59 protein-coding genes, 2 tRNA genes and 1 other RNA gene (2 of these 62 running past the window's edge) are annotated in these 55,248 nt (G+C 55.0%); 38 read left to right on the top strand and 24 right to left on the bottom strand.

Annotated features, from left to right (window positions below):
• Positions 1–1,647, bottom strand: the 5' portion of a protein-coding gene (locus TAM4_RS09405; protein ID WP_193386078.1) for a hypothetical protein. 1,002 nt of this gene lie to the left of the window's left edge; the window shows 1,647 of its 2,649 coding nt (coding positions 1–1,647); it begins with the start codon at positions 1,645–1,647; its stop codon lies off the left edge, out of view.
• 90 nt (positions 1,648–1,737) lie between these two features.
• On the opposite strand from TAM4_RS09405, the gene TAM4_RS09410 reads away from it, so the two are divergent.
• On the top strand, positions 1,738–2,283 hold the full coding sequence (locus TAM4_RS09410) for an HPP family protein (RefSeq protein ID WP_014122996.1): 546 nt from the start codon (positions 1,738–1,740) through the stop codon (positions 2,281–2,283).
• A 9-nt stretch (positions 2,284–2,292) separates the two neighbouring features.
• Positions 2,293–3,435, top strand: coding sequence for a cation:proton antiporter (locus tag TAM4_RS09415; protein WP_014122997.1), 1,143 nt, complete (start codon positions 2,293–2,295; stop codon positions 3,433–3,435).
• 38 nt (positions 3,436–3,473) lie between these two features.
• On the opposite strand, the gene TAM4_RS09420 is transcribed toward TAM4_RS09415, so the two are convergent.
• Both TAM4_RS09420 and TAM4_RS11820 read right to left on the bottom strand, forming a co-directional pair.
• Positions 3,474–4,514, bottom strand: coding sequence for a transposase (locus TAM4_RS09420; RefSeq protein WP_237702083.1), 1,041 nt, complete (start codon positions 4,512–4,514; stop codon positions 3,474–3,476).
• Entirely contained in the window at positions 4,511–4,672 is a 162-nt protein-coding gene (locus tag TAM4_RS11820; RefSeq protein ID WP_014122999.1) for a hypothetical protein, read from the bottom strand. The genes TAM4_RS09420 and TAM4_RS11820 overlap by 4 nt, the downstream gene beginning before the upstream one ends.
• A gap of 313 nt (positions 4,673–4,985) precedes the next feature.
• Here TAM4_RS11820 and TAM4_RS09425 point away from each other — a divergent pair, with 313 nt between their 5' ends.
• Together TAM4_RS09425 and hisS are read left to right on the top strand one after the other, a co-directional pair.
• Entirely contained in the window at positions 4,986–5,600 is a 615-nt protein-coding gene (locus TAM4_RS09425) for a MarC family protein (RefSeq protein WP_014123000.1), read from the top strand.
• A gap of 56 nt (positions 5,601–5,656) precedes the next feature.
• Complete coding sequence (hisS, locus tag TAM4_RS09430; RefSeq protein WP_014123001.1) at positions 5,657–6,964, top strand: histidine--tRNA ligase; 1,308 nt, start codon at positions 5,657–5,659, stop codon at positions 6,962–6,964.
• Positions 6,965–6,969: 5 nt separating this feature from the next.
• Here hisS and TAM4_RS09435 read toward each other — a convergent pair whose 3' ends face one another.
• The 4 genes from TAM4_RS09435 to TAM4_RS09445 are packed head-to-tail and all read right to left on the bottom strand — an operon-like array spanning position 6,970 to position 10,626.
• A complete protein-coding gene (locus TAM4_RS09435; protein WP_158306678.1) occupies positions 6,970–7,497 on the bottom strand; it encodes a hypothetical protein in 528 nt (175 codons plus the stop codon).
• 33 nt (positions 7,498–7,530) lie between these two features.
• Positions 7,531–7,653: a hypothetical protein gene (locus TAM4_RS11945; protein ID WP_256359058.1), complete on the bottom strand. Its 123-nt coding sequence runs from the start codon at positions 7,651–7,653 to the stop codon at positions 7,531–7,533.
• Between the two features lie 4 nt (positions 7,654–7,657).
• On the bottom strand, positions 7,658–9,037 hold the full coding sequence (locus tag TAM4_RS09440) for an acetyl ornithine aminotransferase family protein (protein ID WP_014123004.1): 1,380 nt from the start codon (positions 9,035–9,037) through the stop codon (positions 7,658–7,660).
• 38 nt (positions 9,038–9,075) lie between these two features.
• Positions 9,076–10,626 (bottom strand): sodium:alanine symporter family protein, encoded by a 1,551-nt coding sequence (locus TAM4_RS09445; RefSeq protein ID WP_014123005.1) that lies wholly within the window; start codon positions 10,624–10,626, stop codon positions 9,076–9,078.
• Positions 10,627–10,933: 307 nt separating this feature from the next.
• Here TAM4_RS09445 and TAM4_RS09450 point away from each other — a divergent pair, with 307 nt between their 5' ends.
• The 3 genes from TAM4_RS09450 to TAM4_RS09460 are packed head-to-tail and all read left to right on the top strand — an operon-like array spanning position 10,934 to position 14,441.
• Positions 10,934–11,230, top strand: coding sequence for a hypothetical protein (locus TAM4_RS09450; RefSeq protein ID WP_014123006.1), 297 nt, complete (start codon positions 10,934–10,936; stop codon positions 11,228–11,230).
• A 43-nt stretch (positions 11,231–11,273) separates the two neighbouring features.
• On the top strand, positions 11,274–14,015 hold the full coding sequence (gene alaS / locus TAM4_RS09455; RefSeq protein ID WP_014123007.1) for an alanine--tRNA ligase: 2,742 nt from the start codon (positions 11,274–11,276) through the stop codon (positions 14,013–14,015).
• A 36-nt stretch (positions 14,016–14,051) separates the two neighbouring features.
• On the top strand, positions 14,052–14,441 hold the full coding sequence (locus TAM4_RS09460) for a hypothetical protein (RefSeq protein WP_014123008.1): 390 nt from the start codon (positions 14,052–14,054) through the stop codon (positions 14,439–14,441).
• On the opposite strand, the gene TAM4_RS09465 is transcribed toward TAM4_RS09460, so the two are convergent.
• Positions 14,412–14,867 carry a hypothetical protein gene (locus TAM4_RS09465; RefSeq protein ID WP_237702084.1) on the bottom strand — a complete coding sequence of 152 codons (456 nt, stop codon included), beginning with the start codon at positions 14,865–14,867 and terminating at the stop codon, positions 14,412–14,414. The genes TAM4_RS09460 and TAM4_RS09465 overlap by 30 nt on opposite strands.
• A 121-nt stretch (positions 14,868–14,988) precedes the next feature.
• Here TAM4_RS09465 and tpiA point away from each other — a divergent pair, with 121 nt between their 5' ends.
• From tpiA to TAM4_RS09480, 3 genes are all read left to right on the top strand, one after another.
• Complete coding sequence (gene tpiA, locus TAM4_RS09470) at positions 14,989–15,669, top strand: triose-phosphate isomerase (protein ID WP_014123010.1); 681 nt, start codon at positions 14,989–14,991, stop codon at positions 15,667–15,669.
• A gap of 51 nt (positions 15,670–15,720) precedes the next feature.
• A complete protein-coding gene (gene dph5, locus TAM4_RS09475; protein ID WP_014123011.1) occupies positions 15,721–16,515 on the top strand; it encodes a diphthine synthase in 795 nt (264 codons plus the stop codon).
• Positions 16,516–16,555: 40 nt separating this feature from the next.
• Positions 16,556–16,632 (top strand) — tRNA-Val (locus tag TAM4_RS09480).
• A gap of 842 nt (positions 16,633–17,474) precedes the next feature.
• Here the strand turns inward: TAM4_RS09480 and TAM4_RS09485 are convergent.
• Positions 17,475–17,552 (bottom strand) — tRNA-Ala (locus TAM4_RS09485).
• A 139-nt stretch (positions 17,553–17,691) separates the two neighbouring features.
• Between TAM4_RS09485 and TAM4_RS09490 the strand changes: the two genes are divergently transcribed.
• The gene (locus TAM4_RS09490) at positions 17,692–18,978 is read left to right on the top strand and encodes an NADP-dependent malic enzyme (RefSeq protein WP_014123012.1); all 1,287 of its coding nucleotides are present in this window, start codon (positions 17,692–17,694) and stop codon (positions 18,976–18,978) included.
• Here the strand turns inward: TAM4_RS09490 and TAM4_RS09495 are convergent.
• From TAM4_RS09495 to TAM4_RS09525, 7 genes are all read right to left on the bottom strand, one after another.
• A complete protein-coding gene (locus tag TAM4_RS09495; protein ID WP_014123013.1) occupies positions 18,969–19,484 on the bottom strand; it encodes a FumA C-terminus/TtdB family hydratase beta subunit in 516 nt (171 codons plus the stop codon). The two genes, TAM4_RS09490 and TAM4_RS09495, sit on opposite strands and share 10 nt — an antisense overlap.
• Positions 19,475–20,326 (bottom strand): fumarate hydratase, encoded by an 852-nt coding sequence (locus tag TAM4_RS09500; RefSeq protein ID WP_014123014.1) that lies wholly within the window; start codon positions 20,324–20,326, stop codon positions 19,475–19,477. Before TAM4_RS09500 ends, TAM4_RS09495 begins: the two co-directional genes overlap by 10 nt.
• 15 nt (positions 20,327–20,341) lie before the next feature.
• A complete protein-coding gene (locus TAM4_RS09505; protein WP_014123015.1) occupies positions 20,342–21,634 on the bottom strand; it encodes an ATP-binding protein in 1,293 nt (430 codons plus the stop codon).
• 180 nt (positions 21,635–21,814) lie between these two features.
• Positions 21,815–22,729: a hydroxyacid dehydrogenase gene (locus TAM4_RS09510; protein WP_014123016.1), complete on the bottom strand. Its 915-nt coding sequence runs from the start codon at positions 22,727–22,729 to the stop codon at positions 21,815–21,817.
• Between the two features lie 4 nt (positions 22,730–22,733).
• Positions 22,734–23,381, bottom strand: a complete 648-nt coding sequence (locus TAM4_RS09515; protein ID WP_014123017.1) for a TIGR00153 family protein — start codon at positions 23,379–23,381, stop codon at positions 22,734–22,736.
• A gap of 2 nt (positions 23,382–23,383) precedes the next feature.
• Positions 23,384–24,313 carry a 2-dehydropantoate 2-reductase gene (locus TAM4_RS09520; protein WP_014123018.1) on the bottom strand — a complete coding sequence of 310 codons (930 nt, stop codon included), beginning with the start codon at positions 24,311–24,313 and terminating at the stop codon, positions 23,384–23,386.
• 4 nt (positions 24,314–24,317) lie between these two features.
• A complete protein-coding gene (locus tag TAM4_RS09525; RefSeq protein ID WP_014123019.1) occupies positions 24,318–24,872 on the bottom strand; it encodes a hypothetical protein in 555 nt (184 codons plus the stop codon).
• A gap of 47 nt (positions 24,873–24,919) precedes the next feature.
• Between TAM4_RS09525 and TAM4_RS09530 the strand changes: the two genes are divergently transcribed.
• The 5 genes from TAM4_RS09530 to TAM4_RS09550 are packed head-to-tail and all read left to right on the top strand — an operon-like array spanning position 24,920 to position 28,794.
• Positions 24,920–25,621, top strand: coding sequence for an RNA methyltransferase (locus tag TAM4_RS09530; protein WP_014123020.1), 702 nt, complete (start codon positions 24,920–24,922; stop codon positions 25,619–25,621).
• Complete coding sequence (otg, locus tag TAM4_RS09535) at positions 25,622–26,146, top strand: methylated-DNA--protein-cysteine methyltransferase (protein ID WP_014123021.1); 525 nt, start codon at positions 25,622–25,624, stop codon at positions 26,144–26,146.
• Positions 26,134–27,153, top strand: coding sequence for a lipopolysaccharide assembly protein LapB (locus TAM4_RS09540; protein ID WP_014123022.1), 1,020 nt, complete (start codon positions 26,134–26,136; stop codon positions 27,151–27,153). Before otg ends, TAM4_RS09540 begins: the two co-directional genes overlap by 13 nt.
• A 42-nt stretch (positions 27,154–27,195) precedes the next feature.
• Entirely contained in the window at positions 27,196–27,657 is a 462-nt protein-coding gene (locus tag TAM4_RS09545; RefSeq protein WP_014123023.1) for a cyclic nucleotide-binding/CBS domain-containing protein, read from the top strand.
• A gap of 6 nt (positions 27,658–27,663) precedes the next feature.
• Complete coding sequence (locus TAM4_RS09550; RefSeq protein WP_014123024.1) at positions 27,664–28,794, top strand: cation:proton antiporter; 1,131 nt, start codon at positions 27,664–27,666, stop codon at positions 28,792–28,794.
• Here TAM4_RS09550 and TAM4_RS09555 read toward each other — a convergent pair.
• On the bottom strand, positions 28,791–28,973 hold the full coding sequence (locus tag TAM4_RS09555) for a hypothetical protein (protein ID WP_014123025.1): 183 nt from the start codon (positions 28,971–28,973) through the stop codon (positions 28,791–28,793). The genes TAM4_RS09550 and TAM4_RS09555 overlap by 4 nt on opposite strands.
• An 88-nt stretch (positions 28,974–29,061) precedes the next feature.
• On the opposite strand from TAM4_RS09555, the gene TAM4_RS09560 reads away from it, so the two are divergent.
• A complete protein-coding gene (locus tag TAM4_RS09560) occupies positions 29,062–29,400 on the top strand; it encodes a nascent polypeptide-associated complex protein (protein WP_014123026.1) in 339 nt (112 codons plus the stop codon).
• Here TAM4_RS09560 and TAM4_RS09565 read toward each other — a convergent pair.
• From TAM4_RS09565 to TAM4_RS09575, 3 genes are read right to left on the bottom strand one after another with little or no spacing between them, the layout of a single operon-like run.
• Entirely contained in the window at positions 29,377–30,894 is a 1,518-nt protein-coding gene (locus tag TAM4_RS09565) for a HEAT repeat domain-containing protein (protein ID WP_014123027.1), read from the bottom strand. The two genes, TAM4_RS09560 and TAM4_RS09565, sit on opposite strands and share 24 nt — an antisense overlap.
• A gap of 52 nt (positions 30,895–30,946) precedes the next feature.
• The gene (locus TAM4_RS09570; RefSeq protein ID WP_014123028.1) at positions 30,947–31,648 is read right to left on the bottom strand and encodes a dihydroorotate dehydrogenase electron transfer subunit; all 702 of its coding nucleotides are present in this window, start codon (positions 31,646–31,648) and stop codon (positions 30,947–30,949) included.
• Positions 31,632–32,855 carry a dihydroorotase gene (locus TAM4_RS09575; protein WP_014123029.1) on the bottom strand — a complete coding sequence of 408 codons (1,224 nt, stop codon included), beginning with the start codon at positions 32,853–32,855 and terminating at the stop codon, positions 31,632–31,634. Before TAM4_RS09575 ends, TAM4_RS09570 begins: the two co-directional genes overlap by 17 nt.
• Before the next feature lie 216 nt (positions 32,856–33,071).
• Between TAM4_RS09575 and TAM4_RS09580 the strand changes: the two genes are divergently transcribed.
• The 7 genes from TAM4_RS09580 (at position 33,072) to TAM4_RS09610 (ending at position 41,972) form a co-directional block, all read left to right on the top strand.
• Positions 33,072–35,555 (top strand): ABC transporter substrate-binding protein, encoded by a 2,484-nt coding sequence (locus TAM4_RS09580; protein ID WP_014123030.1) that lies wholly within the window; start codon positions 33,072–33,074, stop codon positions 35,553–35,555.
• A gap of 161 nt (positions 35,556–35,716) precedes the next feature.
• Entirely contained in the window at positions 35,717–36,760 is a 1,044-nt protein-coding gene (locus tag TAM4_RS09585) for an ABC transporter permease (RefSeq protein ID WP_014123031.1), read from the top strand.
• Between the two features lie 11 nt (positions 36,761–36,771).
• The gene (locus TAM4_RS09590; RefSeq protein WP_014123032.1) at positions 36,772–38,625 is read left to right on the top strand and encodes an ABC transporter permease; all 1,854 of its coding nucleotides are present in this window, start codon (positions 36,772–36,774) and stop codon (positions 38,623–38,625) included.
• Positions 38,626–38,638: 13 nt separating this feature from the next.
• Positions 38,639–39,598 carry an ABC transporter ATP-binding protein gene (locus TAM4_RS09595; protein WP_014123033.1) on the top strand — a complete coding sequence of 320 codons (960 nt, stop codon included), beginning with the start codon at positions 38,639–38,641 and terminating at the stop codon, positions 39,596–39,598.
• Between the two features lie 10 nt (positions 39,599–39,608).
• Entirely contained in the window at positions 39,609–40,616 is a 1,008-nt protein-coding gene (locus TAM4_RS09600) for an ABC transporter ATP-binding protein (protein ID WP_014123034.1), read from the top strand.
• Between the two features lie 24 nt (positions 40,617–40,640).
• Positions 40,641–41,108 carry a hypothetical protein gene (locus TAM4_RS09605; RefSeq protein ID WP_148258691.1) on the top strand — a complete coding sequence of 156 codons (468 nt, stop codon included), beginning with the start codon at positions 40,641–40,643 and terminating at the stop codon, positions 41,106–41,108.
• Positions 41,109–41,117: 9 nt separating this feature from the next.
• Positions 41,118–41,972 carry an EamA family transporter gene (locus TAM4_RS09610; protein WP_014123036.1) on the top strand — a complete coding sequence of 285 codons (855 nt, stop codon included), beginning with the start codon at positions 41,118–41,120 and terminating at the stop codon, positions 41,970–41,972.
• Here the strand turns inward: TAM4_RS09610 and glnA are convergent.
• Positions 41,963–43,303, bottom strand: a complete 1,341-nt coding sequence (gene glnA / locus TAM4_RS09615) for a type I glutamate--ammonia ligase (RefSeq protein WP_014123037.1) — start codon at positions 43,301–43,303, stop codon at positions 41,963–41,965. The two genes, TAM4_RS09610 and glnA, sit on opposite strands and share 10 nt — an antisense overlap.
• A gap of 219 nt (positions 43,304–43,522) precedes the next feature.
• On the opposite strand from glnA, the gene TAM4_RS09620 reads away from it, so the two are divergent.
• From TAM4_RS09620 to TAM4_RS11545, 11 genes are all read left to right on the top strand, one after another.
• Positions 43,523–43,927: a DUF61 family protein gene (locus TAM4_RS09620; RefSeq protein ID WP_014123038.1), complete on the top strand. Its 405-nt coding sequence runs from the start codon at positions 43,523–43,525 to the stop codon at positions 43,925–43,927.
• Positions 43,927–44,217: a hypothetical protein gene (locus TAM4_RS09625; RefSeq protein ID WP_237702085.1), complete on the top strand. Its 291-nt coding sequence runs from the start codon at positions 43,927–43,929 to the stop codon at positions 44,215–44,217. The genes TAM4_RS09620 and TAM4_RS09625 overlap by 1 nt, the downstream gene beginning before the upstream one ends.
• Before the next feature lie 68 nt (positions 44,218–44,285).
• Positions 44,286–45,968, top strand: a complete 1,683-nt coding sequence (locus tag TAM4_RS09630) for a hypothetical protein (RefSeq protein WP_237702086.1) — start codon at positions 44,286–44,288, stop codon at positions 45,966–45,968.
• Between the two features lie 38 nt (positions 45,969–46,006).
• Positions 46,007–46,328, top strand: an RNA gene (gene rnpB, locus TAM4_RS11555) — RNase P RNA component.
• 50 nt (positions 46,329–46,378) lie between these two features.
• Positions 46,379–47,080, top strand: a complete 702-nt coding sequence (locus TAM4_RS09635; protein WP_052306409.1) for a hypothetical protein — start codon at positions 46,379–46,381, stop codon at positions 47,078–47,080.
• A 6-nt stretch (positions 47,081–47,086) separates the two neighbouring features.
• Entirely contained in the window at positions 47,087–47,731 is a 645-nt protein-coding gene (locus TAM4_RS09640; protein WP_048150596.1) for a hypothetical protein, read from the top strand.
• Positions 47,732–47,807: 76 nt separating this feature from the next.
• A complete protein-coding gene (locus TAM4_RS09645) occupies positions 47,808–48,107 on the top strand; it encodes a hypothetical protein (protein ID WP_014123041.1) in 300 nt (99 codons plus the stop codon).
• A gap of 3 nt (positions 48,108–48,110) precedes the next feature.
• Positions 48,111–48,737 (top strand): hypothetical protein, encoded by a 627-nt coding sequence (locus TAM4_RS09650; protein ID WP_048150601.1) that lies wholly within the window; start codon positions 48,111–48,113, stop codon positions 48,735–48,737.
• A gap of 40 nt (positions 48,738–48,777) precedes the next feature.
• Entirely contained in the window at positions 48,778–49,443 is a 666-nt protein-coding gene (locus tag TAM4_RS11910) for a hypothetical protein (RefSeq protein ID WP_237702087.1), read from the top strand.
• A gap of 116 nt (positions 49,444–49,559) precedes the next feature.
• Positions 49,560–50,201: a hypothetical protein gene (locus TAM4_RS11540; protein WP_052306410.1), complete on the top strand. Its 642-nt coding sequence runs from the start codon at positions 49,560–49,562 to the stop codon at positions 50,199–50,201.
• Positions 50,185–51,441 (top strand): hypothetical protein, encoded by a 1,257-nt coding sequence (locus TAM4_RS11545; RefSeq protein WP_014123044.1) that lies wholly within the window; start codon positions 50,185–50,187, stop codon positions 51,439–51,441. Before TAM4_RS11540 ends, TAM4_RS11545 begins: the two co-directional genes overlap by 17 nt.
• On the opposite strand, the gene priS is transcribed toward TAM4_RS11545, so the two are convergent.
• On the bottom strand, positions 51,436–52,464 hold the full coding sequence (priS, locus tag TAM4_RS09670; RefSeq protein WP_014123045.1) for a DNA primase catalytic subunit PriS: 1,029 nt from the start codon (positions 52,462–52,464) through the stop codon (positions 51,436–51,438). The genes TAM4_RS11545 and priS overlap by 6 nt on opposite strands.
• Positions 52,457–53,641: a DNA primase large subunit PriL gene (gene priL, locus TAM4_RS09675; protein WP_014123046.1), complete on the bottom strand. Its 1,185-nt coding sequence runs from the start codon at positions 53,639–53,641 to the stop codon at positions 52,457–52,459. Before priL ends, priS begins: the two co-directional genes overlap by 8 nt.
• A 100-nt stretch (positions 53,642–53,741) precedes the next feature.
• Between priL and TAM4_RS09680 the strand changes: the two genes are divergently transcribed.
• The gene (locus TAM4_RS09680; protein ID WP_014123047.1) at positions 53,742–54,338 is read left to right on the top strand and encodes a hypothetical protein; all 597 of its coding nucleotides are present in this window, start codon (positions 53,742–53,744) and stop codon (positions 54,336–54,338) included.
• Here TAM4_RS09680 and TAM4_RS09685 read toward each other — a convergent pair.
• Entirely contained in the window at positions 54,322–54,597 is a 276-nt protein-coding gene (locus TAM4_RS09685; RefSeq protein ID WP_014123048.1) for an acylphosphatase, read from the bottom strand. The two genes, TAM4_RS09680 and TAM4_RS09685, sit on opposite strands and share 17 nt — an antisense overlap.
• A gap of 70 nt (positions 54,598–54,667) precedes the next feature.
• Here TAM4_RS09685 and cutA point away from each other — a divergent pair, with 70 nt between their 5' ends.
• Together cutA and TAM4_RS09695 are read left to right on the top strand one after the other, a co-directional pair.
• A complete protein-coding gene (cutA, locus tag TAM4_RS09690; RefSeq protein ID WP_014123049.1) occupies positions 54,668–54,982 on the top strand; it encodes a divalent-cation tolerance protein CutA in 315 nt (104 codons plus the stop codon).
• On the top strand, positions 54,979–55,248 hold the 5' end (the start) of the coding sequence (locus TAM4_RS09695) for a DUF99 family protein (protein WP_014123050.1). The gene runs 318 nt beyond the window's last position; only the first 270 of its 588 coding nucleotides appear in the window; it begins with the start codon at positions 54,979–54,981; its stop codon lies off the right edge, out of view. The genes cutA and TAM4_RS09695 overlap by 4 nt, the downstream gene beginning before the upstream one ends.

Here is a 55,248-nt window from a genome sequence, read left to right on the forward strand (position 1 = left end):
AACTTTCCCCAGGTTCACGTTGCCGAGGGTTCTGTTGACTTCAATGCGGTAGCTATGGTCTCCCTTCTCGGCGGAAGACCACCTGAGAACAACTTTGTTCTCGGAGTTCGCGGAAATTCCCACGTTCTTCTCGTCCACAACTCTGCCGTCGATGTAGAGGGCGATCTTTAAGTCCTCCGCGGTGGGATAGGTATTGCCCAGAGTTACCGTGAAGTTGACGGTTTCGTATTCCTTTGGCAGGTCGGGATTAACCTCGACCCCTTCAATGTACACCTTCCCCGGATCGTCCTCCCTCTGGACGAGGACGCTGCCCCTGTCGGTTGCCTGTAAACCCGCGTAGGAGAACACCGCGAAGTACTCGTACCTGCCGGGCTCAGAGTAGGGAACGGTGGAGACCGTTATCTCTGTTTCCTTGTTCGCTCCGAGGGTAACCCTGTCCCCGCCGAGCTTTACCGTTCTCTTGCCCGGACCGTCCGGCACCTGGGCGTAGAGGGTGTAGTAACCCCTAATCGGCAGGGTGTTCCCGTTCTTGATCCTGAGCTTGAAGGTTATCGAGTCGCCCACCTCGGCCACGTCCTTCGATGGGATCACCTTCACCTTAACCTTTTCGGGGTCGAGCTGGGATATGAGATCGAAGGTTCCGGTGTATTCGAGCTTTATCACCCTTATCGCGGTGATGTCGTCAGAGTAGCCCGAGATCGAGGGCTCACCGATGCTGGCCGGAGCGGAGGTGGATTTGATAATAATGCTGCCCCCGTCTGGCGTGACCACCGGTCTGTAGGTTACCGTGACTATTCCGCCGACTTTGACCTTCAGCGAGCCGTCGAGGACTCCGACCGGGGCGGTGAAGTTTCCGCTCTCGATGGTTCCGCTTCCCGGATCGAGGATTCCAGGGGTTATCGTCTGCTCCTCGCTGCCGGTGTTAAATGTTACGTTGTAGACAACGACCTGTCCTCCGGTAACGGTGTAGTCGATGAGGACGTGGTATTTAATGGGGTTCGAATCCCGAGTGGTCCTAACGACGCGGATGGCGTTTATCTTGAAAACGGGCGTCTGTGTTGTGGTGCTTGAAGTTTTCGGGAGGCTTGGCGTTGAGATATCGAGCGGGATCGGCATCGGACTCGGCTTCGGTGGAACGGGGTTCGGCGTAAAGGATGTCGATACAAGCCTGACCTTCATGTACTTCTCCAGCTCGTCGTACTTCTCCCTCGCCAGGCCCCAGAGTTCGGGGTTTGAGTTGCCCTTCTCTATTGCGACGGCGATGGTGTAGAGCTCTCCGAGGGTTCTGTAGGCGTTGAGGGCGTTTTCCCAGCTGTACCTCCTGACTGTCTTTCCGTTGCTGTTTATCGTCACCGTTGAGAAGGCGATGCCTCCGTTTGAATAATAGGCAGAGGCGGAGGATATGGCATCCAGGACGTCGTTCTTTGTGGCTTTGACGGCGTAGACGAACGATCCGGGGTTCTGATTCAGGATGGCGCTCCAGATCGAGGAGGTGCTGACAAGAGGGTTCGCGGTGAGGGTTCCCGATGGCGCCTGGGACGGCGAGGTGGGCCAGTACTCCTTTTCGACGGCCCAGGTTTCGTACTTGGCGTACTTCCAGCCGGTGAATATGAATGAATCCGAGAGGGCCTGGAGGAAGGCGGACATGCTGAAGGAACCGGCTATCGAGTCAAAATCTGGAAAGTTCGAAAGGTTTAAACCCGGGGGAATGAATTCAACGTTAAGGTGTGACACCCTATGGAGACCCAGCCGAAGAAGTGGAGCAAGGCGAAGAAGCTCTCCCTCATCCACAGCAAGAGGAGACTCCTCCAGCTCAAGCGAAAGGAGGAGCTTAGCCACAACATCCGCTACATAGGCAAGGTTCCGGTGGAGATAGTCATGGACAGGGACTTCGTCAGGGTTAAGCCGGCGGATTCCCTCGTGAACCTGATAGCACTCCTCCGGGACGAGGAGAGCTCTGCGGTGGTCGTCGATGACTCCGGCAGGCTGATAGGCTTCGTCACGATGAAGGACATACTCCACTTCTTCGCGCCGCCGAGGCACCATTCGGTCGTTGGGCTCTCGCTGCTCAAACGCTACTCCGTTAGCAGGGCGACCCGGGTGGAGGACATCATGGTGACGAGGCCGATAACAATCAATTTAAAGGACGACCTCGGTAGCGCAATAAGCGTCATGCTGGAGAGCGGGAAGCACCACCTCCCGGTCGTGGATGACGATGGAAAGGTTCACGGCATCCTTGAGGTCAAGGACATAATCCGGCTCATAAGGCTTGTCTCGCTGTGAGGTGTTTCAATGGACCCGTTCCTGGAGCTCGCGGTGATACTGATAACGGCCAAGCTCTCGGGCTACCTGAGCTCAAAGATCGGCCTTCCGGCGGCGATGGGCCAGATACTCGGGGGTATAGTGGTTGGCGTTAGCTTTCTTGATCTTGTGACGTACGGTGAGGGCGTCAGGCTGATCTCCGATCTGGGCGTCGTGATGCTGCTCTTCCTTGCCGGCCTTGAGACCGACATCGAGGAGTTCAAGCGCGTTGGGTTCCCCTCCTTCGTGATAGCGAGCCTCGGTGTTATCGTCCCCTTCATTTTCGGCTACGCCGTTGCGATCGAGTGGGGCTATCCCCGGATGGAGGCCCTTTTCCTGGGAGGCGTGATGACCGCCACGAGCGTCAGCCTAACTGCCAACGTGCTCCTGGAGATGAAGCGCCTCCGCTCGAAGGTCGGCTCGACTATTTTGGCGGCTGCCGTCGTCGACGACGTCCTCGGCATAATAATCCTGACGATCCTCGTGGCAATGAGCACGAAGGGAACGGTTTCCCCCCTCGACATCGGGATAATCCTGGCCGAGGTCTCGGCGTTCTTTCTCCTCAGCTACCTCCTCGGCAGGGGCGTTATAAAGCGGGTTCTCCGTTCCTCTCACAGGATAAACCTTCCCGAGACAGTGACGAGCGTTGCCCTCGTCATAATGCTGCTCTTCGCCTACCTCGCGGAGCGCTTCGAGATAGCGGCCATAACGGGCTCCTATCTCGCGGGCGTTCTCGTTGCGGGAAGCGAGGACGCGAAGAAGATAACCGACAAGATGATAACCCTTGGCTACTCGCTGTTCATACCAGTTTTTCTCGTCGGCGTCGGTGCCGAAACTGACGTTCACGTTCTCCTCGTTGCGGGGTCGTTTACGTTCCTGTACTCCTTCCTCGCCGTCGTTGGCAAGGTTCTCGGCTGTGGGGCCGGCGCGCTCCTTACAGGATTCAGGAAAATCGAAGCACTCCAGATAGGCGTCGGGATGATCCCGAGGATGGAAGTTGGCTTGATAATGGCCAACATCGGCCTCGCCGAGGGCGTTCTAACTCCCGAAAGTTTCTCAATAGCGATAGCGATGGTTCTCGTGACGACCCTCGTGACGCCGCCTTTGCTGAAGGTGGTTTTCTCAAAGGGATAGCTCGGCCAACCGAGTGCTCATCACGACTCAGCCAGTGCCTAACTAAACTGTTCTTCTTTTTGAGAGTGTTTGTGAGTTTTCAGTGAATTAACTCCCCACCAACCAATCACAAAGGCTGAGGCGGAATGAACGTCTAAACCCAATCCTTGAGCAAGTTCTTGTCCCAATTTTGAAGAACCAGCAGGATTAACCAGATAGACCTCAAAACCTCTCTTCAACGCCATAACAACACCGTGCTCAAGAAGTTCTTTCTTAGCGAAATTCGAGGCCTTACGATTCCCCCTTTTAGAACTCGTAGCTCTTCCATTTCTCCTCTTAATCCTCCCCAAATCCTCAAAGAACACGATCCCAACACCATGATAAAACGCATAATCCAGAAGATGAGCGAGAGCCTTTAACCTCAAATCCCGAGCCCTCCTTTTCGAGAACCCCGGAGAATTAACTTCAGGAAAATGCTCAATCCTAACGTCCCTAATAATCCCCCTCTCATCGAGAATAACCATATTCACCCTGTCAGAATTCAAATCAAAACCAGTGTAAAGCTTTCCATCATTAATTCTCCCGTAGTGTTTAAGATAAACCTCGAAAGGCACCTGAACATGCAGGTAAACTTTCTCATTCCTCAGGACAACCTGAGCGCCGTATTTGAATTTCTGAACATCAAGAATAACCGGAAGAAACTTCTTGCCCGTTTTCATCTTAAAATTTAACCATTCACCGTTCGAGCGGATTCTAGCGTTCAACCCTTCAATCTTTACGTTTCTGTTCCCCTTCTCGTTCTCCTTGGGTTTGCTGATTAGGAATTTTGATTTCAAGTGAATGTGTCTTGGATTTCCACCGTTTTGTTCTGCACCCCTGCGGAGCATTTTTGCGTAATCCCACGCGCTGTCAGAATACCACCAGTTGTTGAGAACCAGCCGAGAAACTTCCTTTACGCCTTCACTCTTTTTAATGCCCTTGAGCTGGAGTCTTATCGCCAGTTCGACGGCTCTTTTGAATTTTTCTGTCAGGAGAGCAAGTTTTAGGTAATCCTCATGCGTTTCTGGTTCGAGTTTTGTTTTGATTGTGATGTAATTCACTTCTGCTCGGCGGATCGTTCGTGTTTTTCGAGCCATAACTCGATAGCCTCCGTTATGGCCATTCCGAGGGCGCCTTTTTTGACTCCATAAACGTCGAGGATTTTCTTTCGGAATTTGACTTCCAGCTCGTCCGGTATTTTCACAGTGATGACGCCCATTGTATTCACCAAAATTCTTAAATACTTGTTTACTTAAATAGTTTTTGGCAATGATGCCGGCCCGGTGAAGTCAGTGAGCTAGGCGAGGTGGAGGGCTGGTTGAACCCTGTGGGTGTTCGGGCGACCCGTTCCGCCGTAGTGTGCTGGAAGAGAAGGAGAGTGGGCGGGGCGGTCCAAGTCCGGGCACTCGCAGTAGCTCGGGGAATGAACCTCTACGTGAGCACACAAAAACTCACGTAGAGAAGACCCCGGTTTCGTCATCGCTCGCTCTTGGTTGGGGTAGCTTTTTAAATCGCTTTCCCCAGCTTTCGGTATGAGCGAGCTGTCAACGATACTTAGCTCAGCGTTGCTGATGCTCATCATGATTGACCCGAGCGACAAGATACTCCTCGTCAGCTTCCTGCGCGAGGACTTTCACATAGAGGACATAAAGGCCCTTATCGTGAGGGCCAACCTGATAGGCTTCCTTCTCTTGGCGAGCTTTGCGATAGCGGGCCAGATAATCCTCCAGGAGATTTTCCACATCAACATAAACGCCCTGAAGGTTGCAGGTGGCTTCGTTCTCTTTAAAATCGGCCTTGAGGCTTTGGAAGGCGGTGGAATGTTCACCCTCAAGAGGGAGCGCGACATACTCGCTCTCGCTGCCGTCCCGGTCGCGATGCCCCTCATAGCCGGCCCCGCCGCCATAACCGCGGTGATAACCCTCACGGCGGAATACGGCTACATCGTCTCCCTTTCAGCGACGGCCATAGCGATTGCAGTCGTTGCGCTCTCGATGTTCGTGGCGCTCTACATGATGAAGTCCGTCAACAAGACCTTCCTGAGCGTCACAATCAGGATAATCGGTCTCTTCATAATGGCCATTGGCGCCCAGATGATGGTCGAGGGCGTCGTCGGGATATATCTCCTCATGACCTCCGCCGGATGAGCGCTGGCGGATAACCTTTTAACTTCTCCCTCCCCTCTTCCGAAAAGGTGAGAGGAATGAAGGTTGAGCGCGTTAAAGGGACGAGGGATTTTCTGCCCGAGGAGATGGCGAAGAGGAGATGGGTCTTCGAGAGGATTCGCGAGGTCTTCGAGCGCTACAACTTCCACGAGGTTCTAACTCCAACCTTCGAGTACACCGAGCTCTTCAAACTCAGGAGCGGTGAGGAGGTTGTAAAACAGCTCTACGCCTTCCTCGACAAGGGCGGAAGGGACATCTCGCTCCGCCCTGACATGACGTCGAGCGTCGCGAGGCTCTACGTTTCAGCCTTCCAGACGGCCCCGAAGCCAATCAAGTGGTACTACATGGCCAACATGTTCAGGTATGAAGAACCTCAGAGCGGTCGTTACCGCGAGTTCTGGCAGGCGGGGGTTGAGCTCATCGGGAGCGATAGGGTTGAGGCCGATGCTGAAGTTATAGCGCTCTTCACCGAGAGCTACCTCGCAACGGGCCTTGAGGACTTCACCGTCAACATCGGCGACAGGGTTCTGCTCGACGAGTTCGCCAAGATGCTCGGCGTCAAAGACGACATCGGGCTCATGAGGCTCATAGACAAGAAGGACAAGCTTACCAAAGAGGAGTTCGTCAAGGCCTTGAGGGACTTCGGGCTGAGCGATGAAGGAGTCGAGAAGGTCCTCTCGCTGGTTGAAATCAAGGGCGAGCCGAACGAGGTCCTCCCGAAGGCCGAGGAGCTGTTCACGAGCGAGGTAGCTAAAGCCGAGATAAGGCGCCTCTACGAGCTCGTCGATTTGCTTGAAGCATACGGGGTCTCGAAGTGGATTAGGATTGACCTCGGAATCGCGAGGGGCTTCGACTACTACACGAGCGTGGTTTTTGAGGCGATAGCGCCGAACGACCTCGGAATCGGCTCGATTGGCGGCGGCGGCCGCTACGACAACCTCATCGAGGTCTTTGGCGGAAAGCCGACCCCGGCGACGGGCTTCGCGATTGGGGTAGAGAGGCTCATTCCAATCCTCGAGTGGAAGGGTCTGATTCCGGAAATCAAGCTCAGGCCCGACGTTTACGTGATTCCCATTGGCAAGGAAGTCGAACTCAGGAAGACGGCCGTCGAGGTGGTATCTGCCCTCAGAAGGGCGGGCGTTAAAGCTGACGTCGAGCTGACGGGAAGGAAGCTGAGAAAGGCCCTCGACTACGCGGGCAGGCTTAACGTGCCGTACGTGGTTCTCATCGGGAAGAGGGACCTCGAGAACGGCAACGTCACGATAAGGGACATGGAAACTGGCGAGCAGAAGGTTGTGAAAAAAGAGGGCCTTGTCGAGGAGCTACTCGGGCTCCTCGGCCTCTGATTTCATTAATTCACCCAGTGGTGGTTAAGGTAGACCGCAACCTCCGGGCCGTAAACCGGATAGGCGGTCATGACCTCGAAGTAAACGCGTCCGTAGTAGTACTCCTTCTCGAGAATGACCTTCATCTCGCTCACCCCGTACTCCCGGTACTGGTAGTAGGGCAGGTAGTAGGTCACCACCGCGTAGTCCCCGCTGAAGTCCACGTGGCCGTACTCGATGGTCTCCTCGATGAGGTACACCATGTCGTAGCCGTCCATGGTTTCCGGCAGTTTCCTTTCGCCGACGTACTGGCCGAGGGGATAGAAGGTGGTCTTGTACTTGTAATCCCTCTCGTAGCCGAGGACGTGCCTGTCCCAGATATGCTCCTGGGCCCAGCTTGGGAAGTAGACTGGATGGCCGTAAAAGGTTGCGTCGAAGTAATAGGTTGCGGCATGGGTGAACTGGTAGTAGTCAGTTGAAAGGCTCGTCCCCTGGACGGGGAGGGCAAAGACCGCTAGGAGCATGAGGAGGAGCAATGCCCTCTTCAAAGACACCACCGTCTTAAAGTGGACATCGAGGTTAAAAAGTTAACCTCGGATCCTGAACTCCCTCGCCTTCCTCCTCATCCTCCACTCCTCAAGCCTTCTGACGAAGGGGCAGCGGGAGCGCCAGAGGCGGTAGATCTCCTTCAGCCTCTCAATCAAGGACATCACCTCAGTGCCATGTAACCACTTTGCCCTTAACTTTTCCCGCCAGTGCGTCCTTCAGGGCCCTCTCCATTATTTCGAGGCCCTTCTCCGCGATCTCCTCCGTTATGACGAGGGGCGGCGTAATCCTGATCACGTTGCCGAACATGCCGTGGCTGGGCAGGATTAGGCCGAGCTCGAAGGCACGCCAGCATATCTTCCCTGTTAGCTCTGGGTCGGGCCTTCCGTCCCTAACTATCTCCACCCCGATCATGAGCCCCTTCCCGCGGACGTCGCCCATAACCTCGTAGTTTTCTGCCATCTCCTCGAGGCGCTTTCTGATGAACCCGCCAACGCGAAGGGCGTTCTCCAGAAGGTTCTCCCCCTCGATTATCTCGAGGGTGGCCTTCGCGGCCGCGCTAACGACTGGATTTGCGGCCGGTGTAAGAAGGGCCGAGCCGCTCGTCAGGTTCTCAAGGAGTTCCCTCTTTCCGATGACGCCGCTCAGCCCCATACCGCTCGCGACCCCCTTGCCGAAGATTAAGAGGTCTGGCTCGATACCAAACCACTCGCTCGCGAACCACTTCCCGGTTCTCCCTATCCCGGTTTGAACCTCATCCATCGCGAGGAGTATGTTATATTCATCGAGGAGCGCCTTAAGTTCCCGGAAGAAGTTCTCGGGCGGAACGACTATGCCGGCGTCGCCCTGTATCGGCTCTGCCATAAAGACGGCCGTTTCATCGGGTGGGAGGACGTGGGCGAATATGTAGTTTTCGAGGTAGTCCAGAAAGCGGTTTATGAGCTCGTCCGGTTCTTCATAGCCGTTGATCCCCCAGACGTTTCGGTATGGGTTGGGATAGGGGATCCAGACGACGCTGGGCAGGAGCGGTGAGAGGCCCCTCTTCTGGGAGCTCTGGAAGGCCGCTATTGATGTGGCCCCGTAGGTCTGCCCGTGATACGCTCCGATGAAGGACAGAATCCATGGTCTTCTCGTCGAGAACCTCGCGGCCTGGAGGGCCATGTCAACCGCATCGCTCCCGCTCATTCCGAAGAGCACGAGGGGGTTGCTCAGCGGTGCTATCTCAACGAGTTTCTCGGCGACCTCTATTGCCCTCTTGCTGTGGGTGTAGCCTATCATCGAGTGCTGTATCTTGGCAACCTGCTCCTGGACTTCCTTCACGAGTTTGGGATGGGAGTAGCCGGTGGAAGCGGCGGCCGCTCCGGCCAAAAAGTCTATGAAGACGTTTCCGTCAACGTCCTCTATCAACGCTCCATGACCCCTCTCGGGAACGAGCGGGAAGAGCTTGACGCCGAGGCCCCGGGAGATTACGCGCTTCTCCCGCTCTATGAGTTCCCTCGCCTTTGGCCCGGGCGGTTCGACAACTATTCGCGGATAATCAGAATCCATTTTCTTCCCTCCTGCCGTTAAAATGGGAGAAAAGGAAATCACGGGTTGGCGGAGACGAACTCCTCCGTCTTCTCCTTGACGTACCACGAGAGCACGAGGAGGCCTATGAGGTTCGGGATGGCCATCAGTCCGTTCATCATGTCCGAGAAGTTCCAGACGGTTTCCAGCTTCGTAACGGCTCCGATGTAAATGAAGACGACGAAGAGCAGGTTGTATATGAGGTGGAGCCTGGGGTAGAGCCTGGCGAACTTCTCGGGATCCTTTTCAAGCCACTTGGCGAGGTACATGACGTTCTGCCTGCCGTAGAAGGACCACGCGAGGATCGTCGAGTAGGCGAAAAGAATTATACCAATCGCCACCATTATCTCTCCAGCGTGGCCGAAGGCAGCTGCAAAGGCCGCCTGTGTAAGAGGGGCACCGTTGAGGCTTGTGTCCATGTACGCCCCCGTAACGACTATCGAGACGCCCGTGAGCGTACAGATTATCAGGGTGTCGATGAAGGGACCGAGCATGGCGACGTGGGCTTGCCTTGACGGGTGATCTGTCTTGGCGGCCGCGTGGGCGAGCGTTGCTGTACCGAGGCCGGCCTCGTTGGAGAACAGACCCCTCTTAACACCCCAGAGGACAACCTGACCGATAGCTCCACCCGCGACCGCCTGGCCCGTGAAGGCGTCCTTGACGATGAGGGCGAATGCAGAGGGAAGCTTGCCTGCGAACTTGATCCAGACGCCTATGGCGAAGAGGAAGTAGATTATCGCCATGAATGGCACGAGCATCTCCGCAACTTCGCCTATCCTCTTGATACCTCCGATGACGACTATGAAGGTCAGGATAGCCAGCGCGGCACCGCTCACCCACATCGGTATGTGGAAGGCTGTTTTCAGTGCATCGGCGACGGAGTTGGACTGGGTCATGTTGCCTATTCCGAAGGCCGCTATCGATGCGAACAGTGCGAAGAGCACCGCGAGAACCTTGCCGAGCGTCGGGTATGCATCGTCCTTGAGCAGGAAGAGACCGAGAATCGCGAAGAGCACCGCGACGATTATCGCCCCCACCTGGGTCGCACCGCTCAGCTTCATGGCGTCCCTGCCTATGAAGATCGCGAAGAGGAGCGTAAATACGGCCGCTATGTACTTGCCAGTTTTGGGGATGTTCTCCATCGCGAAGCCCTTCTCTAGGAAGTTGAAGGTTCCCCCTATCTGCGTTCCGTCGGGCAGTTTGTCTCTGAAGGCGACGCCGAGTAGACCTTCCGAATACCTCGTGGCCATTCCCACGAGCGCGGTTATCCACATCCAGAAGAGCGCTCCGGGACCGCCGAAGTGTATGGCGGTTGCAACGCCAGCGATGTTACCGATGCCAACCGTTCCGGATATCGTTGCCATCAAAGCTTGAAAAGGCGTGATGTCGCCCTCTCCGGTTTTCTTACGCCCCTCGAAGAGGGTGAAGCGTATCGCCCACCCGAGTCTCCTGAACTGGATGGCCTTCAGAATCGTTGTCAGCAGTATGCCCGTACCGAGCAGCAGTACTATCATGGGGACGCCCCAGACCTCCCCATCGAGCCAGTTTATAAAGTCGATAACCCAACTCATCCGTACCACCCCGTTAAGCCAGTGGTTTAATGCACTTTTTAGATCGCTAAACCGCGTGTTGCTGCTTTGGTGTACGTTATCGTTTACTGTTATGCGCGGTTGAGGTTTTAAAATTTGTGAATTTTGCCGGGACAACATCGCAAAATTCGGCATGATTTTTTTGTTTTATTCCACAAAAACCTTTAAGTTTTGAAAAACCATTGTCTGATGGGCGACCCAAAGCTTATTAACGACACCGCGAACTCGGTCTGGGATGATGACTCTGGAGCCCCCTGATCTGTGAAGAGGTTTCGCGGGGCTGACCGGCATGATAAAACGGCGCCTCTGTCGGGAGTACATAGAGGAGATCGAGAGGCTCGAACGTTCTATCAGAGAGCTTGAGGAAGAGATAATCGAGCTCAGAATGCAGCTCAAAAGGAAGACCGATGAGGTTACGAGCCTCAGCATTGAAAACACGAGCCTCAGGTACAAGATAGAGCTCCTCGAGAGGCGGGAGAGACAGATCATCGAGTTCCTGAAAAAGCTCAAGATTCCCTTTGTGATAGTCCGGGAGGAAGAGCTTGAGGACCTCGATTCTGGCCAGAACTGTGGAGAAAAACCTTAATAGGATTGGCCTCTTTTTAGTTCCAGCTTAAGGGGTGAAGATCATGGGCATGGACATGACGACTCGTATGTTCAAGGAGGAAGGCTGGATAAGGAAGAAGTGCCCCAAGTGCGGCAAATACTTCTGGACGCTCGACCCTGACAGGGAAACCTGCGGCGACCCGCCCTGTGACGAGTACCAGTTCATAGGGAAGCCCGGCATACCGAAGAAGTACACCCTCGACGAGATGCGCGAGAAGTTCCTGAGCTTCTTCGAAAAGCACGGCCACGGGAGGGTCAAGCGCTACCCGGTTCTTCCGCGCTGGAGGGACGACGTCCTCCTCGTCGGCGCTTCAATCATGGACTTCCAGCCCTGGGTAATCAGCGGTGAGGCCGACCCGCCGGCGAACCCGCTCACGATTTCCCAGCCCTCGATTCGCTTCACCGACATAGACAACGTCGGAATAACCGGCAGGCACTTCACGATTTTCGAGATGATGGCCCACCACGCCTTCAACTACCCCGGCAAGCCGATTTACTGGATGGACGAGACCGTTGAGCTCGCCTTTGAGTTCTTCACCAAGGAGCTGAAGATGAAGCCAGAGGACATAACCTTCAAGGAGAACCCCTGGGCCGGCGGAGGAAACGCCGGACCGGCCTTCGAGGTTCTCTACCGCGGTCTCGAGGTTGCAACGCTCGTCTTCATGCAGTACAAGAAGGCCCCGGAGAACGCCGACCCAAGTCAGGTGGTCGAGATAAAGGGCGACTACTACGTCCCGATGGAGACGAAGGTCGTTGACACCGGCTACGGCCTTGAGAGGCTCGTCTGGATGAGCCACGGCACTCCAACGGCTTACGACGCCGTTCTCGGCTACGTAATCGAACCGCTCAAGAAGATGGCCGGGGTCGAGAAGATAGACGAGAGAATTCTTATGGAGAACTCCCGTTTGGCGGGAATGTTCGACATCGAGGACATGGGCGACCTGCGCTACCTCCGCGAGCAGGTTGCCAAACGCGTCGGAATAAGCGTCGAGGAGCTTGAGAAGGCCATTAGGCCCTACGAGCTAATCTACGCCATAGCTGACCACACGAAGGCCTTAACCTTCATGCTCGCCGACGGCGTAATCCCGTCCAACGTCAAGGCCGGCTATCTGGCAAGGCTCCTCATCAGGAAGAGCATAAGACATCTGAGGGAGCTCGGCCTTGAGGTACCGCTCGCCGAAATCGTCGCGATGCACATAAAGGAGCTCTCACCGACGTTCCCCGAGTTCAAGGAGATGGAGGACGTTATACTCGACATCATCAACGTTGAGGAGAAGCGCTACCACGAGACCCTCAAGAGGGGAAGCGACCTCGTGAGGCGCGAGATAGCCAAGCTCAAAAAGAGGGGCATAAACGAGCTTCCGCTCGAGAAGCTCATCCTCTTCTACGAGAGTCACGGCCTGACGCCGGAGATAGTGGCAGAAGTGGCGCAGAAGGAGGGCATAAAGGTCGAGATTCCGGACAACTTCTACACGCTCGTTGCCAAGCAGGCCGAGAAGACCGAGAAGAAGACCGCCGGAGAATACGTGGTGGACTTCGAGCTCGTTAAAGACCTGCCCGACACGAGAACGCTTTACTACGAGGACCCCTTCATGAAGGAGTTCGACGCCGAGGTCGTTAAGGTCATAGACGACTGGGTCGTGCTCAACCAGACGGCCTTCTATCCCGAAGGCGGAGGTCAGCCCTACGACACCGGAACGCTCGAGGTTAACGGCGAGGAAGTCAAGGTCACGAACGTCCAGAAGGTCGGGAAGGTAATCCTTCACAGGGTCGAGAGGCCGGAGCTCTTCAAGCCGGGCGTTAAGGTTCACGGAAAGCTCGACTGGGACAGGAGAATCCAGCATATGCGCCACCACACGGGAACGCACGTCCTCATGGGCGCGCTCGTCAGGGTTCTTGGAAAGCACGTCTGGCAAGCTGGAAGTCAGCTCCACACCGACTGGGCGAGGCTGGACATCTCCCACTACAAGCGCATAACCGAGGAGGAGCTCAGGGAGATAGAGCGCCTCGCCAACCGCGTCGTCATGGAGAACAGGAAGGTGACCTGGGAGTGGCTTCCGAGAACCGAGGCAGAGATGAAGTACGGGTTCAGGCTTTATCAGGGTGGCGTCGTCCCGGGAAGGGTCATCAGGGTGCTCAAGATAGAGGACTGGGACGTTCAGGCCTGCGGTGGAACTCACCTGCCGAACACCGGGCTTATCGGCCCGATTAAGATTCTCCGCACTGAGAGAATCCAGGACGGCGTTGAGAGGATAATCTTCGCGGCGGGAGAGGCGGCAATCGACTGGATGCAGGAGACCGAGAGGTTGCTCAAGAAGACCGCCGAAATCTTCCGCGTCCCGCCGGAGAAGGTACCTGAAACGGCCGAGCGCTTCTTCAACGAGTGGAAGGAAGCGAGGAAAGAGGTCGAGAAGCTCAGGAAGGAGCTTGCCAAGCTCCTCGTCTACGAGCTGGAGAACAGGGTCGAGAAAGTTGGCGATATAGAGTTCATCGGCGCGGTCGTTGAGGGCACGATGGACGACCTCCGTGAAGCGGCGAACAGGCTCAGGAAGGAGAAGCGCGTCGTTGTCCTCATCAGCAGGGAGGGCCACTTCGTTGTTGCAGTCGGCGATGGCCTCGACCTCAAAGCGGGAGAGCTGGCGAAAATAATAACCTCCGTCGCCGGCGGTGGCGGTGGCGGAAGGAAAGAGCTCGCCCAGGGCAGGATAAAGAACCCGCTGAAGGCCGAGGAGGCGATTGAGGAGGTTAAGAAGAGGCTTGGCTGAGCTTTTCTTTTCTCTTCTCCTGATTCAACCCATGGGGTGTCTCCAATCAAGGTCAAAACCCTAACCCGTCAGATAACCGCGCTCGCCGACGAGCTTGGCTTCAAAGCCGTTCCCGAGTACCGAACGCCGGACGGCACGAGGATAGACGTTGCAATCCTCGACGGCGAGAAAAGGCTCCTGGCCATCGAACTCGAAGCATCTTTCAAGTGGTTCCCCCAGAGGGTCCTCTACGACGTGGTCAAGGCCCACCGCGCAGGCTTCCCCGAGCTCTGGATAATCACTCCCTTTCAGGGAAGCCCGGGCTGGGTTCTCAAATACGCGGATGAGATCGGGCTATCCGTTAAACTAATGGACGAAAAAGAAACGCTCGGGGAGTTGGGGCGTTTTCTCGGGCGTTCAGTCCTTCTTCCTCGGGATCAGGTGTAGGGTGTAGTCGTCCCTCCAGAAGGGCATCTTCTCCATGTGAATCTTTATCTCGGCCTTCCCGTTCTTGTAGTAGATCGAGTTCACGAGATCCGTTGGCACCTTGAAGTGGACGTACATCGTGCCCCCTTTCGAGACCTTTACCTTGAACTCATCCGTTCCCCGGTACTGCTTTCCGTTGTACTCCACGAGGTACTCGGTTCCCTTGGGGAAGCTCATGCTCAGCTCGAAGTCTTTGACCTTCGGCTTCAGGTCCATCTCGAAGAGACCCCATCCGTCCTTTTCGACGAAGACCACCGTTTCGTTGTCCTTGTAGAAAACCTCGTGGTACGAGACGCTCGCCGGGGGCAGGTGGGCGGTTTTAACGGCGTATCCGAAGAGGGCCAGCGTAACTATGGCCATCACTAATAGCGCTTTGTTCATGGGCATCCCCGCTCTATACTGGGCTCGGCGATACTTAACTCTTTTGTGTAGGTTGTTACGAGAGCTAGTGGTTGCTCCCTGGGAAAGACGTTTAAGGATCAAATTCATAACACCAACGGTGATACCCATGGCGAAGCTGAAGGAGCCGATTATAGCGATTAACTTCAAGACCTACATAGAGGCGACCGGAAAGAGGGCTTTGGCAATAGCGAAAGCTGCCGAGAAGGTCTACAAGGAGACCGGGATAACCATAGTCGTCGCGCCCCAGCTCGCGGATTTGAGAACCATAGCGGAGAGCGTTGAGATCCCGGTTTTTGCCCAGCACATCGACCCGATTAAGCCCGGAAGCCACACCGGCCACGTCCTTCCCGAGGCTGTGAAAGAGGCCGGAGCCGTTGGAACGCTCCTCAACCACTCCGAGAACAGGATGATCCTGGCAGACCTTGAGGCGGCAATAAGACGCGCCGAGGAAGTCGGGCTCATGACGATGGTCTGCTCCAACAACCCCGCCGTTTCCGCGGCGGTCGCTGCCCTCGGCCCGGATTACGTTGCGGTCGAGCCGCCGGAGCTCATCGGCACGGGGATCCCCGTGAGCAAGGCCAAGCCGGAGGTCATAACCAACACCGTCGAGCTCGTGAAGAAGGTCAACCCAGAGGTCAAGGTCCTCACCGGAGCGGGGATAAGCACGGGTGAAGACGTGAAAAAAGCGTTGGAACTCGGAAGCGTCGGGGTTCTCCTCGCGAGCGGTGTTACCAAGGCTGAGGACCCCGAAAAGGCAATAAGGGATCTCGTGTCCCTCATCCTCTGAACCCGGCGTTTTCTTTTTAAGCTTCCCCTCCTTCTTGGACGGGTGGTGTTTATGGCGCTCTACTTCATAGGCCTCGGACTCTACGATGAGAGGGACATAACGCTCAAGGGACTTGAGATTGCCAGGAAATGCGATAAGGTCTTTGCGGAGTTCTACACTTCTCTCCTCGCCGGGACGACGATGGAGGGGATTGAGGAGCTCATCGGGAAGCCAATAATAAGGCTCAGCAGAGAGGACGTTGAGCTCAACTTCGAGAGAATCGTTCTCCCAGAGGCGAAGGAGAAGAACGTCGCGTTTCTAACCGCTGGGGATCCGATGGTGGCGACGACCCACTCCGACCTTAGAATCAGGGCGAAGAAAGCTGGTGTTGAGAGCTACGTTATCCACGCCCCGAGCATCTACTCGGCGGTGGCCGTAACGGGACTCCAGATCTACAAGTTCGGAAAGAGCGCCACCGTTGCTTATCCTGAGAAAAACTGGTTCCCGACGAGCCACTACGACGTGATTAAAGAAAACAGGGAGCGCGGCCTTCACACGCTTTTGTTCCTTGACATAAAGGCCGAGCAGAACCGCTACATGACGGCGAACGAGGCGATGGAGATACTCCTCCGGGTCGAGGAGAGAAAGGGAGAAGGCGTTTTCACACCGGAAACCCTCGTCGTGGTTTTAGCAAGGGCGGGTTCTCTAAACCCGACGATAAGGGCGGGCTACGTTGGGGACATGATCCACGAGGACTTCGGAAGGCAACCGCACGTCCTCATCGTGCCGGGAAGGCTCCACATAGTTGAGGCTGAGTACTTGGTTGAATTCGCGGGAGCCCCTGCGGAAATTCTGGAGGAGGTTTAGCGAAAGCTTTATATCTCCTCTCAGTTTTTCCCCTTCGGGCGGGCCCGTGGTCTAGATGGTTATGACGCCACCCTTACAAGGTGGAGGTCCGGGGTTCGAATCCCCGCGGGCCCACCATTACAGCCCTTTCTGACGAAAGCGCTGGCGGAAAATTGGGTGCTTTTTTTTAAATTCGGCAGTTGTGACGGAGTTTCTTTTTGACTTGCTCTTTCAAGAGTGTTTCACTCCTCAAACGGCGTCCTTCGGACGCCAAAACTAAGTTGAAACTAATACTCAAGGCATCTTTGAAGTTAAACTCGTTTTAAACTCGCGTCTTAATTAATGCACGACTGACCTCTTGCTCCTTATTGAGAAGAAGGGCATTCTTTTGGTCAAGCTTTGTTAAAGCTTGTTCGCCTGCGCGATGTCGAGCTTTGCTCGACGCAAGGGACGATAGTCCCGCAGAGTTTGACCAAAGTTCGTGATTCCCTTTTGAATTGCTGTTCGTTGAGTGGATTTCTTCTTGAGTTACTCCTCTTGAAGGGATGAATTCCTTTGAAAGCGCCTTTTATAAGAGGTTCAAGCCTTTTAGCGCTCCTTCGGAGCGCGGTTCAAGTAGAACCCGCGCGTAAAAAGCCTTAACTTACTGAATTCAAACTTTAAATGGCGGGCTTGATTTTGAAATCCCATTGCAAGAAGCCCTAAAAAGAAATCACGATCTTTGATGAAACTTTACGAAGACAAAGTTTCTTGGTCAGGCTTTTTCCCAAAAGCTTGCTTGTGAGTGTTTCACTTGAGAAGGCGTCCTTTGGGCGCCGATATGAGATTGAAACTATCTTACAAGAGCTTGTTTAATACTCGCATCGAACTCTCCAAATTCGAGAGTGCACGACTAACTTTTTGCTCATTTGCAGGAGGGGCGTTCATTTCGCCAGCCTTTCCCAAAGGCTGTTGCAAAGTTTCGTCAGAAAAGGTTTCTATGGTGGACCGGGCGGGATTTGAACCCGCGGCCTCCGCCTTGCGAGGGCGGCGCTCGTACCAGGCTGAGCTACCGGCCCACTCCCGGTTATAGTGGGCGAGGGTTGACTTTAAAAAGTTTTGGTCTGGGCGCCGGGAACGTTGGACAGTTTTGAGTTTAATTTCCACTGGAAGAGAAGACCTTTTAACTTTTCCATGCCAACCAAATCGGGTGGTCGAATGGACGCGAGGGATTTTCACAGGGGCAACTTCATCGGCAACGGGAAGATTGAGGTAATCCCGAAGGTCCCGCTAACGAGGGAAACCCTTCCCCTGGCATATACCCCCGGCGTCGCCGAGGTCTCGCGAGAGATAGCCGAGGAGCCCGGGAAAGCCTTTGAATACACCAACAGGGGCAACACGGTGGCCGTTGTAAGCGACGGAACGAGGGTTCTGGGCCTTGGCGACATCGGGCCCCTCGGCGCTCTCCCGGTTATGGAGGGCAAGGCCCTGCTCTTCAAGGCCTTCGGTGGCGTTGACGCGTTCCCGCTCGTTTTAGCAGAGAAGGACCCCGAAAGGTTCGTAGAGGTCGTTAAAGCTGTCTCCCCCTCCTTCGGCGGGGTAAACCTTGAGGACATAGCCTCACCGAAGTGCTTCTACATCCTCGACAGGCTGAGGAAGGAACTCGAGGTTCCGGTCTTCCACGACGACCAGCAGGGAACTGCGAGTGTCGTTTTAGCAGGTTTAATCAACGCGCTCAAAATTGTTGGCAAGAAGCTTAACGAGATAGGCGTTGCGCTCTTTGGGGCTGGAGCGGCCGGCTTCGCGACGTTCAGGCTCCTCATTAAGGCGGGAGTTAAACCGGAAAACGTCCGGGTCGTCGAGCTCGTGAACGGGGAGCCGAGGATTCTGACGCCGGATTTGCCCCTTGAGGAGCTGTTTCCATACAGGGGCGAACTCCTCGCGAGGACCAACGGCGAGGGGATTGAGGGAGGCCCGGCAGAGGCGCTTGAAGGTGCGGACGTTCTAATCTCATTCACGAGGCCGGGGCCGGGCGTCATAAAGCCCGAGTGGATAAGGAACATGGCCGACGACGCGATAGTCTTTCCCCTCGCAAATCCTGTTCCGGAGATTCTTCCGGAGGAGGCCAAAAAGGCCGGCGCGAGGATTGTGGCAACGGGGAGGAGCGACTACCCGAACCAGATTAACAACCTCCTCGGCTTTCCGGCGATTTTTAGGGGAGCGCTCGACGTCAGGGCTAGGACGATAACGGACGGTATGATAATAGAGGCCTCAAAGGCCATGGCCTCGGTCATAGAGCCGAGCGAGGAGGAGATAATCCCATCACCCTTCCACCCCGACGTTCACCCGGCGGTGGCGAAAGCCGTCGCGGAGGAAGCCATGAAGGAAGGCGTCGCGAGGGTTCGCGTTAACCCGGATGAGGTCGCCGAAAGGGTCAGGGGGTGGAGGGAATTCTACTCCCGGTTCGTAGTCCCCATGAACGAGGAGCGGAGGGCCTACCGGTAGAGCGAGTTTCCGTGCGCGTCTATGGCCACAATCAGGGGGAAGTCCTCCACCTCGAGAATCCATAGCGCCTCAGGTATTCCAAGGTCGAGCCAGTGGACGGCTTTAACGCGCTTTATGCTTTTGGCGGCGAGAGAGCCAGCCCCTCCGGTGAAGGCGAAGTAAACCGCTCTGCCCCTGAACGGCTCAGCGCTCATTCCTCCCTTCCCTATTATCCCCCTGACGCCTAGGCCAAGAACCCCGTCGAGGTAGCGGTTCATTCTCGCGCTCGTGGTAGGCCCTGCCGAGACTATCTCGTAGCCCTCCCCGGTTTCCCTCACGACGGGCCCGCAGTGGTAGATTACGGCTCCTTCCGGGTTGAACGGCAGTTCATCCCTCGGCAGGCTCAGAATCCGCCTGTGGGCCGAGTCCCTTGCGGTAACAATTTCTCCCGACAGGTAAACGACGTTCCCCGCCTTCAATTTAAGGACGTCCTCCATGCTCAGCGGGGTTTTCAGCTTCACTGCCACACCTCAACCCTCCCGTCGGGCTTTACCCTCAGAAACGCCCGCCTGTTCGCCCAGCACTGGACGACTAAACCGACGGGAAAGCTCGCCGGGTGCCTATGGGCGACCTCTACCTTCACGTCCAGGGCGGTCGTTTTCCCACCCATTCCCATCGGGCCGATTCCGAGGGCGTTGATTTCCTCTAAAAGCTCCCCCTCGATTTCCGCAATCCTCTCCTCGGGGTTCCTCTCTCCGACCCTCCGGAGGAGGGCCTTCTTCGCCAGCAGGAGGGAGTAATCGGCGCCACCTCCGACACCTATGCCCAGAACAACCGGTGGACAGGGCCTTCCACCGCAGGCCTTGACCCTCTCGACCACGAAGCGCTTAACTCCTTCCCAGCCCTCGCCCGTCGTGAGCATCGCCAAAGCCGAGCAGTTCTCGCTCCCGCCGCCCTTCGGCAGAACTGTCATCTCGATTTCATCGCCCCCGGTAAGCTCCCAGTGGATTATCGGGACGCCCCTGCCCGTGTTGTCGCCCGAGTTCTTTCCCGTGAGAACGTCCACCGCGTTGGGCCTGAGCGGGACCTCCTTCGTGGCGAGCCTCGTGGCTTCCCCTATCGCCCCCTCGATTTCCCCCAGAAACGGGCTGTCCAGGCCGGCTTTCACGAAGAAGGTGAGCGTCCCAGTGTCCTGGCAGACGGGTATGGTCTCGGTTCTGCCAATCTCTATCGCCCTCAATATGTTCTCAAGGTTGAAGCGCGCCACATCGTTTTCCTCGCGCTCGTAAGCTTCTCTTAGAGCGGAAACGACGTCATCTGGAATCCTCGTCACTGCGAGCCTTATCGCCTCGACGATTGCCTCTATCAATAAGCACCCACCTGTCTAAGGCTGGGTGTGGGAGTTAAAAAGATTGACGCGGAGATTTAAAAGCCACCTCCAGAGGGGAACGGCGTTGACCCTCAGTCCGTCCCGCGTTATCTCTTCCGAGTAGTCCCACGTCACGAGCGTCCCTCTCTTCACGCCGAAGAGTTCCATAACTCTGAATAGGTTTTCCAGCTCCCTCTTTGCTATCTCTCCTTCCTCCGAGGTGTAGGTGACCTGAATCAGCTCAACACTTCCGTTCTCTTTGGCGACGAAGTCCACTTCGCCCTTGGCGTCCCTATGGTAGTAGAGCTCAAGTCCCGGCCTCCAGTAATGTTTGAGCCTCAGGAGTTCGAGGAAGACGACGTTCTCCATGAGTCTGCCGATGTTCTCGGAAACCTTCGGCAGGACGGCGTTGAGCATTCCCGTGTCGATTGCATAGACCTTTTTATCGCCTCTAACGACTTCCTTCGGCTTGAAGGAGAACTTAGGAAGCTCGAATATCAGGTAGGCCGATTGGAGGTACTCGACGTAGTTCTTGACCGTCTCGACGTTGCCGATTCCAAGGACGTTCTTTGTCTTGCTGTAGGTAAACCTGCCCGCGAAGTTCGAGAAGAGATAGAACGCGACCTCCTTCAGCTCGCGGACGTTTCTAACGCCGTAGCGGACTATAACGTCCCTCGTGATTATGTCATTGTAAAGGTTCACGAGGTACTCCCTGCCGAAGCGCAGCGCCTCCGGAAATCCCCCGCGCTCGATGTACTCCGTTAGGGCTCTCTTTACCCTTGCCTCGTCCCTCGTGGTTCTAACCTCCGGCTTAATTCCCCTGTAAGCTAAGAACTCCCTGAACGAAAACGGGAGGAGGGTGTAGCTCAGGTATCGGCCGGTCAGGTAGGTTGAGAACTCCCGCGAGAGGAGGCGGGCGTTGCTCCCCGTAACGACGGTGAGATAGCTCTCCCTCAGAACCGAGACCATTCGCTCCCAGCCTTCAACTTCCTGAACCTCGTCGAGGACTATGTAGTCGAACTCGCCGAGGAGCTCGTAGCCGGCTTTGAGTAACTCCTTGTAGTCCCCCACGCCAAATCCCGCCATTGCAGGGTCCTCGAAGTTTACGTAGAGTGGCTTGCCCGGCAGGGTTGCCGAAAGAACGGACTTTCCGGAGCGTCTCGGCCCCGTTATTATGTGGGCCGTTGGGCTGAAGTTTTTCACTATCTTCTCTTTTAGCTCCCTCTCGACGATGTTCTCCCTTTCGAGCTTCTCGCGGAGGGTCTCCCACTGGTCCGCCAAAACCCTCTTGAGTTCCTCTGCCTTCATGGTCTAAACTGGTGCGAACTTCCTATAAAGTTTACCATCATACCGGTAAACTTTTCCCCAAAACTCTATCACTATACTGGTAAACATTCCGCCAGAACTATCACACTATACAGGTAGTTTCCGCTCCCAAGAACCTGCTTCAGCGGGCGTCAGAATTGGGAAGTAAGAAGGGAAAGGGCCTCAGCCCCTGAGAATCTCGACTATCTGCTCCGCGACCTGGACTCCAGCGCGCATCTGGGCCTCCTCGGTGGAAGCTCCGATGTGGGGCGTTAGGACCACGTTGTCGAGCTTTGTGAGCGGGTGGTCCTTCGGAAGCGGCTCCTCTTCAAAGACGTCGAGGCCCGCTCCGTAAATCCAGCCCTCCTGAAGGGCCTTGACGAGGGCGTTGGTATCAACAACGGGGCCACGGGCGGCGTTTATGAGTATCGCGGTCTTCTTCATGAGCTTGAGTCTCTCCTCGTTTATGAGGTGGTGCGTTGCGTCTATGAGCGGGACGTGGAGCGTTACGACGTCGCTCTCCCTGAGGAGCTCCTCGAGCTCGACGAACTTTCCGCCGACCTCCTTGGCGCGCTCCTCGTTCGGCTTGGGGTCGTAGAGGAGGACGTTCATTCCAAAAGCGTTCGCTATCTTCGCCACCTGGTAGCCAATCCTTCCGAAGCCGATTATGCCCATCGTCTTGCCCTCAAGCTCGATTCCAAGGCACTGCTTCTTGGCCCAGACGCCTTCCCTCATCTTCCTGTCGGCGAAGGCTATCTTCCTTGCAACTGCAAAGAGCAGGCCAAAGACAAGCTCGGCAACGCTCCTTGAGCTCGCTCCGGGGCTGTTGACGACCTTAATACCTCTCTCCTTCGCGGCCTCGAGGTCTATGTTGTCCAGGCCGACGCCGGCCCTTCCGATGACCTTGAGCTTGGGAGCGGCCTCGATGACCTTTCTCGTCACCTTGGGCTTGCTCCTAACGATAATCGCGTCAACATCGCGGACGAGCTCTATCAGCCTCTCCTCGTCAGGATACTCCTCGTAGAGGATCTCAAAACCCGCTTTCCTCAAAACCTCCAGGGCTTTCTCGTGCAGTGGCGCCGCAACGAGAACCTTCATGCTTTCACCCCCTCCTCTTTACCGACATGAGCAGGACCTGATCGGACGCATCCTCGGCGCGATCGGCTATGTCTCCGATCTTCGTGAGGATCTGGTTCCAGATTATCTTCGCGTACGTGGTTATCTCCTCGCTCTCGAACACGTGCTTCTTGAGGTTGTACTCGATCTCGTCTGCCTTCTCCTCCGCGTCCTCAACCTGTTTCGCCAGCTCCATCGCCCGATCGACGTCCGTGTTGAGGGCCTTAACGGCTTCCATGAGCTTTTCGTAGGTGTCTATGCCCGAGTCAACGAGGGCCAGAAACTCACCCGAGAGCTCGCCTGGAATCCGGGGCTTGGCCAGGATTATCGTGTGGGCCGCGCTCTCGGCAGCATCGGCGACCTGATCGACGAGTTCGCTCAGCCTGACGTAGTCTCCCCTGTTGGCCGGCAGGAATGCTCCTTCGTAGAGCATCATCTCTATGCTTCTCCTGAGCCTGTCAGCCTTGGTTTCAAGCTCGCTTACCTCCCTCTCGAACTTCTCGGCGTCCTCGATCTTGCCCCCGAGGTAGCTCTCCACGAGCGCCCTAAATGCCTTCAGCGTTTCATGGACGACCTCGAGGTGGTCGTTCAATGCCTTGAAGACGTCGTTCTCCTTCCCACCGAAGATCGCCATCTTCATCCCCCGAAGATATTACGGAGGTTGGGTTTATCTATCTTGCCCTCCTTCGCCTTGATGAGTGCCCACAGGAGTTCGTTCCTCGGGGCTTCGAGGCCGACGGAGTGAGCGTACTCAACGATTTTACCGTGAATGTAGTCCACCTCAGTTTTTCTTCCGCGCATTATGTCCTGGAGCGTCGAGTTGTAGTTCTCCTTTGTTCTCTCTATAGTGTCCCAGAGCAGTTCGAGGGGGTGAACCTCAAACTCGATGCCGAGCTGCTGGGCAACCATACAACCCTCCCGCGCTATCTCTATCGAGATTCCCTCCAGCTCGGGAATTTCTCTTAAGACACCGTTCTTGACTTCCAAAACGGTTCCAAGCCCGTTTATGACGGAATTAACTATCGCCTTCGCCCACTTCCAGCCGATTGCGTTTTCAGTAACGCTCGTCTCTATTCCGGCCCCGTTGAAGACCCTCGCAACTTCCTCGACGAACTCCGCCGTTCCCGTCGGATACTTCCCGATGACGGTTATCCCTTTTCCCGTCCACCTGACGACGCCCCACTCCACGAGCATCGCGCCGTTGGTGGTTATTCCCCCGATTACGTTGGGTGTAATCTTCAAGGCTAACTCCTCGTTTCCGAGACCGTTCTGGACGCTCAGAACCCACGTCTCCGGCCCTATGCAGTTCCTCGCGCACTTCAGTGCGGTCTTCGTTGAGTAGGACTTCGTGGTAAGGAGGAGCAGGTCCGGTGGCTCGTCCGGCGCGTACAGCGAGGCCTTCGGCTTGACCTTGAATTCTTCTATCCCAGTAACCTTCAGTCCGTTCTCGTTTACGGCTTTAACCTGCTCCTCCCGCCCTATGAGCAGGACATCGTTTCCGGCCCTTGCCAGAAGCGCGCCAAGGAGTGAACCTATGCTTCCAGCTCCGAGCACGTAAATCCTCATCCTCTCACCTCAGGAGCTTCCGCAGGTGGTTGAGCGAGTAGAGGAGCAGAAGCGTTCCTGCCCCTATGAAAATGTCGGGGTTCATGTCGCTGGTTCCGCTGAGCGCTATTCCTACGAAAAACGCCGAAGCCGTGACGAGAGCCCCTCCCGAGATCGGTCTGTTGCTCGATACGAGCCCGATCGCCGTTAGGATCCCCACGACCCTGAAGGCTGTCTCGGGCGAGATCGCGGAGATGTAGGCAACAACACCCGCTATGACCACGTTTAGAACCCTCTCCCAGAACTTCACGGGCTGTTTCTCCATCCTCAGGGGGGTTTCTAAAAGGGCCACTCCCATGACGACGATCGCAATGTAGTCCTGGGTCAGGAGCCACTCAAGAAAGGCCAGCGCAAAGAGTGCGGAAGCCGCAAATGGAAGGCTTTTTCGCTTTATTCCTGGAATGAGAAGGAGAGCATAGGGCGTGAGGTACTTCATCGCCCCGGGTGGAACGCGTTGAACGAGGTACGCGGCGAGCACAACACCGAGGACAAAGGGGATGAGCTCGTTCCTCTTCCTCATTCTCCCACCGGAAGCCTTTAATGCACCTGTCTTTAAACCCTTTGCGTATGATAAGCCTAGTTCTCGTCGAACCTGAGGGACCGGCGAACATAGGCATGATTGCCAGGACGATGAAGAACTTCGGCTTCTCCCGGTTAGTCCTCGTGAACCCGAACCTGACAGAGGAGAGCTACGCTTATGCCGTCCACGCTACCGACGTCCTCGAGAGAGCGGTCATAGTGGATACCTTTGACGAAGCATTGGGGCTATTCGATTTGACCGTCGGAACCACCGGAAAGCCGGGAAAGAGGTTCATACCCTACCGCGCACCGCTCTACCCCTGGGAGCTGAGGGAAACCCTGAATGGCTACACCGGCGAGGTTGGCCTCTTCTTCGGCAGAGAGAGCATAGGGCTTAAGAACGATGAGCTTGAGAGGCTCGACCTAATCGTCACGATTCCGACGAGCGACGCTTACCCGGTCATGAACTTAGCTCAGGCGGTCGCGGTTATACTCTACGAGCTCTCGAAGGCTAAACCGGAACCTTCGGTCGAAGCCTTAAAACCTGCGACGAGAGATGAAAAAGAGGCGCTCGTTAGGGTGTGGGCCGAGCTTTTAAACGTTCTCAACTATCCAAAGGATGAGGAGAGGCGAGCTGTCTTCGTCAAGGTCTTCAGGAAGGCAGTCGGCAAGGCCTTCCTCTACGGCCGGGAGGTTCACACCCTCATAGGCCCGCTGAGAAGGGCCGTTAAGAGGCTGGAGGAATGCTGAATGCTCGCGGTGGAGAGGTTTAGGGTCAACGGCCGGGACGTCTGGATTGGGGTAATCTTTCACGGCAGGATTCAGGGAATCAGCTTCGCCTTCACGAGGGGTGAGCTCTTGGAGAGAATCAGAAACCTCGCCGGGTTCCTGCGGAGGAGAAACGTTGCCGTTTCCCTCGACGTCCAGCCGAGCACCTACACCGAGCTCGTTTATCGTGTTATGGTTGGGGAACTTGACAACGAGAAAGCCCTTTCCGAGCTCTCCTTCGAGGGCGTAACGCCCTTTGAGAGGCATGTTTACGAATGGCTCACGAAAAACGTTAAAAGAGGCACCGTTATAACCTACGGTAGCCTTGCGAAAGCCCTTGAAACGTCGCCGAGAGCCATCGGCGGGACGATGAAGAGGAACCCTTACCCGATAATCGTCCCCTGTCATCGGGTGGTGGCGAGCGACGGCATCGGCTACTACAGCTCCGGGATTGAAGAAAAGAAGTTCCTGCTCGAACTTGAGGGGGTGAAAGAATGGACAAGCTGAAGGCCTATATAATAGGTTTCCTCGTTGCTATCCTCGCGGTGGCCGGGTTCATAGTCTACAAATGGGGCTTCTGGAAGCTGGTGCAGGTAATCCTTGCGATAGGCTTCGTCGGGTTCACGCTCGCACTGCTGTTCTTCACGGCGCTGACACTCTACGCCGAGAGCTGGAAGTACGGGGCAGTTCTGGCGGTTCTGACGGCGATAGCGGGCTACGGCTCCTACCTCGTGCTCACCTGGCAGAACCTCAAAATCGTCGAGGGAATCATAGCGTTCTTCATCCTGCTCTTTGCCTTCGGAATCTGGTACATAAGCGAGCCAGATTTGAGCATAGCCGACCGCTTCCGCTCGGCTGAAAAGCTTGAGAAGATGGGACGCTACAAGCAGGCCGCGAGGAAGTACGAGAAGACCGGAAACTACGAGAAGGCCGCTGAGATGTACCTCAAGCTCGGCTGGCTTGAGAGCGCCGCCTGGGCCTACGAGAAGGCCGGGAAGTACGAGAAGGCCGCCGAGCTCTACGAAAAGCTCTACGAGAAGGAGAAGGACACCTACTACCTGAAGGAGGCCCACGAGTACTGGAAGAAGGCTGGAAACATGGAGAGGGCCGCCAAGGCGCTTGAAAAGTACGCCGAGGAGGAACCCTGGTTCTGGGAGGATGTTGCGAAGCTCTACGAGGAGCTCGGAAACGAAGAGAAGGCCAGGGAAGCCTGGGAGAAGGCCCTTGAGTACTACACCAAGGAGGCACAGGAGGAAGGAGTTTTCTGGGAGGACGTCGGCAACATAGCGAGGAAGCTCGGCAGAGAGGAGCTGGCCCGCGAGGCCTACCAGAAGTTCCTCGAGTACTGCCTCAAGGAAGCTGAGAAGGACCCGATGTGGTGGAAGCACGTTGCTGAAGCTTACGAGTATCTCGGCGAGACTGAGAAGGCAGAAGAGGCGCGGAAGAAGTACGAGGAGTATCGGCAGAAAATCCTCAAGGCCAACGAAGAAACTTCTCACTTCCCAGGGAATTAACCTTTTAAGCTCTCCCTCCCTACCTTTTCTTCGGGGATTGCCTTGGACGAGGAAAAGCCGAAGCTGAACGTTATCAAGCTGTCAAAGATGCCGATAAGGCTCGCGATGGAGGAGAAGTTCCTTCGCCTGAGCCCGGACGACAGGGTTGAGGACCTAATCAAGGGCCTCGAGCACAGAACCTGCGCCGTCGTAACCGACGAGTCCGGAAAACTGCTTGGCTTCATATCCGTTGACGAGATAATAAACCTCCTCCTTCCTCCTTCTGACTACGTTCTCGTTGGCCTCGATGCCCTCAGGGAGGCCCACTTCGACTGGGACAGGCCGGTAAAGGAGATAATGAACCCCCGGCCGATAACGCTCTCCCCTGACGATACGCTCGGCTACGCTTTAAGCATGATGATGGAAACCGGCGTGAGACAGTTCCCGGTTGTCGAGAAGAAGAAGGTCGTTGGAACCTTCTCGGCTCAGAGCGTTATACGCTTGCTCAGGGTCTTCGCACGGTGAGGGAAGTTGATTGAGCTAATCCTCTACCTCGCGCTCATGCTTTTAACGGCGGAAACCTTCGGCTGGCTGTTCGCGAGGATTGGACAGCCTGTAGTTCTTGGTCAGATAATCGGCGGAATTCTCCTCGGGTTAGCCTTCCCGCCGACGGAGGAAGTGAAGGACATCTCTATGATAGGTGTCCTGATGCTTCTCTTCCTGGCGGGCCTTGAGAGTAGCGTTGAAGAGCTCAAGAGCGCCGGCAAGAGCGGATTTTCGGTTGCCCTCGTCGGTGTTGTTGTCGCCTTCGCGATGGGCTTTGGTATCGCTTACCCCTTCAAGGGCTTCGACCAGGCCCTCCTCTACGGCGCGCTGACGACTCCAACGAGCGTCAGCTTAACCGTCAGGGTTCTGATGGAGATGGACCGGCTGAAGAGCCGTGAGGGAACCACAATCCTCACCGCGGCGATAGTCGACGACATACTCGGCATAATCGTCCTGACGGTCGTCATATCGTCCCTCGTCTCCGGGGGCGTCAGCATCGTCAGTCTCGCTGAAATCCTCGCCAAGGTTGGCATCTTCATAGCCCTGATGGTCTTCGCGATGCCGAGGGTTCTCGACTACGCCCTCAGGAAGGTCGTGAGGATAGGCTTCGCAGATTCGACGGTTACCCTCTCGATGGCCGCCCTCTTCGCTTTCGCCTACCTTGCAGAGCACATGAACCTCGCCTCTATCTTGGGAGCCTACCTGCTCGGCCTCGCGCTGAGCGAAACCGAGTTCAGGAAGCCGATTTTCGAGCACTCGAGGATAATAGCGCATTCGGTCTTCGTTCCGCTGTTCTTCGTCGACGTGGGCATGAACATACCGGTTAAAGACCTCAAGAGTGCTGGGCTCTTTGCCATTCTCTTCAGCCTCGTGGCGATAGTGAGCAAGGTAATCGGCTGTGGAATCGGGGCGCTAATCGGCGGTATGAGCCCGAGGGAAGCCCTGCGCGTCGGCGTTGGAATGATTCCGAGAATGGGTGTCGAGCTCGCGATGCTGGCGATAGCGATGAAGGCCGGCATAGTTGGGAGCGATGCTTACCTCGTGATAGTCTTGATGATATTCCTGAGCACCCTCGTTACCCCACCGCTCCTCAAGCTTGCTTTCAGGGAGGGTTAAAACACATCCCCCGACTCCTCGAGCTCCTTCAGTTCCTCCTCGATTTCCCTCTCTTTCCGTTCGGCGTAGCGCTTGAGGTAGTCCGCGAGAACGTAGAGCGCCACTCCTCCAAGGGCCGTGAGAAGAAACGCCGCCGCAAGGGTTCTGAGGGTTACGTTATCTCCGGACGGCAGGGGCATCGTCACCACCGGAGACCTTTCGAAGAAGGCCGTTAAAATCTTCCGCCAACCTTTTAAGAGTCCGGGCGAACCTTGGGCGGTGGTTGAGATGATGGGAATGAACCCAAGGCAGATGAAGAAGCTCATGAAGCAGCTCGGCATAAAGATGGAGGAGATGGAAGGCGTTAAGGAGGTCGTTCTTAAGCTTGAGAGCAAAGAAATCGTCCTTAAGGACCCCGTCGTTACTGTCATGGTCGTCCAGGGAGAGAAAACCTACCAGATTGTCCCCGGGAGCGAGGAGGTAAGAGAAGTCCTCGAGATTCCCGAGGAAGACGTTCAGCTCGTCATGGAGCAGGCCGGCGTTGACAGGGAAACCGCGCTCAAAGCGCTGAAAGAAACGAAAGGGGACATAGCGGAGGCTATACTAAAGCTGACCGAGGGGTCCTGACTCCTTCCTCTTGAGTTTTATGAGGTCGTCGATGAGGTCTATCAGCGAGGCGATTATGTTGTCGTACTTCCCACCCTCGTCCCCGTAGATCTCCTTCAGGACGTTCTCAAGCTGGGTGAGCCCTTCGTAGTCGAAATCCATAAGTCTTTGGGCTTCTCTGGCCATAAAGCGCAGTGTTACACCCCTCGTTTCCTTCCTCCTGAGGAGGTCGGAGAGGATCGCGATCATCGCCGCCTCGAACTCCGGTGTGGGGAGGCGATGCTGGAGGGTGTATATGAGCTCTAGCGCCCCCTCTATGTCAGCTTCCCTGCTCGACTTCAACAGAACGTCGAGAAGGGATGTGAAGAACTGTGCGGTTCCTGGATAGAGGGAGTATATGTCGGCCATCGTTTCCGCGGCCGTTTTCCTTGCCCAGGGGTTCCTGCTCTTCAGGAATTCCGCCAGGACGGGAAGCACGGAGTAGGCGTCAGTGGGCGTTAGCTGGGAGGTGACCTTTGAGAGCACCCAGAGCGCGTCCATTCTCCGCATAGGATCCTCGGAGTGCAGCATCTCCAGGATCATGGACATGACTATCGGGTCTATCTTCGCCAGCTCGGCAACGATATCGGTTTTGCCCGCATCTAAGAGTCTCTCAACGTCGTCCGGCCCGTATTCGCTTATCTCAAGCTTTCTCTTGAGCTCCTCCCTCGTTATGACTTCCTCTTCTTCTCCCGTTATTTTCTCCAGCTTCTCCAGGATCAGGCTGGCCTTTGAGGCTAGGCGGACGTCGTTGCTCAGCTCCCGGATCTTCTTCATGGCCTTTATCTTGTTCCTCTTGGTCAGCATCTCCGCCCGGGAGAGCATTCTGTCGAGTGCCAGAAGGGCTCTCTCCTGGATATAGGGATCAACGTGGTCCAGGAGATCCGCCATGTTGTCGAATATCTCGTTGAATATCTTCGTGTCCTCGGTTCTTGCTGCCATCTCGGCAAGGGCCGCTATGGCGGCGCTCTGAACTTGCCGGTCTTTGGAGGAACCGATGAGGGAAAAGAGCCATCTGATGAGTTTTCTTGCAAGTCTCAACGCCTTTGCACCGGCTTTTCCGAGGCCTTCGGAGGCGTATTCGCTGAGCAGAGGGGCGCCTCTCTTGATGATGTCCATGAGGGCGTCAGTGACCAGTTCGTACTGATCCTCGTCAAGTTCCTCCCTCTCGAGGAGGAGGTTGAGAACCTCGATGGCCTTGAGGGAAACCCTCTCGTCCTTGTCCCTGGCGAGCTCCACTATATCCGATATTACCTCGGATACCTTCCTCCGATCCAGCGTGTTCCTCTTGATCATCTCCTTGATAACCTGCAGTGCGTTCGTCCTCACGATGGGGTTCCTATCTCTGAAGAGTTCCTTAACAATCTGGAACGCTTTGTCATAATTCTCGGCAAGAGCCACAACTTCCTTTATGTTCCAGGAGAGAAGATCCTCCCTAACGCCACTTTTTTCGATTATTACTTCCTCCTTTGGCATTGGGGCCCCCGAATTCATTCTACGGCCTTTTATGATTTAAGCTTTCGGATTGTTACATTATTCCTCTCAACTCCTCCCCCGTGAAGACCGGGCCGTCTCTGCACACCAGGTATTTCCCGAGGTTGCAGGAACCGCAGACGCCGATTCCGCACTTCATGTAGCGCTCCGCCGAGACCTGGACGTTTTCGTAGTCCATGGCCTTTAGAACTGCTTTTAGCATCGGCTCCGGACCGCAGGCGTAAACGCCATTGAACTCGTCCTTTCTCTCCGCTAAGACGTCCGTCGGGAAGCCCTTTCTGCCGGCCGAGCCGTCGTCTGTGGTAATTACAACCTCGTCCACGTAGTCCTCAATGTCGAGTAGCGCTAACTCGTCCTTCGAGCGGGCGCCGTAGATTAGGGTTATCTCCTTGAAGTCCTTCCCCCAGGCCCTCGCCAGCGCGTAGAGCGGTGGGATTCCGATTCCCCCGGCGACGAGCGCTGCTCTTTCCCACTTCCTTTCGAAGCCCCGCCCGTAGGGCCCGCGAACCCAGAGCCTCTCGCCTTCGCTTAGCTCGAAGAGCTTTGAGGTGAAGGGCCCGACGCGTTTAACCAGGAGCAGGTCCTTCCACGCCAGACTGAAGGGCTTCTCCCCGACTCCTGGAAGCCAGACCATCACGAACTGCCCCGGCGTGAAGTCAAACCCCTTCGATAGCCTGAAGGCCCTAACGTCCTTCGCAACCTCCCAGGTTTCCCTCAGTTCAACCACGCTGTACATCCAGACGAACCCCCTCCGGCTTTCCTACGATTTCATCTTCCTCCATAACGACCCTTCCGCGGAGAATCGTCATCACGACCTTTCCCTTCAGCTTTCTCCCCTCCCAGGGGCTCCACTTGGCCTTGGTGTAGAACTCCTCCGGTCTGACCGTCCACTCCCGCCTAAGGTCAACGACCGTAAAGGTCGCATCATTTCCGACGGCGAAGTCCCTGCCCCTGATTCCGAAGACCTTAACCGGGTTGTCGTGCATCTTCTCAACTATGTCAAAGATATCCACAATCCCCCGGTTCACTGCGTCGAGGAGGAGCCCAACCTCCGTCTCAAGCCCCGGAATCCCCGCCGCTCCCCTTTCCTTGTCCTCGAGCGTGTGTGGTGCGTGGTCGCTCGCTATTATCGGAATCCGCGAGAAGTTCTCCCAGAGCGCTTTAACGTGTTCTTCGCTCCTCAGAGGGGGGTAGACCTTGAGGAGCGGGTTCCTCTCGTAGTCCCTCCTCGTCAGGAACAGGTGGTGGGGAGTAACTTCAAAACTCACCCAGGGGAGGTTTTTCCGGAGTATGGCTTCAATTCCCCCTTTCGTTGAGACGTGGCAGATGTTCAGAGGTTTTTTAAGTTTTTCAGCGCTTTCAAGGGCCCGCTTTACGGCCACTTCTTCGACCTCCGGTGGTCTCTCGGGTTTCTCCTGGATTAGCTCAGCATCTTCCGCGTGGACGCTCAAAACGCCGGGTGAACAGGCATAGTCCTCATCAAAGTCCTCTGAGTAGATTCCGCCTGTTGAGGCCCCCATAAAGGCCTTGTAGAAGTCGGCTCTGATCCTTTTGGCTTCATCGCAGTTGCTCCGTATCAGAAAGCCGATGGCGTAGTCGGCGTAGGCCTTTTTCTGGAAGAGCTCGAGGCGCTTCTCAAAGGTTCTGGAGTCCATAACTGGTGGCTTCGTGTTGGGCATGTCAAAAACAGCGGTGATTCCGCCATGAAGGGCCGCTTTTGTCCCGCTCTCGACCGTTTCCTTGTTCTTCTGCTCGAAGTCCCTGAGGTGGACGTGGGTGTCTATTAAGCCTGGCAGAATGAGGTATCGGGAAAGATCTATGGTCTTTTCTCCCTGGATTTCGTGGGTGTAAATGGCTGATATCCGGCTTTCGTCGATTCCTATGCTCCCTTTCACGACTTTTCCGTTCAGCGTGAACTTCCCGACCAAAACGAGCTCGTACATTGAAGCCCGCGTTGAGTTGGTTTCGGTTCGTTAAAAACCTTTGCGGTTATATCGACCGTTAGCTTTCTCCTTTTCGTCAATTGACGCCCTGAGGCTTTATCCCTTCCGGTGATAGCCTTCTGAGTATCGTAATACTTAAGGGATCAGATGTATAAACTAATGCTGCCATGGCCTAGAGAAGGCAGACTTGCCAAAACTGAAAGGAGGCAGTGGAATATGAACAGGAAGGTTTTCAGTTTGTTTATAATAGGATTGATGGTGTTTAGTGTTTTCTTCGTGCGCCCGGCTGCAGCCTACACCGACGACGACTACATCAAATTCGCCCTCCAGGCGTTCCAGACCAAGTACTACAAAACCGCCGAGGATCTCGACGGGATCCTCGACATGACCCTTGACAACTCAACCCACCTCACCACGTACTTCACGTACAAGTTCAACAACAAGACCTTTGAGGTTACCAACGCTGACCAGTTCTGGGACCTCGCCAAGATCAACATGGGTCTCGGTATCTTCGAGAGCCCGCGTGTCTTCCTCGTCGAGACCTGGACCTTCTTCCCGGCCAACAAGAAGAGGATCGAAGACATCGTCGCCGACCCGAACGTCGGTCTCGGAACCCGCTGGAGCCCGATGACTGCCAAGACCCCCGACGGAAAGCTCAAGATCGCCCAGTTCGCCTCGACCGGTGCGATGTTCATGAGTGCCTTCAACCCGGTCGGCGGTCTCACCGACGTTTACAGCGTTAGGGTCTCAACCCTCATCACCGACTACGGTGGTGCAACGAACTTCGACGGTGTTTACGCTCCCTACAGGTGCACCTGGAAGATCGACAAGACCGGAGGAAAGGTTCCGGACGATGCGGTCATCTACAACCAGACCCAGGGCTGGATAGCCGCCAACAAGGGCAAGGACTACAGGGTTAAGGTCACCTACACCTGTGACGTTGGCGAGTGGCACAACGGCGTTAAGGGCAGCATCGACGACATAAAGAACTACATCGCCTTCCTCTACACCTGGGCCTACCAGGACTACAAGGGCGACCCGTACTACGACCCGGCCATGTCCGGAACCGCTCAGGGTCTTAAGCAGATCCTCGGTTTCGAGTTCACCGACAACGGTTACACCGTCTACGGTAACTACATCCACCCGCTCGCCGACGACCAGATCGCGAGCTTCTACATGTTCTACCCGAGCATGCCTTGGGAGATGTACTGGGCTATGGGCGAGCTCGTCGCCAACGCCAAGAAGTACGGCATTGACAAGACATACTCCTTCAGCAGCAGCGGTGAGGGAATCCTCTGGCTCGACCTCCTCACCAAGGCTCACGACGACGACCTGAAGACCGTCATGGAGGCCATCGTTAACGGTAACGCCAAGGACACCTTCCCGGGCATCGACTGGAACGCCGCCAAGGACAGGCTCCAGGCGGATCTCGACTTCTACGCCAAGTACCACCACATGTTCATAAGCAACGGTCCGTACGTCCTCGTTGAGTACAACCCGGGAGCCCTCTACCTCAAGCTCGAGAAGTTCACCGGCGAGAGGAAGGTTCTCGGTGACACCCTCCCGAAGAACCCGGTTCCGGATGAGATCGAGTACGTCGGTGTCCAGAACCAGCAGACGACAATCCTCGAGATAGCCAAGGGAACCTACGACATCGGTATGTTCGCCTTCCCGGCGGGCGTTTACAAGGGCCTCGGTGAGGACGTTCTCAACAACCTCAAGCTCTTCAAGAGTGCCAGCTCCTACAACGAGCTGACCATCAACGACTGGCACGACAGGGACAAGGACGCCCCGATCGTTACCGTCGGTGACAACGTCTACTTCAACCCGTTCGCCGTCAGGGAGGTCCGCTACGCTCTGAACTGGCTCGTCAGCAGGGACTACATCGTTCAGAACATCTACCAGGGTAGTGGTGCCCCGATGCTTGGCTGTATCAGGCCGAGCCACCCGGCCAACAAGTACTTCGAGCCCGTCTACAAGGCCCTTGGTATGAGTACCAGCGGCAACGAGAACTACGCCATGTACCTCTTCAACGAGGGTATGAAGAAGGCCCAGCAGGAGGTCGCCAAGTACGGCTACGAGCTCGTCAGGAAGCCGGACGGCTACTGGTACTTCGGCAAGAAGGGCGAGGAGCTCAAGCCCGTCACCATTAAGTTCATCATCCGTATCGAGGACGAGAGGAAGGACATAGGTCTTTACGTCGCCAGGCTCATCGAGAACAAGTTCGGCTTCAAGGTTGACAAGCTCCTCTGGGACAGGAAGAAGGCCGGTTACGTCGTCTTCGCCCAGGACCCGGCCACCTACAAGTGGAACCTCTACACCGGCGGTTGGGGTACCAGCGGTCTGCCGAGCCAGTGGGTTGACGGTTACATGGCGTTCTTCTACACCAACTGGGGAGGCTGGACTCCGAACGGCGAGGGACCGGACCACGGTCACAAGAACACCGTAACTGTCAGGCAGTTCCTCGTCTTCGTCGGCAAGCTCCACGCTCCGCAGACTACGACCTCCTCATCCGAGAGCACTACCACGACATCCAGCGGTGGCGAGACCACCAGTAGCGTGACCACCTCAAGCACCACCGCCCAGAGCACAACCACTCCAACCAGCACCACAACTTCCAAGAAGAAGACCGTAATCTGCGGTCCAGCGGCCCTCATAGGCCTTGCAATAGTACCGCTCCTCCTCAGGAGGAGGAAGTGATTCCCCTTCCCCTCTTTTTGTTTCTCCTCTGATGTGGTCTCAATTGCTATTCCCTGACCATTCTGGTGCAAATGTTCATTTGTGTTCAGTAAGGTATTTAAGGTTAGTTTGTTTTACTGCTTTGAAAAAGCCGATCCGCTCTAGAGCCGGAGGTGGACTTAATGGGATACGGCAAGTACTTGGTGTTTAGAATAATAAACGCCCTGATAATTTTGATTATTGCAACGTTCATTATGTCCGCGCTTTTCGTTAAGGTGACCATCGACCAGAACAAGGCCAACTACCAGGACGCGTTGATGAACTGGGAGCGAACCACGGGTAATAAGATACGACAGCAGTCCGGTGAGAAGGCTTATGAGGAAGCGAAGAAGGCTTATGAGGAGCAGCTCAGGAGGCAGTACAACCTCGATAAAGGTTACTGGAGTCAGGTTATAGATAAAACGATCTCCACGTTGAAGCTCGATTTTGGACAAACCCAGACCCCAATCTGGGGAACCAACAACGTCCGCAAGATTATTCTCACGGCAATTCCGCGCAGTGTCATTCTGTTCACAACGGCCACTATAATAACTATGCTGATCGGAATATTCCTCGGTGTTAGGGCGGCCAACAATCCGGGAAGCCTCTTTGACAGGACGCTCTCAATCTTCGCACTCCTCACGTACAGTCTGCCCACCTGGTGGACCGGGATGATGTTCATCCTCATCTTCGCCTACAAGCTCGGCTGGTTCCCGCTCAGCTCGATGTTCATGCCCGGCGACACGATACTGGACAAGATACACAAGATCGCCCTCCCGGTCATGACGTTCGTTTTCGTTGCCTTCGGTGGCTGGGCCTGGACAACGAGGAACATCATGATCGGTACCCTCCAGGAGGACTTCATCATGGCTGCGAGGGCCAAGGGTCTCCCTGAGAGGAAGGTTATATACGGCCACGCCCTCCGCGCCGCGGCTCCTCCGATCGTCACCATGGTCATATTCTCACTCTTAGGATCCCTCGGCGGTGCAATCATCAGCGAGCAGGTCTTCCAGTACCCGGGAATGGGACTCCTCTACTGGACAGCGCTCAACCAGGGTGAGGTAAACCTCGTCATTGGCCTGACGTACTTCTCGGTTGTGCTGTACCTCACCGGTGTCGTGCTGGCAGACATGCTGTACGGATTCCTCGACCCGCGTGTTAAGGTCGGTGCATCCGCCAACATGTGAGGTGGTATAAAATGAGATGGGTTGATTTCAAAGAGAGCCTTCAGGATTTTGTGAACGAGTTCAAACGTGAAAAAACGGGAATGCTGGGGCTTGCCCTCCTCATCCTCCTGATAGTCGTTGCCGCGGGCGCTCCAATACTCACAATTCCCGACTTCCCGGACAAGTGGAGGGACCCGCAGTACTGGCAGACGTACCCCCACACCGTTCCTCCAACGTGGTACAACAAGTTCATCAGCAAGGACCTCATGCCCCAGGTGGTTTACACGATCTCCGACAAGGAACACGTCACCATTACCGACCAGAACGGTAACCAGGTGATCGTGGCCAAGTACGACCTTCCCGATGGGTATTATTACGGCCCGAAGGGTATAGTGGTCACGGGCTTTAACGTGACCACGAAACCGGGCACGCCTTTCCTTCCAAAGCTCAGCGTTTACCTCGAGAGGCCCGACGGTCAGAAGGTCCTCCTGGTGAAGGACATAGACCTGAACTCCGGTACCTCGGTCTCAGTTGGTAGGGACAGTAAGATCTCTGCCCGCATGTACCTGTGGCTGGTCAAAACCGCCGACGGTACCATCGACATTCAGCTGACTCCGGGAACCGGCAGGATAAGGCTCAGCTTCCCCTCTGACCTTGGAATACCCTCGTACAAGCAGTTCACGATCGCCGGTGGAGTTGTTTACACCAAGGTCAACGGCACCATAACCAACGCCGTGGTCAAGTTCAGGATGGGAACTCCGATCAAGATAAACGCCAACGTCACGAACGGGCAGATCCAGACGACGGTGAGCAGAGCCACGATGACCTACCAGGAGACCCAGTTCAAGTTCGGCAGCGGAAACGTTGTTCTAACCGTTGTCAACGGCTCAGCGGTCAACGGAACTGCTTACTTCAAGAGCGGCGAGATAAACCCCATGGCCGAGACCCTTGAGGAATACATCTACTCGGTTGCCCTCGACAAGGTTCAGAGCTCACTCCTCATCAAGGACCTCGTCAGGCCCCTCTTTGCCTCAACCGATCCAAAGGATTACGGAGGCGTTACGGGCGACAAGCTCGTCGAGGCCGTCCTTGACAACCCCAAGACCCTTCACGGCACCTACAAGCTCGACATCGTTGTAACTCCGGCCCCGGGCGTCCAGGTTAACCTCGACAACCTCAAGATAGTCTTCATGGGCCGTGTTTACGGCCACATGGGAACTGACTACCAGGGAAGGGATCTCTGGGCTGCCCTCATCTGGGGAAGCAGGATCTCGCTCGTGATCGGTATCACCGTCTCCCTCCTGAGCACGATAATCGGAATCATCTACGGAGTAACCAGTGCGTACCTCGGTGGAAACGCGGATGAAATCCTCATGCGTATCAACGAGCTCTTCAGCAGTATACCCTCGTTGCCGATCCTGATACTCCTCGGAGCGACGATGGGTCACATCTCGCTGAGCATGATGGTCTTGCTGCTTGTGATCTTCGGATGGATGGGAGTGGCGAGGATATCGCGCAGTATGGCGCTCCAGATCAAGGAGCAGACCTACATCGAGGCCGCCAAGGCCCTCGGTGCCGGAACGGGCAGGATAGTCTTCAAGCACATGCTCCCACAGCTGCTCCCGTACGCCTTCGCGGTCATAGCCCTGGGCGTCCCAGTCGCGGTCATCAGCGAGGCCTCGCTCAGCTTCCTCGGTCTCGGTGACCCAACGGCCGTTACCTGGGGTCAGATCCTCCACGACGCTGAGGTTCAGAGTGCCGCAACAAAAGGCTACTGGTGGTGGGTTCTCCCGCCCGGGCTTGGAATAGCCACCGTTGGCCTGACCTTCGTCCTGATAGGTACGGCCCTCGATAGGATCCTTAACCCGAGACTCAGGAGGCTATGAGGTGGTGGTTTAAATGGCAAGAAACGTCCTTGAGGTTAGGAACCTGAAGATGTACTACTTCACCAGCAGGGGAATGGTAAGGGCCGTCGATGACATCAGCTTTGACCTGAAGAAGGGTGAAGTTATGGGACTTGCCGGCGAGAGCGGCTGCGGCAAGTCCTCCCTTGGTTTTACCCTTATGGGAATGCCTACTCCGCCGGGCAAGATCGTCGATGGAAGCATCAAGATCGACGGCAGGGAAATAGTGGGTCTACCCGAGGATGTCCTCAGGAGGGAGATCCGCTGGCAGAAGATCTCAATGATCTTCCAGGGAGCCATGAACGCCCTCAACCCGGTCTACACCGTGGGATACCAGATGATCGAGCCCCTCGTCCTCCACAAGGGAATGAGCAAGGAAGATGCCCTCGACAGGGCCCAGAAGTACCTCGAGCTCGTGGGCCTTGACCCCGAGATCGTCTACCGCTACCCCCACGAGCTGAGCGGTGGTATGAAGCAGCGTGTCATCATTGCCTCCGCCCTCCTGCTTGAACCCGACGTCGTCATAGCCGACGAGCCGACGACCGCTCTCGACGTCGTCGTTCAGGCCCAGATCATAAACCTGATGAAGAAGCTGAAGAAGGAACTCGGCCTCTCGATGATATTCATCACCCACGACCTCAGCATTCTGGCGGAGATAAGCGACAAAGTTGCCATCATGTACGCAGGAAAGATCATCGAGATCGGCGACAGCGAGAAGATCTACTACGAGCCGGCTCATCCATACACCCAGAAGCTCCTCGCCTCGATTCCGAGACTGCATGAGGACGTTGAGAGACTTGAGTTCATTCCGGGACAGCCGCCCAACCTCATCAACCCGCCGAAGGGCTGCCGCTTCCACCCGAGGTGCCCCTATGCAATGGACGTTTGTAAGGAGCAGGAGCCCGAGCTGAAGGAGATTGATAAGGATCACTACGCCGCATGCTGGCTGCTGTGAGGTGTGAGAAATGGCCGAGCCGGTACTCAAAGTTGAAAACCTCAAGAAGTACTTCCCGATTAAGAGGAGCCTCATCGACACCCTCAAGGGTGCCCCCCAGAGGTACGTTAAGGCCGTTGATGGCATAAGCTTTGAAATTCAGAAGCAGCAGGTCTTTGCCCTCGTCGGTGAGAGCGGCTGTGGTAAGTCCACAACCGGAAAGCTCATCGTTAAGCTCCTCGAGCCAACCGACGGTAAGATCTACCTCGAGGGGCACGACGTTACCGACATAGTCACCAAGGAGGAGGTACTCGCCTACAGGCGTAAGGTCCAGATCATCTTCCAGGATCCCTTCAGCTCGATGAACCCGCGTTTCAGGATCTTCGACATCCTTGAGGAGCCCCTCCTCATCCACGGCATCGGTGAAACGAGGGCGGAGCGCGAGGAGCTGATCTACAAGGCCCTTGAGATGGTCAAGATAACTCCACCCGAAGACTACGTCGGCAGGTTCCCGCATATGCTCTCCGGTGGGCAGAGACAGCGTGTGGCCATAGCGAGGGCCCTCATCCTGAACCCAACTTTCATCGTCGCCGACGAGCCGGTCTCGATGCTCGACGTTTCGATACGTGCCGAGGTCCTTGAGCTGATGAAGGAACTCAAGGAGAAGATGGGCGTCACCTACCTCTACATCACCCACGACATGTCAACGGCGAGGTACTTCGCCGACTGGATGGCGGTCATGTACCTCGGAAGGATCGTCGAGATGGGTCCGGCCAAGCGCGTCATCGACAACCCGCTCCACCCGTACACCAGGGCCCTTCTCGCCGCCGTTCCAGAGCCGAAACCCGAGAGGAGAAAGATCATCAAGGAGCTCCCGATCAAGGGTGAGGTTCCAAGTGCTGCCAACGTTCCACCGGGATGCCGCTTCCACCCGAGGTGTATCTACGCTCAGAAGGGCCTCTGTGACGTTGAACATCCAAAGCTCGTCGAGTACGAACACAACCACTGGGCCGAGTGCCACCTCGTTGGCAAGTTCTGACCCTTCTTCACTTTTTATCCGGTGATGAAAATGGTCCTCGAACCACTCAGGATAGCTTTTAGGTATCCACATATCAAAGTCGGCTTCACCCTGCTCCTTCTGGCACTTCTCATTGCCATCGCAGGGACGTACGGCGTTAGCAAGAGCTATCACGAGAGCGGAACCCTCAAGCCGGGGTTGAACGTGCTGGGCAACGGAAGTTTTGAACGGGACTATTACTACTACAACAGAACCCTCGTGCTTAAATCAAACTACGGGGAGGTTAAGGTCAACAACGTCACCTACCAGGTGTACGGAACCCTTAACCTGACCCTGAACTCGCGGCCCCGCGTTGAGCTTATCTCCGGTAACGTCAGCTACGAGTACACATCCAAGGCCGTGGATTATCCCTTTGCGCCGTTTTCTTTGATATCGTTCCTGTTCTTCCTAGTGGGGCTTGTGCTCTCCGTGATGGGGTACATGAGAATGATGAGCGACCTGAGATCCGGATGAGGTGAGCCGATGAAGCGCGGTTACTTTCTCGTTTTTCTTGCCGCCTCAATGTGGGGAACGATAGGAATATTCGCGACCTACATCTACCGCTATAACGTTGATTCCTTCACGATGGTCTTCTGGCGGGTTCTCTTTGCTCTGATAATTCTCGGGACCTACATCTCACTCTTCCTGCGCGAGAACCCCTTTACGCGCGAGAAGCTGTGGTTCTACGCGGTTTACGGCCTCGTTGGAGTTTTCGCCTTCTACACCCTCTACTTCTACACCGTCAAGATATCGTCGGTCGGCTTCGCGGTTCTGCTCATCTACACCGCCCCGGCCTTCTCGGTGATCCTCGGCAGGTTAATCTTCAAGGAGCCGATAACGGCCGAGAAAGCGGTCGCACTGGGGATGGTCCTCGTTGGGGTCCTTCTCGTCGCCGGTAACGTGGACTTCAACGTGAGCCACTTGGCTTTACTGACTGGAATAGGGACGGGCTTCATTTACGCCCTCTACGGGGTTCTGGCTAAGTTCGGCGTCAGAAACGAGAGGCCCGAGAGGGTTCTCTTCATGACCCTGCTCTTCGGCCTGCTCTTTCTAGCGCCATTCTCGAAGTTCTCCGTTCCGAGGGGAGCGATTCCCTACCTCCTCGGTTTGGCGTTTTTCCCGACGTTCCTCGGCTACACCCTCTACAACCACGCCCTTAAGGAGGTCGAGGTCAGCAGGGCCAGCATAGTGGCGACCGTTGAGCCGGTTGTGGCGATAGTTCTCGCGTATATACTGTTCGGCGAGGCCTTAACGCCCCTTCAGCTCCTCGGCGGGGCGCTCATAATAGGGGCATCAATCCTCGTGCACATGCGGGAAGGAAAGGGGAATCAAACGTAGAAGTACCTCTCAAGCTCCCACTCGGTAACCTTCTTGGTCTCCAGCGGGAGTTCTCTGCTCTCGAGGTATGCAACGTACTCGCTCCACTCCCTTTCCTTGTAGGCGACGAAGTTCTCGTAGGCCTCTCCGAGCGCTTCCATGACAACCCTGTCCTTCTTCAGCTCCTCCAGCGCCTCTCCAAGGCTTCCAGGAAGGGTCTCGATTCCCGCTTTGCTCCTCTCTTCTTCACTCATCTCGTAGACGTTGGTCTCGACGTACGCCTCTGGCTCAAGCTTCCTCTTGATTCCGTCGAGTCCAGCCAAGAGTATCGCCGAGAAAGCCAGGTACGGGTTGGCGCTCGGGTCGGGACAGCGGTACTCTATCCTCGCCCCGTTGCCCCAGAAGGCCGGGACGCGGATTAGCGCGCTCCTGTTCCGGTAACCCCAGCTGATGTAGACCGGAGCCTCATAACCCGGAACGAGGCGCTTGTAGCTGTTCACCGTCGGGTTGGTCAGGGCCGTCAGGGCTTTCGCGTGTTTGAGTATTCCGGCTATGAAGTGCAAAGCGGTCTCACTCAGTCCGTCCTCGCCGATGAAAGCGTTTTCTCCGTCCTTCCAGAGGCTTATGTGGAGGTGCATTCCGTTGCCGGGATAGCCGTAGAGGGGCTTCGGCATGAAGGTGGCGTATAAACCGCGCATCTCGGCGATGGCCTTGACGACATACTTGAAGCTCACGATGTTGTCGGCAGTCTTGAGGGCCTCGTCGTAGCGGAAGTCAATCTCGTGCTGAGCTTTGCCAACCTCGTGGTGGAGAACCTCGGGAACGAGGCCGAAGGCCGGCATGTAGAGGGCTATCTCCCTCCTCAGCTCCCTGGCCTTGTCGAGGGTCACGAGGTCGAAGTAGCCCCCGCTGTCGGGTATGTAGAGCTCCCAGGTTCCGTTCTTCTTGAAGAGGTAGAACTCCGGCTCCGGCCCGATGTAGGCCTTGAACCCCTCTTTTTCGAGCCTCTCAAGGGCCCTCCTGAGGACTCCCCTCGGGTCGGCCCTGTAGGGCTTTCCGTCCTTGTATATGTAGCCGTAAACCCTCGCTATGCCCTCCCAGGGGACCTCGGCGTAGGTGCTCGGGTCGGCCTTGAATATGAGGTCGCTGTCCTCTATGCCCTGGAACCCGGGAATCGAGGAGCCGTCGAAGGAGATGCCCTCCTCGATTGCCTCCTCGTACCTCTCTATCGGAACCTCCATTCCCTTCGGAACGCCGTTTATGTCCACGAAGACAAGTTGCACAAAGCGCGGCTTCGGTCCCTCGCGCGGGAGGACCTCGGATGAGCCCTTAACACTTTTTATTTCGTTCATTTTTGCATCACCTTTATGGATGTTTGTTCATTATCTTGACGCATCTTCTGAACAATATAGCCTATTTAACCTTTTTGACTGAATTTTTGTCAGAACGGCGAAATCCCGGGGCGGGTGTGGGTTTTGAGTTGAACATGTTGATTAATGTCGGCAATCTGTCAGCGATAGGCATTTTTTTGTTTACCAAAGTTTTTCAGTTAAAGGGGTCTTTACACAACCATGCCGACCGCCGAGGAGATACTCCAGAGGGAGATATTCCGGGTGAACATCCACCTCCCGCGAAGGAGGGTTTCCCTCGGGGAGTTGCTTGAAATGGATGATCCGATGGTGACCCTGAGGGACGGGAGCGATCATCACTTCAGAAGGGAAGAGCTAGTCTACCTCTCTTCCCTTCTGGGTGAGGAGTCGGAACTCCTCAGGCTTCCGATCATCCTTGAGATAAGCACCCTCAACCGCGGCTATTTCCGGGTCCGGGGGAGGCTTGAGGTCAGGGTCATCGACGAGATCCTCGGTGAGTACGATCCGCTGAACGAGAGGGACGAGGCCCTTTATCCCAGATACCTCCTGCCCCGGATCAGGCGTCGTCTCCCGACCACGACAACGTATGCATTCATATCGGAGTGATGAGGATGGACGAGAACACCAGAATCCTGCGGGATTACTACATTTTCACCATTCCCCAGATAACGGTTTTCGTGGGGGCAGTGCTAGGACTCCTCTTCGTCCTGAGGATAGACGTTCATCTCGCCCTTGGGATATTCTCCCTTCTCTACGGCATCATGCTCCTCGCGATTCACGCCGTTGTTTTCCAGCACTTTCGCTCCAACAGGATCTACCGTTTGGGACTCCTGTTCTCCCTGGTACTTATCGCTACGGGCCTCTTTTTGGTGTACACGGCCCTCTCAAACCTTTAGGATTATTCTAAACCCTCGAAATATTTTTAAGTTGGGGCAATCCTATCATACCAGTCTCGAAGGTGGTGATGGCTATGCGTTCGCTCGGGTTTTTGACTTTGATCGTAATCTTTACGGCGCTCTTCTCCCTTCCACCGGTTTCGTCCAGCGATGATTTCTCCCTCAGAACAGGGGATGTAATAACGGTCCTTTCCGGGGAGTCCCTCTCGGATTCGATAGAGGTTATCAACGAGGCCCCCTTCAACTTCACGGCGGTTGTCTACATTGATTACCGGGTTGAGGGCCTCTCGAAGGATCTGATAAACTTCACCCCTCGCTACACCGTTTTTAAGAACTGGAAATCCGGTGAATCCCAGGTTCTTCCCTTCAACGTTTCGGTTTCCTCAAACGTCACCCCTGGATTTTACAGGCTGGTTCTTCGCTTCAGGGGTATGGCCGAGGACGGTTCCCTCCACGATCTCATCCTTGAGGTTCCCCTCCGCGTCAGCGACAACCCCGTGGTTCTGAAGTCCCTCAAACTCTACGTCCTTCAGAGGCCAGACGCACCTTCCCCCGATCCCTTCAACGGTGAAACCCTCGTCCTGAAGGCGAAAGTTGAGAACATCGGGAATACTCCTACGGGCTTCGTCTATTGGACCAACGTTACCTACGTTCCTGAGGGAAAGGTGGTTTACACGGCCACCGGCCACTCCGTAATCTCCCCGGGTACCGTTGAGATCGAAAACAGGATCCCCGTTGGATGGAACTGGAGGAGCGGCGTCTACAACGTAACATTCACGGTTTCGTCCCTTAGGGGGAAGGAATCTTTCTGGCGTGTCGTCCACGTCTCCACTGGCGTTGATTACATCAACGTTTCCCTGAGCAGGGACTCGGTTCTTCTCGGGGGCAGCGTTGAGGCGTACGTCACGGTGCTCTCGGAGAGGAAGCTGAGGACAAACCTCAGCGTTGCCGTCTGGGCTGGTGATTCTCCGGTACTTGAGAGGGTGATCCCTCTTTCGCTCCATCCCGGTGCCCAGGTCGTGGAGGTGGAACTGCCCGCGAATGAGACGGGGGAGCTGAGGTTCACAATGAATCTCTACCATGGCAACGTATCCCTCGCCAGTGCAACCGGGATCTACAGGGTTCTAGGCTATCCGTTTATAGCCGGTGTGGAGAGGGAGCTAAACGGGACTACCCTGAGGCTCAATGTAAAGATCACGAACCCGAACAACGTCTCCATGAAGGCCCGGCTCCTCTACAACCTGACGTCCAACGGCGTTCTCCTTTACTCGGACTCCAAGAGTCTTTTGCTGAAACCAGGGGGCACTGTGGAGAGCCTTGATTTTAAACTGGAATGGAACTCGACCGTTGAGTACAGCTTTATGCTCCTGGGCGATGGGAAAATCTTCGACACCAAAACAGGCATCGTGAAAGTGCCTCCAAAACCAATTTCCACCGGATGGACGTTCTCAACGAACACCAGTTCCCAATCCAGCGGGGTGAACGGAAGCCCAAGAACCTACGTTCTAATCGTTTTGGCCATTGCCGTTGTGGTCATCCTGGCAGCTGGCATATTCATGGGGTCCCGCGAGGAGGAAGGTTACGTCAGTCCCTGGGAGAGGGCCCGGAAGCCCAGGGTTAGGCCCAGGCCGAAGAGAAAGTCTCCGCTCGGCAGGTTCAAGCGGCCGAAACTTCCAAGGTTCATCGAGAACCGGGAGCTCCCAAGGAGGTTGAGGAGAAAACCCATTGCCAAGGCCAGAAAGAAGAAATGAGCCAAACCTTTTTATTCTCCCTTTTCTACTCCCTTACGGCGAGGGAGTCGGGGGCTCTCGGGGCACTCCCGAGGAAGTTCCGCCCACCGCACCGGGGCCGCGGTGCCGCAAGGCACCTCCCGAGAGGGAGGGCAACGGCGCAGAAACGACACGGCCCCCGGGAGATGTGGATGACGCGTGCGAAGGGCCCGGCGACGGGTACCGAGCTAACCCGCAGACAATCCCGGGGGATGCGGTGAAACGGCCGTCCCGCGGGGTGCAAGGCCGACGCTGGGGCGATGAGTTCCCGGTGCGAGCCCCGTGGTAGGCCGCTCAGTCGAATGCCCCCTTGACACAGAAGGCGGGCTACGACCCCCTCGCCAACGTTTCTGGTCTTAACTTTTAGTCAAGGGCTTAAATTGGAGTCATGTTTGGTTTTGAAGGATCTCAAACTCATTGAAGCAACTGAAGAGGGCTGGAAATCAATCGAGGGGTTCAAATCCATAATTGATGACGTTATTAAACACGGCGATGACGCCGCAAAGGCCCTCAACGACCTCGTTAAGGCAGGAGTTTCAAAGGAGGCGATTGAGGAGGCCGTCAAGCACGGGGCAACGGTAAAAGCCGTGAAAGAAGGAATTGAGAGGTTTGCAAAATCAACATCGCCCATAAAGAACTCTCATGGATACACTATCATCATAGAGAGAGGCAACGAGGGATATGGCCTGATCCACGGCTGGTTAAGGCACGTGCATGGCTACGAGATGGACTATAAAAGAGAGACATCATTTTTCCCAATGGGACAGGAGATAGTGTACTATGTGAATGGTCAGAGGAAAGTCATGAAACTTCCCAAGACAATCCAGTCTCCGGAGGAACTGTACAACGAGATTGCAAGGTTGGTAGAACAGCACAAAGATAAATTAGCCGGTGATGATACTGTGGTTCTGCATGTGCAGAGCTCTCTTCCGGGCATAGACAAGATAACTTTGGTGTTTAAGAAAACCGGGTCTAGGCAGTATAAGTTAATAACATTCTGGCCTGAAAGTGGCAGTGCAGTGCTCAAGTTTGAGAAAGGCGGAACATGGTACAGGTATGACCCACTAACGGGGAATATAAAACTATGGAGGTGATGCTTCATGACTTTGAATATTTTTCCACTTCACCTTTCAGGAAAGATAATCCGAGTAACAATAGAAGCTCCGGTTCTTGACGAATGGGGGAGGTTGGTTGACTGTATATTCCCTACTCCAATTTTATTTTTCGTCCAAGATACTCCCTTGAGTTGGGCCGAGATAAATGGAGAGCTTCATGGAATGGACGCCAATCCAGTTGATTTTTTCGAGGGATTGCTTTCTGCTATAATCTGCTTGACAAATGCGGAGCAGTGCTCTCTAGAAGAACTCAGAAAGCTGTGGCTGGAGAATGCCCTATCGTTGGGGTTTGAGGTTGAAAATGAGTCCTGTTTCTATCTCACCAACTTAGGCATTCAGTATAACTGGTATCTCTTTGAGCGTCTGGGGTACAAGCTCAGAATACATTACCATAATGATTGGGGAAGTGGCACTAAGGGTGTTGTTGAGGTGCCTTTCGTGGAGTTTGCAAGGGATTCAATAACCATGGCCGAGACATTCGCAATGGTTTTGATGAAGAACCTTAATGCAATCAAAAGTTATCTATTAAAAAATGGATGTGATCCAAGCATATTTGGTTTTGATGAATCAACTATTGAGAGGCTTTTTAAGTATATAAAAACATTGAAAGAGACAATTTTCAGGGGATAGTGAATTAGAAATAACGACCTTCTGGCCGATGGGTCAGAGGATTGTCGTGAACGGTCAGGCAAAGCAGTTGCCTAAGGTGTTCCGGGACGAGCGTGAGCTCAGAGAGTTCCTTGATGACATAGTGAAGAAGACGCTTGAAAATTCAGATTACAAGAAACAATTCTTTAAGAATGGAGCACCTAATAAGAACTTTGGAATTTCGGTAGATCTTAAGAAGCGTGGAATCAATGTTGACGGCATTGACGTGGTTAGGCTGGAGTTCAAGTTCGAGAAGGGGAAGTTCGTGCTTAAGACTGCTTATCCAAAGAAGGGTAGTGCTGTGTGGGAGTACAGGTATGTTAACAGGTATGAACGTGGATGGATCAGGGAGGGTTAAACAGTGTGGGTTACACTGAAGGGGAAGCGCTTAACCGTAAAAATAGACCTTGAGAGATATATCAACACTCCCTATCCTTTCTTTTTGATTTTTATGATAGATGAGTACTTACTCTTGGGAGCCTGCTGGGAAGGAGAATTCGAAGGAGCCAACGCGGACGTTTACGGGTTTTTTGAGAGTTTGTTAACTGCCTGTTATTACTTTTTACAGCCAGAACATCCACACGTTCAAAAAATAACTAAATTCGACAGAGAGAATGCGGAGAGAGATGGGTTTGAATTGAGAGATGAAGTTGTTGTGTACCAAACTACTCTAGTTGCAGAGGCAGCTGGAACGTATTACTTTTGCTCTACAAGAAACCTTACAAGGATTTACTATGAGAATGATTTTCTCAAATTCACGGACTGTCCTGAATACAAGGGCAAGCACAAGGGTGTTGTCGAGCTTTCTCTCAAAGAGTTCATTGAGGACGTTTTGAAAATCAGCAGGGAGTACTTGGAGAAGTATGCTCCAGTCATCGAGAAAATCAGGCTTGAGCACGGGGAAGAGTCTGATGACTACGATTTCCTCCAAAAGTTCTATCGCGAAGTGGAGGAGCTGTACAAGAAGAGGTTTGGATCAGAGTCTTGAGCTTTGAGGATGGGGTGTTTGTCTTGAGTGGAGACGGGTGATGCTTGTGGAGAGGATCACAGTTAAGGGTAAGCATATTTACTTTGAGGTTGGTTTGGGCTGGTTTGAGGGGGCTGAAGTTTACTGGCCCTTCCCCGTTATTTTACTCTTTGACAATCACGTCCTAGTTGGGGAATGCTGGACTCCAACGGGCGGAAAACTCCAAGGAACATACACAGACCCGCTAATTGCCCTTGATGGTTTGGTTCGAGGACTTGACGAGATGCTGTTAACTAAACCAGACGAGCGAGGAGATTGTAGCAGTCCTCGAGAAATGGCAAGAAAGAGAGGTTTCAACGTTGCCGATGACAGCCCATTATACTGTGCTTCTTTAGCTATACAATCGGAAGTTTTCTTTGAGAGGATTGGGGATACTGTGAAAATCCATTATTATAATGGTCTTCTTGAGGGGACTGATTGTCCGGAGTATAAGGGTAAGCATAAGGGTACTATTGAGGTTCCATTAATCGAGTTTGGGGAGGATGTTTTGAGGGTTTTTGGCGAGTACCTAGAGAAGCATTACAAGCACGTTGAAGAAGTCAGACAAGAAGCCTACGGATACAACAGAATGGACGATTACGAGGATTATAAGAGGTGGCATCAGCAGTATTTGAAAGAACTGAGGGCACTGAGGGAGAAGTCTGGAAAAAATCATGGTGAACGGTGAGGTTAAGCGGTTGCCCAAGGTCTTTAACAGTGAGGAGGAGCTGATGGCTTTGGAGTGGGTGAAATTTACAAAAAAAGCTTACAATGACTAAAACAGTGTGAATGGGGGTGCGTTCCTTGTCAAAGTACAGGGAACGTTTAAGGACTCTGAGCTTTCGAGGAAGGCACATCTTTCTTATTGTGGATCCAAATGTTGAGAACTGCTTTCCTGATCCGTTTCCAACTCTCATGACAATCGATGGAAGGCTCATCATCGGGGCAGTGTGGAAATCAACTGGCTGTTATCCGACGATGCTGCCTGCGAATCTTCACGGGACTTTTCAGGACCTCCTGGATCTCTGCATATCTTTCCTCGATCCGGACTTCGATGAAAGGGGTGAAATGCTGTATCCCCGCAGGGAAGCCCGAGAACTCGGCTTCAATGTCGGTGATGACACTAAACTCTATGAAACTGGGCTTTTTGTTGACCAAGGTGTTGTGTCTGTCTTTTTTGAACTCGAAGGGGAGACGTTGAAAGTCCACTACTTTAACGAACTCATGCAATGGACTGATTGCCCCGGGGCCTCTGGGATGCATAAGGGAACTATCGAGATGCCGTTCAGGGAGTTTGCGAGAGAAGTACTGAGGCTCTCTGAATGGTTTTTAAGAGAGGTTGCTCCGATTTTGGAGGAGGTTTGCCTTGAATATGAGGATCCCGACTACCTGTGGGAGATGTACGTAGCTTTGAGGGCTCGGCTCGGAGGTGATCGGGACGATTAGATGGGCAAAGGCCTACTGGAAGGGCTGGGTGACCTCTTTGGCCATTATGCACAGGGGTGACCTCGTAGCGGCAGGGGTCTTGGAAAAGAAAATTGAGGGCACTAAGTTGACGGTCTCTGGTGGGTTTTTGGCGAGGCTCAGCCCGGAGGGAGATGTTAAATGGGTCAGAATACTTGAACCTTACTGGTTGAGAATAACGGATTTGAAAGTCGTTGACAACTGGGAAATAGTAGCATGCGGCAGGACAGAGAATGCTGGTGTTGTTTTCAAATTTGATGGGGATGGAAATCTCATCTGGGCCAGGAAGTTTGAGGGAGGTGTAAGCGACGCTTTCAGGGCCCTCTCGATTGATAGGAGAGGTGGGATAATTGTCGTTGGGAAAACGAGGAGTTTTGGTGCTGGGGTCAGTAACGCTCTGATCGCGAAGCTTGACAGATGGGGAGATATTATGTGGTGGAAGACCAGCGGCGGCAGGCTATGGGATGGGGCACAGTCTGTCACCATTGACGCAAAGGGCAGAATTGTAGTGGCGGGTTACACGTACAGTTTTGGCAGAATTGCCTCGGATGCATGGATTCTGTGGTTCGATCGGGATGGAGAGCTTCTAATGGAAAGAACCTACAGTGCTGGAGGGCTTGAAAAAGCCACTTCAATAGTTCCGGCAGGGGATGGGGGTTTTATGATCCTCGGCAACGCGTATGATCCCTTGGACTCCCGTTATGATGCCTGGCTCCTTCACGTTGATGAGGCTGGAGAACCCACGTGGGGCCTTAGATTTCCTGGTCTTGAGGAAAGAGATGTCTCGATAGATCCCAGCGGAAACCTTATGATTGGAATGGAAAAATCCATGGTCCTCAAGGTTGATCCTGGAGGGAACATCCTTTTGGGCGGACAGATCCGATTGAAGAAGCCAGTGAGTATCGAAGCTCTCTTGGCGCGTGAAAACTTGGTAGTAGGTGGTCGCATGGGCTACGAGTGGGCTTTTCTGGCCTCGGTGGTTCCCTCTGGAAAACCGCCCGCTGCTGTTGAATGGAAGCCGGAAGTGAGGGAAAACCGCTGTGTGGTTTTTGATTGCCACTCCAAATGTGGGGCGGGCTTCAAAGTTGCACCCTCCGGAAAAATCATTGGGAAGACTCTGAATAACTGGGAGTTCAATCCCGACATTTTTACGAGCTTTAGGGAGCTTAGATTGAGGTTTCAAAAAGCAGATAGGCCTGTTAAGCCTAAGGTCTCCTCATAGCGAGCTCTCCCATTCCTCGTAGGCTTCCTCCACTTCCTCCTTCCTGAACTCCGGAACGGCGTCCCTGAAGGGGTTGAACTTCTCAAGTTTCCTCTCGTCGTCGCCGATGTAGGTCGTCACCATGCCCACCTTGGAGTGAAGACTTGAGGGGACCCTTAGAATCCTTTTGAGGTCTATGGTGACCTTCCCATCAAAGTACGCCCGCGAAAACGTTGTTGATAGTGAGAAAAGCCTCATTAGCGTCTTGTACCCTATGCCCTGGGGGAAGGCAGTCAGTAAGGCGTTCCTCACGAAGCCCTCGTAGATCCTCTCCTTCCCATCGAGGATTGCCTCCGCCTGCTTTCTTTTGATCCCCACGTTGAGCAGATGGTTGAGGTTTATCCTCCTGATGAAGTATCCAAAGCGGAGCCTGAAAACCCGGAAGTAGCCGGCTGAGAGCATTATCCGCCTGGACTGAACGTCCTCAAACGTTACCTCCTCGGCCGCGCTGACGTAGGCGAGAATCTTCTCCCTAGCCTTGGCGTCGAGATCGAGAACCCAATCGTCGAGCACCCTTATGTGGTAGCCCCTCCCTGAATAGACCACGTGGATCTCCTCGAAGCCGAAGTCCTCCTTCAGGATCCTGAGCGTGTCGAGAACGAGCTCCTTGGCGTCCTCAAGGCAGAGGGGGCACACCTGACCGCTGGGGTGTAGCTCAATACACCTCCTCAGGGGCAGATCCTTCGCGTCTATGTCGAAGACCAACTCGGCTCCCAGCCAGCCCTCCATCTCACTCGGCTTTTCGTAGAGGGCAACGCTTGAGAACATCGCGTAGGGGGCGGTGGCCTTCACGTAGTCTTCGAGATCCCTGACGTCGAGGAACTGGTTTTTTCTGTCGCTCGGACCCTCCCCCGTGTGGTCGAAGCCGAACTCCCTGTTCTCGAGTGTTTCCACTATGAAGTCAGGCAGCATTTCCGCGCTCCATTCCCCTTGGTAGTAGGCCCGCCGTTCTTCCGGCGTGACCTCCCTGAAGAGCTCACTCACTCTCCCCACCTTCCGTCCGTTTTCTCTCGTAGTAAAGCCTCCTGAGGTAGTACGTCAGGGGATTTCTTATCCCCCTGCAGAACCGGTCCGGCCTGCACAGTTCGGGTGCGTTCGCCCTGATCTTGTCGCAGTTCGGGGGGAAGTACCAGGTTGAGTTCCCGCTGTCCTCGAGGCTGGGTTTGTCTGTAAACCCGAAGCCCAAATGGTACCAGATGTTCTTTATCTCGTTCGGCTGATCCTCGAAGAGGGGTGGCCTGCAGCGGTTTCCGGCCTCGATGATGAGTGGAAGGATCTCCCGCTCGATGACGCTTAGATCATCAACGCAGTCCCGGATCCGAACGTCCCTCCTGGGGGGGTTGGGGCATATGCGGGCGTAGCTGAGAAAGCTCGTGAGGAGAACCGTTATGGCGTAGTTCCTCATCCCGCTGCCGACGCCGGCGAGGGCCTTCTTAACGCAGGGGGGAAAGAGATCCGGTCGGAGGGGCTGGGCACCGGTGGAACCGATGGCCTCTATCCTCTCCTTGAACTTCTCCCGCGCGATCTCGCTTAGTCTCTCCCTCAGGACGGAGTAAAACTCAGGAAGGTCGTCCCTGACGTCGTAGAGAAGGTTCACGGCCCTCTCCAGGTTTCTCTCAAAGGCCTTTCTCCACAGGCCGAGGACCTCCCCGCGGCGGAGGTATGCCCAGCTGTTCCTGATGTACACATCCTTCAGGCTGCCCCCCCAGAGGGGGATGAAGTGCCTCAGCCACATCTTGTACTCTATTCTCAGTTTCCTCCGCTCCTCCTCCCCGAGCTCGCGGTATCTGCTCTTCTCAAGGATCAGCCGGTCTTTTTCAGGGATCTCACCCTCTGAGACGCTTTTAACCCGCAGCGAGACGTCCTCCAGAGTTTCGGCCTTTCTGAGCTTTGCCAGGTATATCTCGGCGTTCTTGTCGCGGACGAGCTCCATTTCAAAACCGTACGGTGAGAGAGCGAGGGCTCCAATGAGGGCGTAGAAGGTCATCAGGTCCCGCCACTCCTCGGCGTTCAAAATTTTCTCCGGGGGTTCCTCCTCCCACGTAATCCTCTCCAGAACCTCCTCTACCCCAACGTACCCGGGGATCCTCTCAAGGAAGGCCTCGATTCCACCGAAGTCCTCGATGATTTTACGGGCCCGCCTCCCGAAGGGGTCTAGCATCGATGGCACCCGGTTAATGTCGGGACACGGTGATAAAACCCTTTCGGGGAAAAGCTTAAATATCCATTTCTACCCACCTTTGAGTAAGAGGTGAACAAAAATGATGCTGATACTTGAGGAGTACTTCAAGAACTACCCCGCGAGGAGGAAGGTTGTGGAGTTCCTCTTCGAGAACGGCCTCTCCGTCAAGAACGGCAGGATCTATCTAAGGAACGTGGAGATTCCGATAAGCGAGCTCGCGAGGGTCATCGGCGTGAACAGGAAGATCATCTACCACACGGTCGAATACATCGAGAAAACCCCTGCTTTAAGGCTGATCTTCGAGAAGCTGAACCCCCTCCCGAGCCTCATCGACGTGGCCCCGCTCATGGGCTGGGAAGTGCTCGAGATAGAACTCGACAAGGAGAGGTACATGGAGGGCTTTTACAAGGTTCTCAAGCTCCTGCACGACCACAATGTTCCCGTGATGGAGGTCTTCAGCAGGAACCTCCGCGAGGAGCCGAGCAAGCTGTACATAGTCATAGACGGGACCCTGCCGGTCGATGCCTTCGTCAAAATCAAGGAAACGGAGGGCTTCAGGAGGCTGATAATAAGAACCCCGGAAAAGGACAAGACGAAGTTCGTGTGCGAGTACTGTGAAGTTGAGTACTGCCCCAAGAGGGCACTGCTGGAGCGCATCTCTACCCGACGACCTTGAAGCCCTCTAACCCCTCCGGTTCTTCCCACTTTACCTCGACGCGCGTTACCCTCGCCAGCGGCGGTCCCTGGTGGGCCCAGCCTATCAGAGCCTCGACCCTCTCCTCGTCCCCCTCAACGACGGCCTCAACGCTCCCATCCGGCAGGTTCCTGACCCAGCCGGCAAGGCCGAGTTTTCTGGCTTCCCTCTGCATGCTCCAGCGGAAGCCAACTCCCTGAACGCGTCCGTATATCCTCAGGTGCGCCCTAACCTTCCTCATGCACCATCCCGGGGAAGTTTCTCCACAAGGGATTTAAGCTTTACCCGCCTACACACCATTGGGGTGTCCCATGGAGGCGATACTCGTCTACACGACTTTTCCGGACTGGGAGAGCGCCAGAAGAATCGTCAGGGAGCTCCTTGAGAAAAAGCTGATCGTCTGCGCTAACCTCAGGGAGCACGAGGCAATGTACTGGTGGGACGGGAAGATAGAGGAGGGCAGGGAAGTCGGAGCGATACTCAAAACGGACGTGAGCAAGTGGAAGGAGCTCAGAAACACGCTCAGGGAGCTACATCCCTACGAGGTTCCAATGATAGCGAGGATCGACCTGGATAAGCTCAACAGGGAGTACTCGGAGTGGATGGAGAAGGTGCTCTTCGGATGATACGGAAGGTGAAACCCGAGATACGAGTCGTTGGCTTCGACGACGGAACCTTCTCCTTTTCTTCCAAGCTCGAGAGGAGGAAGACGGTCCTCATAGGGGTCGTCATGAAGGGATCCAGGGAGGTCGTTGGGGTTCTGAGCAGGTGGATAACCGTCGACGGAAGCGATGCCACGGATCTCATGATAGACGCCGTCTTAAGGTCCAGATTCAAGGATCTGCGGGTGATCCTGCTCAAGGGGATAACATACGGGGGGTTCAACGTCGTT

The sequence above is a fragment of the Thermococcus sp. AM4 genome, from assembly GCF_000151205.2.
GTDB lineage: Archaea > Methanobacteriota_B > Thermococci > Thermococcales > Thermococcaceae > Thermococcus.

What these genes read in the sequence shown, in the direction of transcription:
- TAM4_RS09410 (WP_014122996.1), top strand. Translation starts at nt 1,738, where the DNA reads ATGGAGACCCAGCCGAAGAAGTGGAGCAAGGCGAAGAAGCTCTCCCTC.
- TAM4_RS09415 (WP_014122997.1), top strand. Translation starts at nt 2,293, where the DNA reads ATGGACCCGTTCCTGGAGCTCGCGGTGATACTGATAACGGCCAAGCTC.
- TAM4_RS11820 (WP_014122999.1), bottom strand. Translation starts at nt 4,672, where the DNA reads ATGGGCGTCATCACTGTGAAAATACCGGACGAGCTGGAAGTCAAATTC.
- TAM4_RS09425 (WP_014123000.1), top strand. Translation starts at nt 4,986, where the DNA reads ATGAGCGAGCTGTCAACGATACTTAGCTCAGCGTTGCTGATGCTCATC.
- hisS (WP_014123001.1), top strand. Translation starts at nt 5,657, where the DNA reads ATGAAGGTTGAGCGCGTTAAAGGGACGAGGGATTTTCTGCCCGAGGAG.
- TAM4_RS11945 (WP_256359058.1), bottom strand. Translation starts at nt 7,653, where the DNA reads ATGTCCTTGATTGAGAGGCTGAAGGAGATCTACCGCCTCTGGCGCTCC.
- TAM4_RS09440 (WP_014123004.1), bottom strand. Translation starts at nt 9,037, where the DNA reads ATGGATTCTGATTATCCGCGAATAGTTGTCGAACCGCCCGGGCCAAAG.
- TAM4_RS09445 (WP_014123005.1), bottom strand. Translation starts at nt 10,626, where the DNA reads ATGAGTTGGGTTATCGACTTTATAAACTGGCTCGATGGGGAGGTCTGG.
- TAM4_RS09450 (WP_014123006.1), top strand. Translation starts at nt 10,934, where the DNA reads ATGATAAAACGGCGCCTCTGTCGGGAGTACATAGAGGAGATCGAGAGG.
- alaS (WP_014123007.1), top strand. Translation starts at nt 11,274, where the DNA reads ATGGGCATGGACATGACGACTCGTATGTTCAAGGAGGAAGGCTGGATA.
- TAM4_RS09465 (WP_237702084.1), bottom strand. Translation starts at nt 14,867, where the DNA reads ATGCCCATGAACAAAGCGCTATTAGTGATGGCCATAGTTACGCTGGCC.
- tpiA (WP_014123010.1), top strand. Translation starts at nt 14,989, where the DNA reads ATGGCGAAGCTGAAGGAGCCGATTATAGCGATTAACTTCAAGACCTAC.
- dph5 (WP_014123011.1), top strand. Translation starts at nt 15,721, where the DNA reads ATGGCGCTCTACTTCATAGGCCTCGGACTCTACGATGAGAGGGACATA.
- TAM4_RS09490 (WP_014123012.1), top strand. Translation starts at nt 17,692, where the DNA reads ATGGACGCGAGGGATTTTCACAGGGGCAACTTCATCGGCAACGGGAAG.
- TAM4_RS09505 (WP_014123015.1), bottom strand. Translation starts at nt 21,634, where the DNA reads ATGAAGGCAGAGGAACTCAAGAGGGTTTTGGCGGACCAGTGGGAGACC.
- TAM4_RS09510 (WP_014123016.1), bottom strand. Translation starts at nt 22,729, where the DNA reads ATGAAGGTTCTCGTTGCGGCGCCACTGCACGAGAAAGCCCTGGAGGTT.
- TAM4_RS09515 (WP_014123017.1), bottom strand. Translation starts at nt 23,381, where the DNA reads ATGGCGATCTTCGGTGGGAAGGAGAACGACGTCTTCAAGGCATTGAAC.
- TAM4_RS09520 (WP_014123018.1), bottom strand. Translation starts at nt 24,313, where the DNA reads ATGAGGATTTACGTGCTCGGAGCTGGAAGCATAGGTTCACTCCTTGGC.
- TAM4_RS09525 (WP_014123019.1), bottom strand. Translation starts at nt 24,872, where the DNA reads ATGAGGAAGAGGAACGAGCTCATCCCCTTTGTCCTCGGTGTTGTGCTC.
- TAM4_RS09530 (WP_014123020.1), top strand. Translation starts at nt 24,920, where the DNA reads ATGATAAGCCTAGTTCTCGTCGAACCTGAGGGACCGGCGAACATAGGC.
- otg (WP_014123021.1), top strand. Translation starts at nt 25,622, where the DNA reads ATGCTCGCGGTGGAGAGGTTTAGGGTCAACGGCCGGGACGTCTGGATT.
- TAM4_RS09540 (WP_014123022.1), top strand. Translation starts at nt 26,134, where the DNA reads ATGGACAAGCTGAAGGCCTATATAATAGGTTTCCTCGTTGCTATCCTC.
- TAM4_RS09555 (WP_014123025.1), bottom strand. Translation starts at nt 28,973, where the DNA reads ATGCCCCTGCCGTCCGGAGATAACGTAACCCTCAGAACCCTTGCGGCG.
- TAM4_RS09560 (WP_014123026.1), top strand. Translation starts at nt 29,062, where the DNA reads ATGATGGGAATGAACCCAAGGCAGATGAAGAAGCTCATGAAGCAGCTC.
- TAM4_RS09565 (WP_014123027.1), bottom strand. Translation starts at nt 30,894, where the DNA reads ATGCCAAAGGAGGAAGTAATAATCGAAAAAAGTGGCGTTAGGGAGGAT.
- TAM4_RS09570 (WP_014123028.1), bottom strand. Translation starts at nt 31,648, where the DNA reads ATGTACAGCGTGGTTGAACTGAGGGAAACCTGGGAGGTTGCGAAGGAC.
- TAM4_RS09575 (WP_014123029.1), bottom strand. Translation starts at nt 32,855, where the DNA reads ATGTACGAGCTCGTTTTGGTCGGGAAGTTCACGCTGAACGGAAAAGTC.
- TAM4_RS09580 (WP_014123030.1), top strand. Translation starts at nt 33,072, where the DNA reads ATGAACAGGAAGGTTTTCAGTTTGTTTATAATAGGATTGATGGTGTTT.
- TAM4_RS09585 (WP_014123031.1), top strand. Translation starts at nt 35,717, where the DNA reads ATGGGATACGGCAAGTACTTGGTGTTTAGAATAATAAACGCCCTGATA.
- TAM4_RS09590 (WP_014123032.1), top strand. Translation starts at nt 36,772, where the DNA reads ATGAGATGGGTTGATTTCAAAGAGAGCCTTCAGGATTTTGTGAACGAG.
- TAM4_RS09595 (WP_014123033.1), top strand. Translation starts at nt 38,639, where the DNA reads ATGGCAAGAAACGTCCTTGAGGTTAGGAACCTGAAGATGTACTACTTC.
- TAM4_RS09600 (WP_014123034.1), top strand. Translation starts at nt 39,609, where the DNA reads ATGGCCGAGCCGGTACTCAAAGTTGAAAACCTCAAGAAGTACTTCCCG.
- TAM4_RS09605 (WP_148258691.1), top strand. Translation starts at nt 40,641, where the DNA reads ATGAAAATGGTCCTCGAACCACTCAGGATAGCTTTTAGGTATCCACAT.
- TAM4_RS09610 (WP_014123036.1), top strand. Translation starts at nt 41,118, where the DNA reads ATGAAGCGCGGTTACTTTCTCGTTTTTCTTGCCGCCTCAATGTGGGGA.
- glnA (WP_014123037.1), bottom strand. Translation starts at nt 43,303, where the DNA reads ATGAACGAAATAAAAAGTGTTAAGGGCTCATCCGAGGTCCTCCCGCGC.
- TAM4_RS09620 (WP_014123038.1), top strand. Translation starts at nt 43,523, where the DNA reads ATGCCGACCGCCGAGGAGATACTCCAGAGGGAGATATTCCGGGTGAAC.
- TAM4_RS09625 (WP_237702085.1), top strand. Translation starts at nt 43,927, where the DNA reads ATGAGGATGGACGAGAACACCAGAATCCTGCGGGATTACTACATTTTC.
- TAM4_RS09630 (WP_237702086.1), top strand. Translation starts at nt 44,286, where the DNA reads ATGGCTATGCGTTCGCTCGGGTTTTTGACTTTGATCGTAATCTTTACG.
- TAM4_RS09640 (WP_048150596.1), top strand. Translation starts at nt 47,087, where the DNA reads ATGACTTTGAATATTTTTCCACTTCACCTTTCAGGAAAGATAATCCGA.
- TAM4_RS11910 (WP_237702087.1), top strand. Translation starts at nt 48,778, where the DNA reads ATGCTTGTGGAGAGGATCACAGTTAAGGGTAAGCATATTTACTTTGAG.
- priL (WP_014123046.1), bottom strand. Translation starts at nt 53,641, where the DNA reads ATGCTAGACCCCTTCGGGAGGCGGGCCCGTAAAATCATCGAGGACTTC.
- TAM4_RS09680 (WP_014123047.1), top strand. Translation starts at nt 53,742, where the DNA reads ATGATGCTGATACTTGAGGAGTACTTCAAGAACTACCCCGCGAGGAGG.
- TAM4_RS09685 (WP_014123048.1), bottom strand. Translation starts at nt 54,597, where the DNA reads ATGAGGAAGGTTAGGGCGCACCTGAGGATATACGGACGCGTTCAGGGA.
- cutA (WP_014123049.1), top strand. Translation starts at nt 54,668, where the DNA reads ATGGAGGCGATACTCGTCTACACGACTTTTCCGGACTGGGAGAGCGCC.